The sequence below is a fragment of the Pseudomonas sp. 28 E 9 genome, assembly GCF_900004785.1.
In the GTDB taxonomy this organism is placed as follows: domain Bacteria; phylum Pseudomonadota; class Gammaproteobacteria; order Pseudomonadales; family Pseudomonadaceae; genus Aquipseudomonas; species Aquipseudomonas orientalis_A.
The window spans coordinates 1-56,249 of sequence record NZ_CVTK01000010.1 but is presented as its reverse complement, the minus strand read 5'-3'; the positions used below and the strand labels follow the sequence as shown (position 1 = coordinate 56,249).

The 56,249-nt window shown below is 62.4% G+C and carries 54 protein-coding genes; 23 read left to right on the top strand and 31 right to left on the bottom strand.

The features are described from left to right. Nucleotides 1-86: 86 nt before the first annotated feature. Nucleotides 87-2,579 carry an ATP-dependent helicase HrpB gene (gene hrpB / locus BFQ00_RS01200; RefSeq protein ID WP_065932390.1) on the bottom strand — a complete coding sequence of 831 codons (2,493 nt, stop codon included), beginning with the start codon at nt 2,577-2,579 and terminating at the stop codon, nt 87-89. 149 nt (nt 2,580-2,728) lie between these two features. On the opposite strand from hrpB, the gene BFQ00_RS01195 reads away from it, so the two are divergent. Together BFQ00_RS01195 and BFQ00_RS01190 are read left to right on the top strand one after the other, a co-directional pair. Continuing rightward, nucleotides 2,729-3,148 carry a polyribonucleotide nucleotidyltransferase gene (locus BFQ00_RS01195; RefSeq protein ID WP_065932389.1) on the top strand — a complete coding sequence of 140 codons (420 nt, stop codon included), beginning with the start codon at nt 2,729-2,731 and terminating at the stop codon, nt 3,146-3,148. Between the two features lie 9 nt (nt 3,149-3,157). Continuing rightward, nucleotides 3,158-4,051, top strand: a complete 894-nt coding sequence (locus BFQ00_RS01190) for a cation diffusion facilitator family transporter (RefSeq protein ID WP_065886870.1) — start codon at nt 3,158-3,160, stop codon at nt 4,049-4,051. Here the strand turns inward: BFQ00_RS01190 and BFQ00_RS01185 are convergent. After that, complete coding sequence (locus BFQ00_RS01185; RefSeq protein WP_065886869.1) at nt 4,048-5,067, bottom strand: DUF6515 family protein; 1,020 nt, start codon at nt 5,065-5,067, stop codon at nt 4,048-4,050. The genes BFQ00_RS01190 and BFQ00_RS01185 overlap by 4 nt on opposite strands. 417 nt (nt 5,068-5,484) lie before the next feature. Here BFQ00_RS01185 and BFQ00_RS01180 point away from each other — a divergent pair, with 417 nt between their 5' ends. After that, nucleotides 5,485-5,964 (top strand): Lrp/AsnC family transcriptional regulator, encoded by a 480-nt coding sequence (locus BFQ00_RS01180; protein ID WP_003194418.1) that lies wholly within the window; start codon nt 5,485-5,487, stop codon nt 5,962-5,964. Between the two features lie 219 nt (nt 5,965-6,183). Next, entirely contained in the window at nt 6,184-6,393 is a 210-nt protein-coding gene (locus tag BFQ00_RS01175) for a DUF2788 domain-containing protein (protein ID WP_032884769.1), read from the top strand. On the opposite strand, the gene BFQ00_RS01170 is transcribed toward BFQ00_RS01175, so the two are convergent. From BFQ00_RS01170 to BFQ00_RS01155, 4 genes are all read right to left on the bottom strand, one after another. Then, the gene (locus BFQ00_RS01170) at nt 6,388-7,023 is read right to left on the bottom strand and encodes a pseudouridine synthase (protein WP_065932388.1); all 636 of its coding nucleotides are present in this window, start codon (nt 7,021-7,023) and stop codon (nt 6,388-6,390) included. The two genes, BFQ00_RS01175 and BFQ00_RS01170, sit on opposite strands and share 6 nt — an antisense overlap. A gap of 71 nt (nt 7,024-7,094) precedes the next feature. Further along, nucleotides 7,095-8,567 (bottom strand): AMP nucleosidase, encoded by a 1,473-nt coding sequence (gene amn, locus BFQ00_RS01165; protein WP_162303223.1) that lies wholly within the window; start codon nt 8,565-8,567, stop codon nt 7,095-7,097. Between the two features lie 185 nt (nt 8,568-8,752). Continuing rightward, nucleotides 8,753-10,405, bottom strand: coding sequence for an acyl-CoA dehydrogenase family protein (locus BFQ00_RS01160; protein ID WP_065932387.1), 1,653 nt, complete (start codon nt 10,403-10,405; stop codon nt 8,753-8,755). Nucleotides 10,406-10,473: 68 nt separating this feature from the next. Next, a complete protein-coding gene (locus BFQ00_RS01155) occupies nt 10,474-12,873 on the bottom strand; it encodes a hybrid sensor histidine kinase/response regulator (RefSeq protein WP_065932386.1) in 2,400 nt (799 codons plus the stop codon). A gap of 277 nt (nt 12,874-13,150) precedes the next feature. On the opposite strand from BFQ00_RS01155, the gene BFQ00_RS01150 reads away from it, so the two are divergent. From BFQ00_RS01150 to BFQ00_RS01135, 4 genes are all read left to right on the top strand, one after another. Beyond that, nucleotides 13,151-13,948, top strand: coding sequence for a hydroxymethylpyrimidine/phosphomethylpyrimidine kinase (locus BFQ00_RS01150; protein WP_065932385.1), 798 nt, complete (start codon nt 13,151-13,153; stop codon nt 13,946-13,948). Nucleotides 13,949-13,966: 18 nt separating this feature from the next. Further along, complete coding sequence (gene thiE, locus BFQ00_RS01145; protein ID WP_065932384.1) at nt 13,967-14,590, top strand: thiamine phosphate synthase; 624 nt, start codon at nt 13,967-13,969, stop codon at nt 14,588-14,590. Nucleotides 14,591-14,609: 19 nt separating this feature from the next. Continuing rightward, nucleotides 14,610-15,893 (top strand): glutamate-1-semialdehyde 2,1-aminomutase, encoded by a 1,284-nt coding sequence (gene hemL / locus BFQ00_RS01140; protein ID WP_065886863.1) that lies wholly within the window; start codon nt 14,610-14,612, stop codon nt 15,891-15,893. A gap of 226 nt (nt 15,894-16,119) precedes the next feature. Further along, on the top strand, nt 16,120-16,674 hold the full coding sequence (locus BFQ00_RS01135) for a tetratricopeptide repeat protein (protein WP_065886862.1): 555 nt from the start codon (nt 16,120-16,122) through the stop codon (nt 16,672-16,674). Here the strand turns inward: BFQ00_RS01135 and BFQ00_RS01130 are convergent, their stop codons facing one another. From BFQ00_RS01130 to BFQ00_RS01105, 6 genes are all read right to left on the bottom strand, one after another. Further along, on the bottom strand, nt 16,675-17,787 hold the full coding sequence (locus tag BFQ00_RS01130; protein ID WP_065886861.1) for a succinylglutamate desuccinylase/aspartoacylase family protein: 1,113 nt from the start codon (nt 17,785-17,787) through the stop codon (nt 16,675-16,677). It abuts the gene before it with no gap. Between the two features lie 8 nt (nt 17,788-17,795). After that, on the bottom strand, nt 17,796-18,506 hold the full coding sequence (gene hisM, locus BFQ00_RS01125) for a histidine ABC transporter permease HisM (protein WP_065895791.1): 711 nt from the start codon (nt 18,504-18,506) through the stop codon (nt 17,796-17,798). After that, on the bottom strand, nt 18,503-19,219 hold the full coding sequence (locus BFQ00_RS01120; protein ID WP_065932383.1) for an ABC transporter permease: 717 nt from the start codon (nt 19,217-19,219) through the stop codon (nt 18,503-18,505). Before BFQ00_RS01120 ends, hisM begins: the two co-directional genes overlap by 4 nt. A 28-nt stretch (nt 19,220-19,247) precedes the next feature. After that, nucleotides 19,248-20,006 carry a transporter substrate-binding domain-containing protein gene (locus BFQ00_RS01115; protein ID WP_065932382.1) on the bottom strand — a complete coding sequence of 253 codons (759 nt, stop codon included), beginning with the start codon at nt 20,004-20,006 and terminating at the stop codon, nt 19,248-19,250. A 35-nt stretch (nt 20,007-20,041) separates the two neighbouring features. Continuing rightward, nucleotides 20,042-22,099: an oxidoreductase gene (locus tag BFQ00_RS01110; RefSeq protein WP_065932381.1), complete on the bottom strand. Its 2,058-nt coding sequence runs from the start codon at nt 22,097-22,099 to the stop codon at nt 20,042-20,044. Between the two features lie 235 nt (nt 22,100-22,334). Beyond that, nucleotides 22,335-22,661: a DUF1820 family protein gene (locus tag BFQ00_RS01105; RefSeq protein WP_003236992.1), complete on the bottom strand. Its 327-nt coding sequence runs from the start codon at nt 22,659-22,661 to the stop codon at nt 22,335-22,337. A 131-nt stretch (nt 22,662-22,792) separates the two neighbouring features. On the opposite strand from BFQ00_RS01105, the gene miaB reads away from it, so the two are divergent. The 5 genes from miaB (at nt 22,793) to lnt (ending at nt 28,225) form a co-directional block, all read left to right on the top strand. Next, a complete protein-coding gene (gene miaB, locus BFQ00_RS01100) occupies nt 22,793-24,121 on the top strand; it encodes a tRNA (N6-isopentenyl adenosine(37)-C2)-methylthiotransferase MiaB (protein WP_065932380.1) in 1,329 nt (442 codons plus the stop codon). A 227-nt stretch (nt 24,122-24,348) separates the two neighbouring features. Then, complete coding sequence (locus BFQ00_RS01095) at nt 24,349-25,353, top strand: PhoH family protein (protein ID WP_065932379.1); 1,005 nt, start codon at nt 24,349-24,351, stop codon at nt 25,351-25,353. Then, nucleotides 25,346-25,804, top strand: a complete 459-nt coding sequence (ybeY, locus tag BFQ00_RS01090) for an rRNA maturation RNase YbeY (protein WP_065886854.1) — start codon at nt 25,346-25,348, stop codon at nt 25,802-25,804. The genes BFQ00_RS01095 and ybeY overlap by 8 nt, the downstream gene beginning before the upstream one ends. Nucleotides 25,805-25,846: 42 nt before the next feature. Continuing rightward, a complete protein-coding gene (locus BFQ00_RS01085) occupies nt 25,847-26,686 on the top strand; it encodes an HlyC/CorC family transporter (RefSeq protein ID WP_065886853.1) in 840 nt (279 codons plus the stop codon). 15 nt (nt 26,687-26,701) lie between these two features. Beyond that, nucleotides 26,702-28,225, top strand: coding sequence for an apolipoprotein N-acyltransferase (lnt, locus tag BFQ00_RS01080; protein ID WP_065886852.1), 1,524 nt, complete (start codon nt 26,702-26,704; stop codon nt 28,223-28,225). Between the two features lie 122 nt (nt 28,226-28,347). Here lnt and BFQ00_RS01075 read toward each other — a convergent pair whose 3' ends face one another. Both BFQ00_RS01075 and BFQ00_RS27510 read right to left on the bottom strand, forming a co-directional pair. Next, on the bottom strand, nt 28,348-29,109 hold the full coding sequence (locus BFQ00_RS01075) for a YdcF family protein (protein ID WP_065886851.1): 762 nt from the start codon (nt 29,107-29,109) through the stop codon (nt 28,348-28,350). A gap of 95 nt (nt 29,110-29,204) precedes the next feature. Then, nucleotides 29,205-29,522 (bottom strand): hypothetical protein, encoded by a 318-nt coding sequence (locus tag BFQ00_RS27510; protein WP_083203251.1) that lies wholly within the window; start codon nt 29,520-29,522, stop codon nt 29,205-29,207. A 261-nt stretch (nt 29,523-29,783) separates the two neighbouring features. On the opposite strand from BFQ00_RS27510, the gene leuS reads away from it, so the two are divergent. From leuS to BFQ00_RS01050, 5 genes are all read left to right on the top strand, one after another. Further along, nucleotides 29,784-32,390 carry a leucine--tRNA ligase gene (leuS, locus tag BFQ00_RS01070; protein ID WP_065932378.1) on the top strand — a complete coding sequence of 869 codons (2,607 nt, stop codon included), beginning with the start codon at nt 29,784-29,786 and terminating at the stop codon, nt 32,388-32,390. An 89-nt stretch (nt 32,391-32,479) separates the two neighbouring features. Next, nucleotides 32,480-33,085, top strand: a complete 606-nt coding sequence (gene lptE, locus BFQ00_RS01065; RefSeq protein WP_065886849.1) for an LPS-assembly lipoprotein LptE — start codon at nt 32,480-32,482, stop codon at nt 33,083-33,085. Nucleotides 33,086-33,124: 39 nt separating this feature from the next. Beyond that, the gene (holA, locus tag BFQ00_RS01060; protein WP_065932377.1) at nt 33,125-34,162 is read left to right on the top strand and encodes a DNA polymerase III subunit delta; all 1,038 of its coding nucleotides are present in this window, start codon (nt 33,125-33,127) and stop codon (nt 34,160-34,162) included. Nucleotides 34,163-34,376: 214 nt separating this feature from the next. Beyond that, nucleotides 34,377-34,541, top strand: a complete 165-nt coding sequence (arfA, locus tag BFQ00_RS01055) for an alternative ribosome rescue factor ArfA (protein WP_003176285.1) — start codon at nt 34,377-34,379, stop codon at nt 34,539-34,541. A gap of 62 nt (nt 34,542-34,603) precedes the next feature. Further along, nucleotides 34,604-35,929, top strand: a complete 1,326-nt coding sequence (locus tag BFQ00_RS01050) for a lytic murein transglycosylase (protein WP_065932376.1) — start codon at nt 34,604-34,606, stop codon at nt 35,927-35,929. A 125-nt stretch (nt 35,930-36,054) separates the two neighbouring features. On the opposite strand, the gene BFQ00_RS01045 is transcribed toward BFQ00_RS01050, so the two are convergent. The 13 genes from BFQ00_RS01045 to BFQ00_RS00985 all read right to left on the bottom strand — a co-directional run bounded on the left by BFQ00_RS01045 (nt 36,055) and on the right by BFQ00_RS00985 (nt 48,556). After that, a complete protein-coding gene (locus BFQ00_RS01045) occupies nt 36,055-36,972 on the bottom strand; it encodes a S66 peptidase family protein (RefSeq protein ID WP_065932375.1) in 918 nt (305 codons plus the stop codon). A 177-nt stretch (nt 36,973-37,149) separates the two neighbouring features. Further along, the gene (lipA, locus tag BFQ00_RS01040; RefSeq protein WP_162276339.1) at nt 37,150-38,151 is read right to left on the bottom strand and encodes a lipoyl synthase; all 1,002 of its coding nucleotides are present in this window, start codon (nt 38,149-38,151) and stop codon (nt 37,150-37,152) included. Nucleotides 38,152-38,176: 25 nt separating this feature from the next. Then, a complete protein-coding gene (gene lipB / locus BFQ00_RS01035; protein ID WP_065895171.1) occupies nt 38,177-38,824 on the bottom strand; it encodes a lipoyl(octanoyl) transferase LipB in 648 nt (215 codons plus the stop codon). Further along, nucleotides 38,824-39,099, bottom strand: a complete 276-nt coding sequence (locus BFQ00_RS01030) for a DUF493 domain-containing protein (RefSeq protein WP_065886843.1) — start codon at nt 39,097-39,099, stop codon at nt 38,824-38,826. The genes lipB and BFQ00_RS01030 overlap by 1 nt, the downstream gene beginning before the upstream one ends. 84 nt (nt 39,100-39,183) lie before the next feature. Then, nucleotides 39,184-40,341: a D-alanyl-D-alanine carboxypeptidase family protein gene (locus BFQ00_RS01025; RefSeq protein ID WP_065886842.1), complete on the bottom strand. Its 1,158-nt coding sequence runs from the start codon at nt 40,339-40,341 to the stop codon at nt 39,184-39,186. 183 nt (nt 40,342-40,524) lie between these two features. Beyond that, nucleotides 40,525-41,529 carry a septal ring lytic transglycosylase RlpA family protein gene (locus tag BFQ00_RS01020; protein WP_065886841.1) on the bottom strand — a complete coding sequence of 335 codons (1,005 nt, stop codon included), beginning with the start codon at nt 41,527-41,529 and terminating at the stop codon, nt 40,525-40,527. Beyond that, nucleotides 41,529-42,539, bottom strand: coding sequence for a lytic murein transglycosylase B (mltB, locus tag BFQ00_RS01015; protein ID WP_065886840.1), 1,011 nt, complete (start codon nt 42,537-42,539; stop codon nt 41,529-41,531). Before mltB ends, BFQ00_RS01020 begins: the two co-directional genes overlap by 1 nt. 17 nt (nt 42,540-42,556) lie before the next feature. Further along, nucleotides 42,557-43,660, bottom strand: a complete 1,104-nt coding sequence (gene rodA, locus BFQ00_RS01010) for a rod shape-determining protein RodA (RefSeq protein WP_057724897.1) — start codon at nt 43,658-43,660, stop codon at nt 42,557-42,559. A gap of 31 nt (nt 43,661-43,691) precedes the next feature. Further along, entirely contained in the window at nt 43,692-45,590 is a 1,899-nt protein-coding gene (mrdA, locus tag BFQ00_RS01005) for a penicillin-binding protein 2 (RefSeq protein ID WP_065886839.1), read from the bottom strand. A 15-nt stretch (nt 45,591-45,605) separates the two neighbouring features. Then, nucleotides 45,606-46,073 (bottom strand): 23S rRNA (pseudouridine(1915)-N(3))-methyltransferase RlmH, encoded by a 468-nt coding sequence (rlmH, locus tag BFQ00_RS01000; RefSeq protein WP_003176297.1) that lies wholly within the window; start codon nt 46,071-46,073, stop codon nt 45,606-45,608. A gap of 9 nt (nt 46,074-46,082) precedes the next feature. Beyond that, entirely contained in the window at nt 46,083-46,577 is a 495-nt protein-coding gene (gene rsfS, locus BFQ00_RS00995; RefSeq protein ID WP_003176298.1) for a ribosome silencing factor, read from the bottom strand. A gap of 69 nt (nt 46,578-46,646) precedes the next feature. After that, nucleotides 46,647-47,291 (bottom strand): nicotinate-nucleotide adenylyltransferase, encoded by a 645-nt coding sequence (gene nadD, locus BFQ00_RS00990; RefSeq protein WP_065932374.1) that lies wholly within the window; start codon nt 47,289-47,291, stop codon nt 46,647-46,649. Beyond that, nucleotides 47,291-48,556, bottom strand: coding sequence for a glutamate-5-semialdehyde dehydrogenase (locus tag BFQ00_RS00985; RefSeq protein ID WP_065932373.1), 1,266 nt, complete (start codon nt 48,554-48,556; stop codon nt 47,291-47,293). The genes nadD and BFQ00_RS00985 overlap by 1 nt, the downstream gene beginning before the upstream one ends. 175 nt (nt 48,557-48,731) lie before the next feature. Here BFQ00_RS00985 and BFQ00_RS00980 point away from each other — a divergent pair, with 175 nt between their 5' ends. Further along, nucleotides 48,732-49,415 carry a DNA-3-methyladenine glycosylase gene (locus BFQ00_RS00980; RefSeq protein ID WP_065932372.1) on the top strand — a complete coding sequence of 228 codons (684 nt, stop codon included), beginning with the start codon at nt 48,732-48,734 and terminating at the stop codon, nt 49,413-49,415. Nucleotides 49,416-49,571: 156 nt separating this feature from the next. Next, nucleotides 49,572-50,888 carry a bifunctional DedA family/phosphatase PAP2 family protein gene (locus BFQ00_RS00975; RefSeq protein ID WP_065932371.1) on the top strand — a complete coding sequence of 439 codons (1,317 nt, stop codon included), beginning with the start codon at nt 49,572-49,574 and terminating at the stop codon, nt 50,886-50,888. On the opposite strand, the gene BFQ00_RS00970 is transcribed toward BFQ00_RS00975, so the two are convergent. The 4 genes from BFQ00_RS00970 to BFQ00_RS00955 all read right to left on the bottom strand — a co-directional run bounded on the left by BFQ00_RS00970 (nt 50,882) and on the right by BFQ00_RS00955 (nt 52,878). Continuing rightward, nucleotides 50,882-51,097, bottom strand: a complete 216-nt coding sequence (locus BFQ00_RS00970; RefSeq protein WP_065932391.1) for a hypothetical protein — start codon at nt 51,095-51,097, stop codon at nt 50,882-50,884. The genes BFQ00_RS00975 and BFQ00_RS00970 overlap by 7 nt on opposite strands. Nucleotides 51,098-51,199: 102 nt before the next feature. Further along, on the bottom strand, nt 51,200-51,790 hold the full coding sequence (locus BFQ00_RS00965; RefSeq protein WP_065932370.1) for an LON peptidase substrate-binding domain-containing protein: 591 nt from the start codon (nt 51,788-51,790) through the stop codon (nt 51,200-51,202). Between the two features lie 21 nt (nt 51,791-51,811). Then, nucleotides 51,812-52,528, bottom strand: coding sequence for an LrgB family protein (locus BFQ00_RS00960; protein WP_065895162.1), 717 nt, complete (start codon nt 52,526-52,528; stop codon nt 51,812-51,814). Further along, nucleotides 52,525-52,878: a CidA/LrgA family protein gene (locus BFQ00_RS00955; protein ID WP_065886831.1), complete on the bottom strand. Its 354-nt coding sequence runs from the start codon at nt 52,876-52,878 to the stop codon at nt 52,525-52,527. The genes BFQ00_RS00960 and BFQ00_RS00955 overlap by 4 nt, the downstream gene beginning before the upstream one ends. 181 nt (nt 52,879-53,059) lie before the next feature. Between BFQ00_RS00955 and BFQ00_RS00950 the strand changes: the two genes are divergently transcribed. From BFQ00_RS00950 to BFQ00_RS00940, 3 genes are all read left to right on the top strand, one after another. Beyond that, nucleotides 53,060-53,515 (top strand): MaoC family dehydratase, encoded by a 456-nt coding sequence (locus BFQ00_RS00950; RefSeq protein WP_065886830.1) that lies wholly within the window; start codon nt 53,060-53,062, stop codon nt 53,513-53,515. 105 nt (nt 53,516-53,620) lie between these two features. Then, nucleotides 53,621-55,339, top strand: coding sequence for a C13 family peptidase (locus BFQ00_RS00945; protein WP_065932369.1), 1,719 nt, complete (start codon nt 53,621-53,623; stop codon nt 55,337-55,339). Nucleotides 55,340-55,368: 29 nt separating this feature from the next. Further along, nucleotides 55,369-56,010, top strand: coding sequence for an oxidoreductase (locus tag BFQ00_RS00940; protein ID WP_065886828.1), 642 nt, complete (start codon nt 55,369-55,371; stop codon nt 56,008-56,010). Nucleotides 56,011-56,249 lie beyond the last annotated feature (239 nt).

The window sequence follows — 56,249 nt, the reverse complement described above, 5'->3', positions numbered from 1 at the left end:
CGGCTGTATCCCCGCTCACGAGGATTTTCAGGCGCGATCTGTCAACGATCCATGTTACAGAAGGGCGTCTTTGCGAAAACTGTCAATCACTTCTTGTTAAGTGAATCTACCCATGGGTCCAACTTATGGAATAGCTTGGGGTAACGCCCCTTTAAATCCTTTTTCACCTCGGCATAGGTACTGCGCCAGAAGTTGGCCAGGTCCTGCGTAACCTGCACCGGCCGCCGCGCCGGCGACAGCAGGTGCAACTTCACCACTTGGCGCCCACCGGCAATCCGTGGTGTATCCGCCAGCCCGAACAGCTCCTGCAGGCGCACCGCCAGAATCGGCGGCTGTTCGCTGTAGTCCAGGCGCACCGACGAGCCCGACGGCACTTTCACATGCTGGGGCGCGAGTTCATCCAGGCGCTGGGGCAGTGGCCAGGGCAGCAGGTTGTGCAGGTAGCTGGAAATATCCAGGTTGGCGAAATGGCTCAGGCGCGAGACTTTGCCCAGGTAGGGCATCAGCCAGTGCTCCAGGCTGGCGAGCAGGGCCTTGTCGCTGATATCGGGCCATTCGCTGGTGTGGCCGGCGTCCAGTTGGCGCAGCAGCATCACACGGGCCTGCCATTGGCGCAGCTCCGGGGTCCAGGGCAGCAGCTCCAGGCCTTTGCGGCGCACCAGGTTGACCAGCGCCTGGCTGCGGGCGGACTCGTCGAGGCCGGTCAGGGGTTCTCGGCTGAGCACCAGCTCACCGACCTTGCGCTGGCGTTCGGCGCGCAGCACGCCTTCGCGTTCATCCCAATCCAGCTGGTCGACGTTGCGCACTTGCTCGGCCAGCACCGTATCAAACAGCGCCGGATCAAAATCCGCCGCCAGGTAGATGCGCTCTTCGCGCTGGCCCTGGCGGCTACCCAGGTCAGCGATCGCCAGCCAGGGTTGTTTCATCAGGCTGTCGGCCTCGGCGAACAGCGCCGCGCGGCCGTTGGCCAAACGGTATTCGGCGCCCCCGGGGCGACGCTGTTGAGCGACGCGGTCCGGATAGGCCAGCGCCAGCAGGGCGCCGAGCCAGCGAGGGTGGTCGGGGTCGGCCACCGGTTGGCTGGCCTTGCCTCTTAAATAACCACGATACTGGCGCGCCAACTGCCTGGCCCGTTGCACCCCGCCCTGGGTACCACGGGCGCGCTCTTCGCCGGACATCAGTGCCAGGCGACTGTGCAAGTCCGCACCACCACCGCGCAAGATATCGCGTTCGCCCAACAGCGCCGCCACGTCACAGGCCATCGCCGCCAGCCCGAGGTCCTGCCCGCGCAACAACAGATGGGCGATACGCGGGTGGGCGGGCAACTCGGCCATCTTCTGCCCATGGGCGGTGAGGGTTTCTTCGTTCAATGCGCCGAGGCGTTGCAGCAGTTCCTGGGCCTGGGCATACGCAGCGGCGGGCGGCACATCCAGCCATACCAACTGGCTGGGCGTCACGCCCCAACGGGCCAGTTGCAAGGCCAGCCCGGCCAGGTCGGCGGCGAGTATTTCCGCGCTGCCATACGCGGCCAGACCGTCATGCTGGTCTTCGGACCACAACCGATAACACACGCCTGGCTCCAACCGCCCTGCCCGACCGGCGCGCTGGGTGGCGCTGGCGCGGGAGATGCGCTGGGTGTCGAGGCGGGTCATGCCGCTGCCCGGGTCGAAACGCGGCACCCGCGCCAGCCCGGCGTCGATGACAACGCGCACGCCGTTGATGGTCAGGCTGGTCTCGGCGATGTTGGTGGCCAGCACCACTTTGCGCTTGCCGGCCGGCGCCGGGTCGATGGCGGCGCGTTGGGCGTTGAGGTCCAACTCGCCATGCAGGGGGCATAACAACACATCAGGGCGATCCCCCAGGGCGTCGGCCAGTTGCTGGTTGACCCGGCGAATCTCTGCCTGCCCCGGCAAAAACACCAGGACGCTGCCGGTCTCGTCATGCAGGGCTTCGAGAATCGTCTGCACCACCCGTGGCTCGATAAATTCCCCGGACTGGTAGGGCCGGCCCCAGCGCATCTGCACCGGGAACATGCGCCCTTCGCTGCGCAGGATCGGTGCATCATCCAGCAGGCTGGCGAGGCGCTCGCCTTCGAGGGTGGCGGACATCAGCAGGATTTTCAGCGGCTGCTCGTCACGAAACAGCTCGCGGCCGTTGAGGCTCAGGGCCAGCGCCAGGTCGGCGTCGAGGCTGCGCTCATGGAATTCGTCGAAGATCAACAGGCCCACGCCGTCCAGCGCCGGGTCGTCCTGCAGGCGACGGGTGAGAATGCCTTCGGTGACCACTTCGATGCGAGTATTGGGGCCGACTTTGCTGTCGAGGCGGATGCGATAGCCGACCGTTTCACCGACCTTTTCACCCAGCTCGCTGGCCAGCCGCTCGGCGGCGGCCCGCGCAGCCAGGCGCCGGGGTTCGAGCATCAGGATGGTTTGCCCGGCGAGCCAGGGCTCGTTCAATAATGCCAGGGGCACGCGGGTGGTTTTACCGGCGCCGGGGGGCGCTTCCAGCACGGCTTCGTGGCGAATCGCCAAGGCGTCACGCAGGGCGGGTAAAACATCATCGATCGGCAACGAATTCATACTGGCTCCAAAGCAGAGCGGCGAGTATAACGGCGAACGGCCGGAGGCTGACGCGGGTCTCAAAAACACCTATGCAATCGAGTGTGGGAGCATCGGCGTCTGGCACATCTGGCTTATAGTCACCCTTAATATATTCAGGAGACTTTTTCATGCGTATCGCTTCCCGTGTCATCGGCGGCGTCCTGGCCGTCACCCTGCTGAGCCAACTCACCGCCTGCGGTTCGATTTTCTACCCCGACCGGCGCGGTCAGATCAACGGCAAAATCGACCCGGCCATCGCCGTGCTCGATGCGGTCGGCTTGTTGTTCTACGTGATCCCCGGCCTGATCGCGTTCGGCGTCGACTTCGCCACGGGCGCGATCTATTTCGAACCGGGCAAGACCGCCCAGGTCGCGCCGGAAAAACTGCACGAAGCCATCGGCGCCGACGGCAAGGTCGATAACGCCAAGCTGCAAAGCATTATCCAGGCGGAAACCGGCCGCACCTTGCCGCTGGACGACCCGCGCCTGATCCAGTTCAAGGGCAGCGTGCACCAATTGGCGTCCCTGGGCCTGCAGCCCGCCGCATAAGGACAGCCCATGACCAGCAGTCCCGAACACGCCAGGCTTCTGCGCCTGGCTACACGCGCCTCGGTGGGCGTGGCCTGTGTGCTGATTGTCACCAAGGCCATCGCCTGGTGGTTCAGTGGCTCGGTGGCCATGCTCGCCGGGTTGACCGATTCGCTGCTCGATGGCGTGACCTCGCTGCTCAATCTGCTGGCGGTGCACTACGCCCTGCGCCCCGCCGATGATGACCACCGTTACGGTCACGGCAAAGCGGAGTCGCTGTCGGGGATGGCCCAGGCGCTGTTTATCGGTGGCAGCGCGGTGTTGATCGCCTTGCAGGCCTATCAACGCCTGCAGCACCCGGAACCCGTGGGCGCGCCCTGGCTGAGCATTGGCGTGATCGTGTTCTCACTGGTGCTGACCGTGGCGTTGTTGATGCTGCAACATCGGGTGATCCGCGAAACCGGCTCCAACGCGGTGCGCGCCGACTCGCTGCATTATCGCTCCGACCTGATGCTCAACGGCAGCATCCTGGTGGCCTTGGTGCTCGCCGGTTTTGGCTTTAATCAGGTGGACGCCTGGTTCGGCCTGGGCATCGCCGCCTACATCCTGTGGAGTGCGATCCAGATTGCCCGGGAAAGCTTTGCCGTGTTGATGGATGAAGAGTTACCGCCGGACGTCAGCCAGCACATGCTTGAACTGGCCCGTAGCGTACCCGGGGTACTGGGCGCCCACGACTTGCGCACACGCATTTCGGGCAGCCACTGGTTTGTGCAGTTGCACCTGGAGTTGCCGGGGGAATTGACCTTATCGGTGGCCCACAGCATCAGCGACCAGGCCGCCGACGCCATTCACCAGGCTTACCCACGCGCCGAAGTGCTGGTGCACGCCGACCCGCGGGAAGTGGTCACTGGCAACAAGACCTAGTACTGCACCTGATACCCACGACTGCCCAGGCAGTTGCCCTGGGCCTGGCGGTAGGTCTGCACCACCGCAGGGTCGGGGGCGTAGGTGGCGGTCTGCGGGTCAAAGCCGCTTTGCTGCGCGGCCCAGCGGTAACAATCGTAACCGTCCTGCTGCACCTGAGCCGGGGATTGCCCGTTGGCAGGGTAGGCCACCACGTCATAGCCGTTGCCTTGCGGCGCAGGCTGAGGCGCCGGCACCTGCGCCGGCGGTTCCACTACCACGTATTGCTGGGTGTTCTGTTCGTAGGCGTAGTAGGCGCCAGCCGCCAGGAACAATAGCGAACCGCCCACCCAGACTTCACGCGCGTAGTCCGGCAAATACTGCACCCGAATACCATACGGTGGCCTCACCACCACATAACGCGGACCTTGTGGACGGTACCAGTAGCCGCCGGAGAAAAAGTAATCCTGGCCGCGATACGGCACGCGGTAATTACGGTCAGGGAAACGGTCGACGACATAGCCGGGGCGATGCTGCGGCCCCGGGCCCCAACCATTGCCATGCCCATCGGGGCGGCCAGGCCAGCGGTTATCCCAGCGGTTATCGTTGGGATGGCCATTGTCCCCGGGGCGCGAACCGGGGCCGCCGGCCTCCCAATGGCGGTTGTCGTCGTTGCGCCGGGGAATGTCGCGGTAGTAGCCCTGGCGCGGTTCCTGGGTCTGGCGCACGGTATCGGGCCGGCCCTGGATCGGCAGGTTATTGGACGGCTGCGGCTGCGGTCGCCCCGGTTCATTGACCGGCGGGCGCCCTTGCCATTGGCCGCCGCCATTGTGGCCGCCGCGATCAACCGGCGGGGCCTGCGGGCGCGGCGGGTTATTGTCCGGGCGACCTGCGCCTTCCGGCCCCCGCTCATGCTGGCCACCGCCCTGTGGGCGCGGCCCCTGGCCCGGTGAGTTATCGCGCTCGTCGGCGATTACCTGCGTGCCGACGCTGACCACCAGCAAACCAACACCTGCCATACGCCAGATGCGCTTCATGCTTTTCCTCACTGCGGGTTAGGGCTTGTTCATGAGACTGGGAAAGCCTCGCCCGGTTCTGAGACAGGTTATCAGTCACCAGCACTATTTTCTTGAACGCAAAAGAAAAGGGGTGACCCGTCGGCCACCCCTTGAGAATTTCGTCCTGGCTCAACGCTTTTGACGTTGGCTCACCTCACGCCGTCTTGTGGACAGTGTGCAGCCTGGAGGCCGGCTCAACCCTGCTGGGGCGGCGGCCGCAGCGGGCCTGATTGGGCGGGCTGCAGTGGACTGTTGTCCAGGCGGTGATTCTGTTGATAAAGATACAGGTCTGCGCCCGACGGATGATTGCGAAGATTGCGTCAATAAACAGTGCTTGCGCAATTTTTAACCCTTCATGGATAATTCACCGCAATAGTTACGACAAAGGCCAACCCAATGAGCAAGCTTGACCGATACGACCTGAGTATTCTGGCGGAATTGCAGCGCGACGCGAGGATCTCCAACCAGGAGCTGGCCGAGCGTATCGGCCTGTCGCCTTCGCCCTGCTCGCGCCGGGTCAAGCAATTGGAAGACGACGGCTACATCGCCCGCCAGGTGGCGTTGCTCGACCGCAAGATGCTCGGCCTGAGCCTGACGGCCTATGTGCTGATCGGCATGGACCGGCATACGCCGGAACGTTTCGAGAATTTCGAAGCGGCCATCCGTACCTTGCCCCAGGTCCTGGAATGCAGTCTGGTGACCGGGATGGACGCCGACTATCAGTTGAAGGTGGTGGTGCCGGACATGGACCATTATCAGAAGCTGCTGCTGGGGCACCTGACCCGGATTGAAGGCGTGACCAGCGTGCGCTCCAGCTTTGTGCTGAACCAGGTGCTCAACAGCACCGAACTGCCATTGACCCACCTGCGCACCTGAGGACAACGAAGTTCAAGGGGCTTGCTTGTTGTAGGAGCGAGCTTGCTCGCGAAAAACGCACAGGCGCCGCGTTCATTCAGAAAGCACGCGGTATCGTTGACGTTTTTCGCGAGCAAGCTCGCTCCTACATTTGGATTGTGCTTCGACCCAGGTCAATGTTGCGCCTGTGACGCTGCCGTATACTTCCCGCCTGCCTTAGTAGGAAGCCCCATGAACAACATCGACCCCGCCCTGTTCGAAGAATGGATGATGACCGGCCTGGTCACTGTCCTGATTATTTTCATGGGCTTTATCGTCTGGGACCTGGCGAAGAAATCCAAGGCCGGGCGCTTTGGCTCGTTCATTCTGTTTTTCGTGCTGGGCCTGGGCGTGGCCGCGTTCATCATCAAGAGCGTGGTGATCGGGCTGATCGAGTCCGGCGCCTTATAAACGTGCCGGTACGGCCTTCCACTGGCCCTGATCGATGCCTTCGATAGACCAGTCACCAATCCGCACGCGCACCAGGCGCAACGTCGGCAAGCCCACCGCCGCAGTCATGCGCCGCACCTGGCGATTGCGCCCTTCACGTATGACCAATTCCAACCAATGAGTCGGCACGCTTTTGCGAAAGCGCACGGGCGGGTTGCGCGGCCATAATTCGGGTTCTTCCAACTGCCGCGCCTCGGCGGGCAAGGTCATGCCGTCGTTAAGCTCCACGCCGTCGCGCAAGCGTTGCAGTTGTGCTTCGGTCGGTTCGCCTTCGACTTGCACCCAGTAGGTTTTTGCCAGCTTGTGTTTGGGATCGGCAATGCGCGCCTGCAACTGGCCATCATTGGTCAGCAACAACAGGCCTTCGCTGTCACGGTCCAGGCGGCCGGCCGGGTAGATGCCGGGGATATCGATGAAATCCTTGAGGGTCGCGCGCCCGCCTTCGTCACTGAACTGGGTCAGCACATCGAAAGGCTTGTTGAACAGGATCAGCTTTGGCTCGGCCGGCGGCGCCTTGGCGACACGGCGCGGGCCTGCATGCGGGGGGTTCACGCCGGGGCGGCGCGCATCGGGACGAGTGGGACGGGACATGGCAAGGGAACATCTAACGGTCAGGACCCACAATGCTAGTGGCCTGACCGCTAAATGACCATCCCCACCGCTTAGCGGAACGGCGGCTCGTCGAAGCTGCGCAGTTTGCGCGAGTGCAGCGAGTTGAGTTCGGTGCGCAGCAGGTCGACGGCTTCGATGCCGATCTTCAAGTGCTGGCTGACGGCGCGCTCGTAGAACGCGTTGGCCGAACCCGGCAACTTGATCTCGCTGTGCAGCGGCTTGTCCGACACACACAACAACGTGCCGTACGGCACCCGCAAACGGTAGCCCTGGGCGGCGATGGTGCCGCTTTCCATGTCCACCGCCACGGCGCGGGACAGGTTGATCAGCGGTCGTTCCTGGGCCCAGCGCAGTTCCCAGTTGCGGTCGTCGTAGGTCAATACGGTGCCGGTGCGCAGGCGTTTTTTCAGCTCTTCACCTTTTTCGCCGGTGACGTTCGCCGCCGCTTGCTGAAGCGCCAGTTGCACCTCGGCCAGGGCCGGGATCGGGATGTTCGGCGGAACCACGCGGTCGAGAATCCCATCACGACGCATATAGGCGTGGGCCAGTACGTAGTCGCCGATGGTCTGGGATTGGCGCAGGCCGCCGCAGTGCCCGATCATCAGCCAGCAATGCGGGCGCAGCACGGCCAGGTGGTCGGTGATGTTCTTGGCGTTGGACGGGCCCACGCCGATATTCACCAGGGTCACGCCATGGCCATCAGTGGCCTGCAAGTGATAGGCCGGCATCTGGTAGCGGTGCCACACCACGCCCGCAGCAATCGCCGACGCTTCGCCATGGTCCATGCTCTTGTCGATCACCACGTTGCCCGGCAGCACCATGCGGATAAAGCGTGGGTCGCTGCGCAGTTGCTCCAGGCCATGCAGGATGAACTGGTCAACGTAGCGATGGTAGTTGGTCAACAGAATCCACGGTTGCACATGGCGCCAGTCGCTGCCGGTGTAGTGCACCAGGCGGCGCAGGGAGAAGTCCACACGCGCCGCGTCGAACAGGGCCAGGGGCAGCGGATCGGTGTTCTCCCAGTCATAGAGACCGTCGGCAATGCCATCGGTGGCGGCGGACAAGTCGGTGCTGGGGAACACGCGGGCCAGGGTCGCGGCGGTCACGCCGGAGCCGGCCAGTTCGTCGCCCTGCTCCACCACGTAAGGGTACGGAATGTTCTGCTGGCTGACGCCCACTTCCACCGTCACGGTGAAGTCGTGCATCAGCGGCACCAGTTGCTCCAGCAGGTACTTACGGAACGCCGCCGGATGGGTGACGGTAACGCTGTAGGTACCCGGCAATTGCACCTTGGCATAGGCCCGGGTGGTCTGTGGGACTTCGCCGTGGCAGTGGTAAGTCAGGCGCAGTTCGGGGTAGCGAAACTGCGCGCGTTGTTCGGCGTCGGGTTCGACGCGATCCTTGAGGTATTGCTTGAGGGCTTGATTGAGCGCGCCAGTCGCACGCTCATGCAGGGCCGCCAGCCGATCCACGGCCTCTTCAGCGGTTTGAACGACAACAAAAGCTTCGGTCACGGTAAGCATCCTGTGTTCTGGACTTGCAGGCCTTTATCTTGCCTGTATCCCTGCCTCACTGAAACACCAGAGTTGGAATGCTCTTTAAAATGTGGGAGGGGGCTTGCCCCGATAGCGGAGTATCAGCCACCAGATGTATTGGCTGACACACCGCTATCGGGGGCAAGCCCCCTCCCACACTTGACCGCGTTTATTCAGGGAGATGGTGGGGTTGAACGGGCGACCAGCGCTTCCACATCCACCCCACGCGGCAGGGCGCCGTAGACCCGGCCCGACGACTCACCCAACCGACTGGCCACAAACCCATCGCTGACCGCCGCATTACCGGCCTCCAGCAGCAGCTTGGCCTGCAACGCCAGGGCGATGTCCTCGGTGAGCTGACGGGCGCGGTATTGGATATCCTGGGTGTCCATAAACGCTGACTTCAACCGCTCGATGTGTCGCGCCAATTGCCGGTCGCCATGCCCGTCGCCCAGCTCGACGAACAACGCCTCCAGCACACCGGGTTCCTTGGACAATGCCCGCAGCACGTCCAGGCATTGCACGTTGCCGGAACCTTCCCACGTCGAATTCACCGGTGCCTCACGGTACAGACGCGGCAGGATGCTGTCCTCGACATAGCCGGCGCCGCCCATGCATTCAGCGGCCTCATTGATCATGGCCGGCGCCCGTTTGCAGATCCAATACTTGCCCACCGCCGTCACCAGCCGGGCGAACTTGGCCTCCTGTTCATTGCCCAGGTGATCCAGCGCCCGCCCCATGCGCAGGCTCAAGGCCAGGGCCGCTTCGCTTTCCAGGGCCAGGTCGGCGAGCACGTTCTGCATCAGCGGTTGTTCGCTCAGCACGCGGCCGCCGACCGAACGATGGGCGCAGTGATGGCTGGCCTGGGTCAATGCCTGGCGCATCAGCGCGCTGGAACCGACCATGCAATCGAAGCGGGTCATGGCGACCATCTCGATAATGGTCGGCACGCCGCGCCCCTCTTCACCGATCATCCAGGCCAGGGCGCCACGGAACTCCACTTCACTGGAGGCGTTGGAGCAGTTGCCGAGTTTGTTTTTCAAACGCTGGATGTAGAACTCGTTGCGTGTGTCATCCGGGCGATGCCGGGGCAGCAGGAAACAGGTCAGGCCCTTGTCGGTCTGGGCCAGGGTGAGGAAGCCGTCACACATCGGCGCCGAGCAGAACCATTTGTGGCCGACCAGTTCATAGGCCTGCCCCGGACCGCCCGCGCCCACCGGATAGGCGCGGGTGGTGTTGGCGCGCACATCGGTGCCGCCCTGTTTTTCGGTCATGGCCATGCCGATTGTGGCACCGCTTTTGTGGGCAATGCCGAGGTTGCGCGGGTCGTATTGGGTCGAGAGGATCTTCGGCAGCCACAGCTCAGCCAGGTCTGGCTGCAACTGCAGGGCAGGGACGCAGGCGAAGGTCATGGTCAGCGGGCAGCCGCTGCCGGCTTCGGCCTGGGTGTGCAGATAGGTCATGGCAGCGCGCGCCACGTGGGCGCCGGATTGCGGATCGGTCCACGGCAGCGACGGCAGGCCATGTTCGACGGCGGTGCGCATCAGTTCGTGGTAGGCGGGGTGAAACTCCACCAGGTCAATCCGGTGACCATAACGGTCATGGCTGCTGAACACCGGCTTGTTCTGATTGGCCAGGAAGCCGGCCTCCATCAACGGCCCGCCGGCCAACGCACCATAGGCATCGATACGCGACTCGGCCCAGCCGGCGCCAAAGCGACGCGCCCATTCTTGCAGGGGCAGGTCGATGCGATACAGGTTGGTGCCGTCCAGGGACGGTGGCTGGTTGGTGACGTCGTGGGTTTCGGCAAACCGGTGCGGGTTCATGACGGGCCTCCTGGAAAAAGGCCACGTGATATCGAGGCCTGATTTTCAGTTAAGCACCGTCAACCAGGTTAAAAAAGTGGCATACGCGCCGAATGCACGGCGCTTTCGCCCTCTTGCGGACACAATACAAGACGCTCCAGCGCGGCCTGCAAGGCCTCGAACCGTACCGGCTTGGCCAGGTGCTCGCTCATGCCGATGCCATGGCAGCGCTCGCGGTCTGCGACATTGAGCGCGGTGCTCATGCCGATCACCGGTAATTCACCGCAGCCAGGCAAGGCACGAATCTGACAGCACAACGAGAAGCCGCCCTCAGGCACATCCAGCACCACCGCATCAAACCTGTTCTCCTGCAGCGCCGTCAGCGCTGCCGGCCCCCCATCCACGGCTTTGACCCGATAACCCAGTTTGAGCAGCATGCCGCGCACCGCCAGTTGCACCACGCTGTTGTCGTCCACCAGCAGCACCGTGCAATCCTGCGGCGCGCGTTGCGCAGGCAGCGATTGCGCGGCCGGCTTGGTCTCCGGCGGCATTGGCTTGACGTCCACTTCCAGTTGGAAGCGACTGCCCTTGCGTGGCTCCGAATGATGGGTGAGGCGCCCGCCCACCAGCTCGATCAACTGCCGGCAAATCGCCAGGCCGATGCCCAGCCCGCCATATTCCCGGGTCATCGACCCATCGAGCTGGAAGAAGCGCTGGTACAGCGTGGCTTCGTCAAGGAAGGCAAAGCCGATCCCGGTGTCGGTCACGATAAAGCTCAGGTGCAAGCTGCCATCGGCTTGGGGCAGGCCTACCACGCGCAGGCGCACCGCACCGTGGTGGGTGAATTTGAAGGCGTTGTCCAGCAGGCAGTCCAGGCACTGGATCAGTTTGTCGGCGTCGCCGATCACGCGGTCCGGCACGGCATCGGCGACGTCAATGGAAAACTCCAGGCCCTTGGCCTGGGCGCTGGGCGTGAACTGTTGGCGCAAGGTTTCCAGCGCGCCGCGCAGGCCGAACACCTGGGGCCGGGCAACCAGGCGGCCGGCCTGCAACTCGGTCAGGGTGAGAATGCCGTTGACCATGCGCATCATGTCCCGCGCCGAACCGGCGGCGGCTTGCTGGTACTGCGCCAGGTCGTCGCCCAGGGGTTCGGTCTGCATCAGTTCAAGGGAGCCGATGACGCCGTTCATCGGCGTGCGTAACTCATGGGTCAAGGTGGCGAGGAATTCATCCTTGAGCCGATTGCTGCGGGCCAGTTGCTGGTTGAGCACTTCGAGCTTCTGGCTGGCATCGAACAGGATCTGCGCCTGCTGCTCGCGCATGCCGTTGATGCGGTCGGCCAGGGCCAGGGACAGCAGCGCCACTTCAATGGCCGAGCCGATCTGGCTGGCATACATCGTGAGGAAGACGTTGGGCAAGTAGCCCAGCACCATCAGCGTATTGATCACCCCGCCGAGTAAAAACGCCGACCAGGCAATGATGAAATAACGCGCCATGCGCTGGCCGCAATACCAGGCCTTGATCGCGGTCACGAAGATGGTCACGGTAAACACCAATGCCAGGCCGGTGGCCAGGCGCAGGGCGACCGCGTAGCTGGTCAGCAGCGCCAGCGCCATGACCACCCCACCACAGGCCGCCAGCGCCAGCAGGATGCGGTCGAGCCAGCGGCTGTGCTGCGCGGTATGCAGGAAACTGCGCGCGAACAGGCTGCCGAACAAGGCGGCCGCGCCGATCAGAAACGGCACCGCCGCATTCGCCCACCACGGATTGTTCGGCCAGAAGTATTCCACCGCCACGCCATTGACCGACAGTTGGTACAGGCCAAACGAGGCGATGTAGAGGATGTAATAGAGGTAACTGGTGTCGCGCACGCTCAAATAAATGAACAGGTTGTAAATCAGCATGCCCAGCAACACGCCGTAGATAGCGCCCAGCACATACAAGCGCAGCGGCTGCTCTTCCAGATAGGCGGTGCCGGACCAGAGGGTCAACGGCGCCTGGATCGAGCCCTGGCTTTGCAGGCGCAGGTAGACCGTCTGCCGCTGGTCGGGCACGAAGTTGAGCTTGAACAGGTAGTTGCTCTGGCGCACCTCGCGGCTGGAAAACGGTAACGCGCTGCCGGTGCGGGTGGTGAGACGATAATTGCCGGTGCCGTCGTTCTGGTACAGATCCAGGCGATTGAGCGGCGGGTAAGCCAGTTCCAGAAACCAGGTACGCGGGGAGCGCGGGTCAACGGCGGTGTAATGCAGGTTGACCTTCAGCCAGAACACCGAGTGCGAATAACCGGCATTGAGGGTGGGTTCGTCATGGGTCTTGAATTGGGCGGCGTAGGCAGGCGAGCTGACGTCGGCAATGGTGAGGCCGCCGGTGGGGTCTTCGAGCACTTGCATGACCCGGCCCAATGGCAGGCTTCGGGTGCTCTGATTGAACTCGACGGCGCCCGCCAACAGCGGCAACCCGCACAATAATAAAATCAGCAAATAGCGCATAGAGCCCCAGCGTGGCCTGGCCGGTTAAGGCAAAAAAGCTCCTCCATTCCTTTTGAGAAGACGTACACCGGCAATACAGAAAGTTGTTTGAATGAACTCTAGCATAGCCGGTAAAGGCCATTAGACACCATTGGAAGTATTTTCGGACGGCCCTGGGACGTGGCTTTCAGCGCATTTGATGACAATTGTCAGCCGCCCGAAACGTCTCGGCGCAGGGCAACATTCAGCTATCGCCGGACGGCCACGCAAAAAGCGTTTGGTGGTAAGCTCGCGCACCATGAATATCTACAGCTCTCGCCCCGTTGTTCTCTGTCTCTCCGGCCATGATCCCAGTGGTGGCGCCGGCTTGCAGGCCGATATCGAAGCCCTGCTCGCCCAGGGCTGCCACGCCGCTACGGCCGTCACCGCGCTGACCGTGCAGAACACCGTCAATGTCAGTGACTTTCGTGTGCTCGACCGCGAGTGGGTGCTGGCCCAGGCCAACGCCGTGCTCGGCGACTCCGAAGTCGCGGCGGTCAAGCTGGGCATGCTGGGGTCTACCGCCATGGTCGACACCGTGATCGAACTGCTGCAGGCGCACCCGCACCTGCCGGTGGTGTGCGACCCGGTGCTGCGTGCCGGCGGCGGCGGCAGCCTGGGCAAGGATGACGTCGGCTATGCGATGCGCGAGCGACTGTTGCCCCTGGCACTGATCGCCACGCCCAACCTGCCCGAGGCGCGCATCCTCGCCGAACTGCCCGACGGCAGTGCCGACGCATGCGCCGAGAAGCTGTTGCCCTACGTCAAGCACCTGCTGATCACCGGCGGCCACGGCGATGAGCAGCAAGTGCACAATCGCCTGTACAGCCGCGACGGCAGCCGCCATACCTTTACGTGCCAACGCTTGCCCGGCAGCTATCACGGCTCGGGGTGCACGCTGGCCAGCACCCTTGCCGGGCGAATCGCCCAGGGCGAAGGGTTGGTGAGCGCCGTGCAGTCGGCGCTCGACTACACCTGGCGCACCCTGCGTGACGCCGAACGACTCGGCCAGGGCCAGTTCGTGCCTCGCCGTCTGCCGCTGGATTTCTGCTCTTAATACCGAGAGGCCTGCCCGATGAAACTACGTGGCCTTTACGCCATCACCGACAGCCAACTGTTGGCCGGCAAATTTCTCGCCTACGTCGAAGCGGCGCTGGACGGCGGCGTGACATTGCTGCAGTACCGCGACAAGAGCAGCGACGAGGCGCGGCGCCTGCGTGAAGCGGAGAAACTGCGAGAACTGTGCTCGCGCTACACGACCCAATTGATCATCAACGATGACGCCGAACTGGCCGCGCGCCTGGGCGTGGGCGTGCATCTGGGGCAGACCGACGGCCCACTGACCCCGGCCCGGGCGCTGCTCGGCTCCAGGGCGATCATCGGTGCCACCTGCCACAGCCAGATAGAACTGGCCGAACAGGCCGCCAGGGAAGGCGCCAGCTACGTCGCCTTCGGGCGCTTCTTCAATTCCACGACCAAACCTGGCGCCCCGGCCGCCACCGTTGACATGCTGGCCGAGGCGCGCAAACGCCTGCACCTGCCGATCTGCGTGATCGGCGGCGTCACCCTGGAAAACGCCGAACCGCTGGTGGCCCACGGGGCAGACCTGCTCGCCGTGGTGCACGGCCTGTTCGGCGCCGACAGCACCCAGGAAGTCACGCGCCGTGCCCGTGCTTTCAACGCCCTTCTTAAGATTTGATTTCAGAGAGACTTCCATCATGTCCCGTTCCGAAACCCTGTTTGCCAATGCCCAGAAACACATCCCCGGCGGTGTGAACTCCCCCGTGCGTGCGTTCAAGAGCGTGGGCGGCACGCCATTGTTCTTCAAGCATGCCGAAGGCGCCTATGTCACCGACGAAGATGACAAGCGCTACGTCGACTACGTCGGCTCCTGGGGCCCGATGATCCTCGGTCACAGCCATCCGGACGTGCTGGACGCCGTTCGCCAGCAACTGCAACACGGTTTGTCCTACGGTGCTCCGACCGCGATGGAAACCGAGATGGCCGACCTGGTCTGCTCGATCGTGCCGTCGATGGAAATGGTGCGCATGGTCAGCTCCGGCACCGAAGCCACCATGAGCGCAATCCGCCTGGCCCGTGGTTTCACCGGCCGCGACAGCATCATCAAGTTCGAAGGTTGCTACCACGGCCACTCCGACAGCCTGTTGGTAAAAGCCGGTTCCGGCGCCCTGACCCAGGGCGTACCGAGTTCGGCCGGCGTGCCGGCGGCGTTTGCCAAACACACCCTGACCCTGCCATTCAACGACATTGACGCCGTCGCGCAGATGCTCGCTGACGTCGGTCAGGAGGTGGCCTGCATCATTGTCGAGCCGGTCGCCGGCAACATGAATTGCGTCCCGCCGGCCCCGGGTTTCCTCGAGGGTCTGCGCGAGCAGTGCGACAAACACGGCGTGGTGCTGATTTTCGATGAAGTGATGACCGGTTTCCGCGTCGCCCTCGGTGGCGCCCAGGCGCACTACGGCGTCACGCCGGACCTGAGCACCTTCGGCAAGATCATCGGCGGCGGCATGCCGGTGGGCTGCTTCGGCGGCAAGCGCGAGATCATGCAGCACATCGCTCCACTGGGCCCGGTGTACCAGGCCGGCACGCTGTCCGGTAACCCGCTGGCGATGGCGGCCGGCCTGACCACCCTGCGCCTGATCAGCCGTCCGGGCTTCCATGCCGAGCTGACCGACTACACCACCCGCCTGCTGGACGGCCTGCAAGTGCGTGCCGACGCCGCCGGTATCCCGTTCGTCACCACCCAGGCCGGCGGCATGTTTGGCCTGTACTTCAGCGGTGCCGACGACATCGTCACCTTCGATGACGTGATGGGCAGCGATGCCGACCTGTTCAAGCGTTTCTTCCACCTGATGCTCGAAGGCGGCGTGTACCTGGCACCGAGTGCCTTTGAAGCCGGCTTCACGTCGATCGCCCATGGCGAAGCCGAGCTGAAGCTGACCCTGGACGCTGCCGAGCGCGCCTTCGCGGCCCTGAAATAAGTGACGGCAATCATCTGACGCCGCCCGTGTCGGCGTCAGATTTGCTACTTTGCCTACAGAGATTTCCCGGTTTTTTCGAGAATTGCCCTGCAATCCGGCAGATAACTTGCCCAAGCAGCAGAAAAACGAGTAAAGACTTTGTAAGCAGAGGCCTGCTTATTTCATAATGCGCGCTTATTGGACCCCCCGAGGGTCCGCGCGCCCCGTCAGAGGTAAGTCGATTCCCATGAAACGCACCGGCCGCACCCTGGTTCTGGGCTGCCTGTTGCTCCTTCAGCCGCTGCTGGCGCATGCACAAGCAGGCGGCAACTCGTTGTTAATTCCAGCGATGGGTCGTTGCACCCTTAATACCCAGCCCGACACCCAGGCCGAAGCCCTGAGCGCGTGTCAGAAACAGGCTGACGAAGGGGATGCGCAAGCGCAATACGAGTTGGGCGAATACTTCCACGACAGTAAGAACCCGGCCGTCGATCTCAACAAAGCGTTGAGCTACTTCGAAAAAGCTTCGCTGCAAGGCCATGCACAGGCGCAATTCCAGCTCGGCAACATGTTCTTCCGTGGCGAAGGTGTGCCGGCCAATAACGTCCAGGCCTACATCGTGCTGAAAATGGCGGCGGTCAATGGCGCCGAAGACGCCTTGGACACCGCCGACGAAGTCGCCGAGCACATGCAGCGCGATGAACTGGAAGTGGCCACCCAGGTGCTGGGGCAGATCTTCCGCAACTACCTGCAGGAACTGCAGAGTGCCGATGGGCGCTCACCCTTCTCCCCCCTGCCCTGATCACGGCGATAACAGATAGCCCTGCCGATACGCCGCAGGCCCCGCCACATGGGCGATGGTCATACCGGCGCTCGCCATTCGGCGTACTGAGCGCACATACAACAGCCCTTCACGCGCACACGCCACCGGGGTTACGCGATCAGTGACCGGATCGATGATGTGCGCCAGCGCCTGTCCTGCTTTCAGGTAGTCGCCGACCTGAGCGGCAAATACGATCAAGCCTCCCACCGGACTCACCACCGGCTCAACCCCGGCCAAGGGTGTGGGCGGGTTAAGCAGCGCCGGCAGTGGCGGCGCCTGGCCATCAATGGCGCCGCGCAGCGTCAGGTAGTTGATCAATGCCTGACAGTCCTGGCGGGCCAGCCCATGATTTACATCGGCCACACCGCGCAGCTCCACGGTCGCGGCAAATCCCGGCGGCGCCAATCGTCCCGGGAACCGCGCCTGCATCTGCGCCCAGAACAGGGTGTAGCAATCGTCGAACGAGTGCCCGCCCGCGTCTTCGCTCATAAAGCAGGCTCGGGCACCGAGGTACCGCGCCAGCGGCTCCACCTGCGGCCAGGCGTGCGGCGCCAGGTACAGATGCTGGACCGCCTCGAAATCACAGTGCAGGTCCAGCACCACATCGGCATCACACGCCAACGCTTGCAGGATCAAGCGCATTGACTGCAGTTGCGTCGCAGGCACCTCGTCGGCAAGGGTTTGCCGCAGGGTCGAACGGATCAATTGCAGATTATGCGCAGGGTCTGCGGTCAGCGCGTCCTGCACCTGATCCGCGACCTGCCGGCTGACATCGATAAAGAAGCGATTGAAGTTCTCTCGACTGTCGTTATCGAAGCGCCCCTGCGGCACGTCCATCAACACCTGTTCCAGCCCCAGCGGATTGGCCACCGGCACCAGCACCACCTCCCAGCGCAGCGCCCCGGCCGCGTCCAGATGCGCCAGCCGCTGTTTCAGATGCCAGCACACCAGCATCCCCGGCAGTTCATCGGCATGCAGGGACGCCTGGATATACACCTTGCCCGGCGCATCGGCCGGGCCGTAATGAAAACTATGGATCTGCCGTGCCGTGCCGGGTACAGCGCTCAACAACCTGTGATTTTGAGTGTGCATGACGCCCCCTATCGGCCCGCATCGAGAAAACTTAGCCAACGCCGTTCAGCCAGGCGAAACAGGCCGACCAGGGCAAACGTAATGCTCAGGTAAAGGACGGCGGCCAGGCCGAAGGATTGGAAGGTAAGAAAGGTGGCGGCATTGGCATCCCGCGCCACTTTGAGGATGTCCGGCACCGTGGCCGTGAACGCCAGGGTGGTGGAATGCAGCATGAAAATCACTTCATTGCTGTAGTACGGCAATGATCGGCGCAGGGCCGAAGGCATGATCAGGTGCACGTACAGTTTCCAACCGTCAAAACCCAACGACCGCGCGGCCTCGATTTCCCCGCGAGGCATCGCGCGAATGGCGCCCGCCAGAATCTCTGTGGTGTAGGCGGCGGTATTCAGCGCGAATGCGAGCAGGGTGCAGTTGAGGGCTTCGCGGAAAAACGCGTCCAGCAACGGCTGTTCGCGAACGGCGGCCAGGCTGTAGATACCGGTGTAGAAAATCAGCAACTGGATATACAGCGGCGTGCCACGAAACAGGTAGGTATAGCCTTGCACCGGCCAGCGCAGCCAGCGCCGGGCGGATGTCCTGGCGATGGACAACGGCAACGCCAGCAGCAGGCCCAGGCCTAACGACGCGCTGGTCAGCCACAGGGTCATGGCCAGGCCGGTGATCTGGTAGCCGTCGGAATAAATCAACGGTCGCCAGTACTCCTGGATGAGCTCCATCATCGCGACGGCTCCTGCACGCCACCGGCGTAACGACGTTCCAGCCAACCCAATACCAGGTTTGAAACACTGCTGAGCAGCAGGTACACCAGCGCCGCCAGCAGCAGGAAGGCCATTAACTGCTGGCTGCTTTTGCCCGCCACCTGGGCGACCTTTACCAGGTCCGCCAAGCCGATGATCGACACCAGCGCGGTGGCCTTGAGCAGGACCATCCAGTTATTGCCCAACCCCGGCAAGGCGAACCGCATCATTTGCGGGAAGATCACATGCACGAAGCTCTGGCGGAAGGTCAGCCCAAGGGCCTTGGCCGCCTGGAACTGGCCGCGCGGTACAGCCAGCAAGGCGCCGCGAAAGGTTTCGGTGAAATAGGCGCCGTAGATAAACCCCAGCGTCAGCACGCCCGCGCTGAAAGGGTCAATGTCGATGTACGCCCAGCCCAACCCGGCGGTCAGACGGCTCAAGCCGGTTTGCAGCCCGTAAAAAATCAACAGCATCAGCAACAGGTCCGGCACACCGCGTATCAACGTGGTGTAGAGCTGCGCGCACAAACGCCACGTGCGCACCCCGGACAGCTTGGCGCCGGCACCGAGCAGGCCGAGGACAAGCCCCAGCAGCAACGACAACAGCGCCAGTTGCAGGGTGATCCAGACGCCGTGCAGTAGCATCGGCGCAAAGGCGCCCAGGGTCGCGACGAATTGGGAGAAGGTCGGTAGCATGTTTTGCCCTCGTTGGCCTTGAGGGCGGTTATTGACCGCTGAACATGTTCACGCCGGGAAAATACTGCTCCTGCAGGCGGGCGTAAGTGCCATCGGCGTGGAGGGCCGCCAGCGCCTTATCCAGCAGCGCCTTGAGCCCCTGGTTGCCCTTGGCGATGCCAATGCCGCTCCTGGACGGCATCAGCTCGCTCTCGATGATCGGCCCCAGCACGAACCCGGCGCCCTGGGGCGAACGCAAGAACCCGCTTTGCGCTTGCTGCGCATCTTGCAGCGAAGCCTGCAAACGGCCTGTCTGCAGGTCGGCATACACCTGCTCCTGATCGGCGTAAGCCACCACCTTGATGCCTTGGCCGGCGAGCACCTTAAGGGCATACACTTCCTGGGTACTGCCCTGCAGATAGCCGACAGCCGTGCCTGTGGAAAGCTCAGTACCAGGACGGAACACCATGGCGGTAGGGCTGGAAAAGACTTCCGAGGAAAAATCGATAACCTTTTGCCGCGCCGCCGTGATGGTCATTGAAGCCAGGATTGCGTCAATCTTGCCGGCGTTCAGGCTGGGGATCATTGCGTCGAAGTCACTTTCAACCCATTGGCAGCGCACATTCAACTGCGCGCAGATAGCTTGACCGATATCAATTTCAAAGCCGGTCAACGTTCCCGTACTGTCTTTATAAGCAAAGGGCGCGTAGTTGGGATCGGCAGCAAAACGAATCACTTCATAGTCTTTGGCCAGAAGCGATGTATTGAATAAAAACGTGGTAATTAACAGCAGGAGTATTTTTTTCATTATTGTATTCCTCGTTATAGATGAAACAGCTGAACTTACTGCACCTCAATAAATGGAATTTCTCGCTTAACCACTAACGACCCAGCCGGCGCGTCGAACTCGCGGGCGCTTCGATGCCCTGAATACACCGCTGCGGCAATCGTGCCGGGCGCCACGCAATCGCCGACCAGCGCCAGCGTGCCGATACCCGCCGCCTGCAACCGTTCGGGGGTGTTATTCAATGCCTGATACAGCGCCTGTTCTGGCGCTCGGGAGGTCACCAGCAGCAGGGATGCGGCGCCGATGAACCGGGTGCGCTCGGTGTAGACACACCCTGCCATCACCCCCTCCGGCATCGCCCGGACCAGCGTATGGGACGGGATGATGGTGACATTCAACTCCATCAGACGACGCTGAATGCGATGCTGCTCGAGGGTGTTGTGCGTCCAGGCCGCCACATCCGCCGCCGGGGTGACGAAGATCACCTCCACGCCTCGCGCCACCAGGTGCTCGGCCAGCACGCTGCCCATGTAGTAGTGGTCATCATCGAACAGCAGCACCGGCGAAGCCGGCAGCGCCCCCGCCAGCACCTCGTCCGGCGTCAGCACTGGCAGGCACTCAAGGCCCGGTAATACTTGGCGCAGGGCGCGCCCCAGGCCGTCCCGTCGCCAATGTGAGCCGGTGGCGATAAAGACATGCTCGGCGGCGAAATCCAGCACATCCTCGGCCTGCAGCTGACTTTCCCGATAAATCTCCACCGAGGGCAGGCGGCTCAAGGCGTCCAGTCGATAATCGACGACCCGCGCCCAACTCGCCAACCCAGGCAGCCGGGCTTCCAGCGCTACCCGTCCGCCCAGGTTGCGCAGGCTGTCGACCAGCGCCACGTCCATCCCGCGTGTGCCGAGTATCCGCGCGCACTCAAGCCCTGCGGGCCCGGCGCCGACCACCAGCGCCCTGCCGGGCCGGTGCGCACGCTCGACCGACTCGGGATGCCAGCCACGCCGCCACTCCTCGCCCATGGTCGGGTTCTGCGTGCAGCGCAACGGCGTACTGGTGTGGTCGCCGCTGACGCACACATTGCAGCCGATACACTCGCGAATTTCCTCGGCGCGCCCTGTTTCAATCTTCTTCGGCAGGAACGGATCGGCAATCGAAGGGCGCGCGGCGCCGATCAGGTCGAGCACGCCACGGCGTACCAGGGACACCATGGTGTCCGGCGAAGTGAAGCGCCCGACGCCGACCACCGGCTTGCGGGTCAGCGCCTTGAGCCCCAACAGGAAAGCCTCCTGGTAGCCTTCGCCGGCAAAGCGCGCGGTCACGCTGTCGTTGGACCAGTCGGCGACATTGATGTCCCACAGGTCCGGCAGGTCCGCCAGCATCGAGAACACCTCGGCCCCTTCGCCCTCGCGGCTGAGGCCGCCGGCCATCTGCTCATCCACCGCCAGGCGGACCGCCACGGCACAGCGGTCGCCCACTGCATCGCGGGTGTCCTCGATCAGTTCGCGCAGCAGTCGCACGCGATTTTCCAGCACTCCGCCGTACTCATCCGTGCGCCGGTTGTTACGCGGCGTGAGGAAATGGAACGGGACGCTCAGGTCGTGCCCGGCATACACATAAATGATGTCAAAGCCGGCATCCCGTGCGCGCAGGGCCGCCGCCCGGTGCAAGGCGCGCAACTGCTGGATATCGGCACGGCTCATGGCCCGGGCCTGCACCGGGTCATAACTGCGCACTGGCGTATTGGACGGCGCCCAGGGAATTTCGCGGCTGTAGCGGTTAGGCGCGGAGTAACCGTTGAATGCCAGCTCGACGCCGGCCAACGAACCGTGCTGGTGCACCGCCTCACACATTTTCGCCAGCGCCGGGATGTCGCGTTCATCCCATAAGCGCGCCTCGATATAAGGCGAGAACTCGCTCAGCGGGCTGATTTCACACTCTTCGGTGCACACCACCCCCCAGCCGCCCTCGGCCTTAATCCCGCGCATGCGAGCCATGGCCGACGGGTGCACATGGCCCATGCCATTGCAGTGGGGAACTTGATAAAAGCGATTACGGGTGCGAACCGGGCCTATTTGTACCGGCTCAAACAGAATGTCATAGCGAGGATCGCGCACAGGGCTACTCCCGAACAAATAAGTTCGTTAATGACGGCGTGATAAAACTCGGTGCTAATGAATGGCGTGAATCAAGGGAATTGAAACGGGGAAACTTCGAGGTTTATTTGAAGATTTTCTTATTATCAATAGATTCATGGCGCCCTCTCCGAATAAGCGAAACTTGCTATCTTTCAAGCAAAAAGTCTATCCACGAGAGGGCAATTTCGGAAACGCCCTACAAATTAATTGAGGGTCACTTCTCCGGCATCGGCATCGGGAACGGCATGACATTGCTCACGCCCCGCGCCTCGCTGATCTTCGGCGTACCCAGGCGCTCGACTTCATCGATGCGCACGATCGAATGCATCGGCACAAAGCTGCGCACCACGCCTTCGAACTGGGCCTTGAGCTTTTCTTCGCCCGGGTCGACGACCAATTGGGTACGCTCGCCAAAGACGAACTCTTCCACCTCCAGGAAGCCCCACAGATCACTTTGATAGATCTGCTTGGCGTACATTTCGAACACCTGGCCCTGGTTGAGGAAAATCACCTTGTAGATTGGAGCTTCACGTTTGGTCATGGCGGGCGAGCAACACATCGCGGATATAAAAGAGGGCGCGAACTATAGCATGGCACCCGATGCACAGCGCTAGGAACCAATGGGCATGCCCCCTATAATGCGCGGTTCTTTACCACCAGTTGACGATCCCCATGGCCAAGAAGCTTTACATCGAAACCCACGGTTGCCAGATGAACGAGTACGACAGCTCGCGCATGGTCGATCTGCTGGGCGAACACCAGGCCCTGGAAGTCACCGCCCGCGCCGAAGATGCCGACGTGATCCTGCTCAATACCTGCTCGATCCGCGAGCGGGCCCAGGACCGTGTGTACTCGCAGCTGGGCCGCTGGCGCGAATTGAAGCTGGCCAACCCGGACATGGTGATCGCCGTCGGCGGTTGCGTGGCCAGCCAGGAAGGCGCCGCGATCCGCGACCGCGCGCCCTATGTCGACGTGGTCTTCGGCCCGCAGACCCTGCACCGCCTGCCGGAAATGATCAACGCCGCGCGCATCACCAAGCTGCCGCAAGTGGACGTGTCGTTCCCTGAAATCGAAAAATTCGACCATTTGCCCGAGCCGCGCATCGACGGGCCAAGTGCCTATGTGTCGGTGATGGAAGGCTGCAGCAAGTACTGCACCTTCTGTGTAGTGCCCTACACCCGTGGCGAAGAAGTCAGCCGGCCGTTTGACGATGTGCTGTCGGAAATCATCCACCTGGCCGAAAACGGCGTGCGTGAAGTCACCCTGCTGGGCCAGAACGTCAACGGTTACCGCGGCCAGACCGACGATGGGCGCCTGGCTGACCTGGCGGAGTTGATCCGCGTAGTCGCCGCCGTCGATGGCATCGAGCGCATCCGCTACACCACGTCGCACCCGCTGGAGTTTTCCGACAGCCTGATCCAGGCCCACGCCGACGTGCCGGAGCTGGTCAAACACCTGCACCTGCCGGTGCAGTCGGGCTCGGACCGCATCCTGTCGGCCATGAAACGCAACCACACGGCCCTGGAGTACAAATCCAAGCTGCGTAAATTGCGCGCCGCAGTGCCGGGCATCTGCATCAGCTCGGACTTCATCGTCGGTTTCCCCGGCGAAACCGAGAAAGACTTCGAGCAGACCATGAAGCTGATCGAGGACGTTGGTTTCGACTTCTCCTACTCGTTCGTCTACAGCCAGCGCCCGGGCACCCCAGCGGCCGACCTGCCGGACGAAACCCCGGAAGCGTTGAAAAAAGAACGCTTGAATGCGCTGCAACATCGCCTGAATCAGCAGGGTTTCGAGATCAGCCGACAAATGGTCGGTTCGATCCAGCGCATCCTGGTGACCGACTACTCGAAGAAGGACCCGGGCGAATTGCAGGGCCGTACCGAGAACAACCGCATCGTCAACTTCCGCTGCGACAACCCGACCCTGATCGGCCAGTTTGCCGACGTACACATCGATGCGGCGCAACCGCACTCGCTGCGCGGTTCGTTGATCAACTGACGCCCCCCCGGCTGCCAAGGCAAGTGCAGAACTAATGTGGGAGGGGGCTTGCCCCCGATTGAGGTGTCTGAGTACCAAATGTGTCGGCTGACACTCCGCCATCGGGGGCAAGCCCCCTCCCACATTGGATCCATGCAACATTCCGATGACGTAAGTGCTTTCGTACCCGCGCCACTGGCGTTATTCTCTGTTTCACCTCAACAGCCAAAGGGCGGCTAAAAGCGACCTTGAACGCACCTACAGTAGAACCCCATCGTTTTCTCCTCGAGCCGTTTGAGGCTCGCCGTTTCGCCAACCTGTGCGGACAGTTCGACGAGCACCTGCGCCTGATCGAACAACGCCTGAGCATCGAGATCCGCAACCGCGGCAATCAGTTCGAGCTTATTGGTGAACCCCAACACACCGCGTCTGCGGAAAACCTGCTGCGGCGCCTCTACCGCGAAACCAAGGGCAGTGAGCTGTCACCGGAAACGGTGCACCTGTACCTGCAGGAATCCGCCGTGGAAGACCTGGCCAACAACCCCGTGGCCGAAGCCAGCGTGGCCCTGCGTACCAAAAAAGGCATGATTCGCCCGCGCGGCTTGAATCAGCAGAAGTACGTCAAGGAAATCCTCGGCAACGACATCAACTTCGGCATCGGCCCCGCCGGTACCGGCAAGACCTACCTGGCCGTGGCCTGTGCGGTGGATGCCCTGGAGCGCGAACAGGTTCGCCGCATCCTGCTGGTGCGCCCGGCGGTCGAAGCGGGTGAAAAACTCGGCTTCCTGCCCGGCGACCTGGCCCAGAAGATCGACCCGTACCTGCGCCCGCTCTACGACGCGCTGTACGAGATGCTCGGCTTTGAATACGTCGCCAAGCTGATCGAGCGCCAGGTGATCGAAATCGCCCCGCTGGCCTACATGCGCGGTCGCACCTTGAACAACAGCTTCATCATCCTCGACGAAAGCCAGAACACCACGGTCGAGCAGATGAAGATGTTCCTCACCCGTATCGGTTTCGGCTCCACGGCCGTGATTACCGGGGACGTCACCCAGGTCGACCTGCCTAAAGGCACAAAGTCGGGGCTGGCGCAGGTGATCGAGGTGCTCAAGGACGTACCGGGTATCAGCTTCACGCACTTCATGCCCAAGGACGTGGTCCGTCACCCGCTGGTGCAACGCATCGTAGAAGCCTATGAGCGTTTCGACCACAAGGACGACGCACCGGCCCAGGACACGCGCCGCGATGCTTGAGCTTGACCTGCAGCGGGCCACCGAGGCGCCCGCCCCCGGCGAAGCACAGTTTCGTCAGTGGTGCGCCCTGGCCCTGCGCCAGCGCACTGCCGACTCGGAACTGACCATTCGTCTGGTGGATGAGCCCGAAGGCCGCGAGCTGAACCACACCTGGCGCCAGAAAGACTACGCGACCAACGTGTTGTCCTTCCCCGCCGACGTACCCGACGAATTACTGGATATCCCGCTGCTGGGCGATCTGGTGATCTGCGTGGAAGTGGTGGAACGCGAAGCGCGCGAACAAGGCAAGGAACTTGAGGCCCACTGGGCCCATCTAGTCATCCACGGCTGCTTGCATCTCTTGGGTTACGACCATATAGACGATGACGAAGCCGAGGAAATGGAAGCACTGGAACGAACGTTGCTTGCTGAATTGGGGCATCGCGACCCCTACGCAGACGACGAAAACTGATCAACACTCAACTGTCATATCAAAGGATTTAGAGTAATCGCTATGAGCGAAGACCGATCGAGCAACGGGCAAAAGTCATGGCTGGGTAAACTGACCCAGGCTTTTGCCCACGAGCCGAAAAACCGCCAGGAGCTGCTGGAGCTGCTGCGCGAGGCCCACCAGAACAAGTTGCTGGACAGCGAAGCGCTGGCCATTGTCGAAGGCGCCATCCAGGTGGCCGACCTGCAAGTACGCGACATCATGGTGCCGCGCTCGCAGATGATCAGCATCAAGGCGACCCAGACCCCACGGGAATTCCTCCCGGCCGTGATCGACTCGGCGCACTCGCGCTACCCGGTGATCGGCGAAAGCCATGACGACGTCATGGGCGTCCTGCTGGCAAAGGACCTGTTGCCGCTGATCCTCAAGGAAAACGGCGACAACTTCAACATCAAGGACCTGCTGCGCCCGGCCACCTTCGTGCCTGAATCCAAGCGCCTGAACGTGCTGCTGCGTGAATTTCGCGCCAACCACAATCACATGGCCATTGTGATCGACGAATACGGCGGCGTGGCTGGCCTGGTGACCATCGAAGACGTACTGGAGCAGATCGTCGGCGACATCGAAGACGAGCACGACGTCGAAGAAGACAGCTACATCAAGCCACTGCCCAGCGGTGACTTCCTGATCAAGGCCTTGACGCCCATCGAGAACTTCAACGAGTTCTTCGACAGCGAGTTTTCCGACGATGAATTCGACACCGTCGGCGGCCTGGTGATGAGTGCATTCGGGCACCTGCCCAAGCGTAACGAAACCACCGAGATCGGCGCGTATCGGTTCCGCATCCTCAACGCGGACAGCCGTCGTATCCACCTGATCCGTTTGACCCCTATCGCCCGTTGAGGGTTAAGGACTGAAATGCGCCGTCTGATTGCCCCCGGCTGGCCCGGTAACCTGCTGGCCGTGGTGGCCGGCGCCATCACTACCCTGGCGCTGGCGCCGTTCGATATCTGGCCGCTGGCGCTGGTGGCGGCCGGTCTGTTCTATATCGGCCTGCGCGAGCTCACACCCCGCCAGGCCCTGGGCCGCGGCTGGTGTTTCGGTTTCGGCCTGTTTGGCGCCGGCACCAGCTGGATCTACTACAGCATCCACCACTTCGGCGGCGCTTCGGTGCTGCTGGCGGGGTTCCTGATGCTGCTGTTCACCGCCGCCATCGCCTGGTTCTTCGCCCTGCCCGCCTGGCTGTGGGCGCGCTGGCTGCGCCGCAATGAAGCGCCATTGGCCGATGCGCTGACGTTCGCGGCATTGTGGGTCGGCCAGGAAGCTTTTCGCGGCTGGTTCCTCACCGGTTTTCCGTGGCTGTATTCGGGCTACAGTCAACTCGACGGCCCGCTGACCGGCCTCGCGCCCTTGGGCGGGATGTGGCTGATTTCGTTCGCGCTGGCGTTGACCGCCGCCCTGCTGTGCAACCTGCCGCGCCTGCTGGCGAGCCGGCGCAACAGCTTTATCGCGGCCGGCCTGGTGCTGCTCGTCGCACCGTGGGCCATCGGCCTGGCGCTCAAGCATCATGCCTGGACCTCGCCCTCCGGCCCGCCCCTGAGCGTGGCCGCGATCCAGGGCAACGTCGAACAAAGCATGAAGTGGGACCCCGAGCAGCTCAACGCGCAACTGGCGCTGTACCGCGACATGAGTTTGAGTTCCAAACGCGTCGACCTGCTGGTGTGGCCGGAAACCGCCGTACCGGTACTCAAGGAGTCGGTCGAAGGTTACCTGGGCATGATGGGCAAGTTCGCCGCCGAGCGTAATACTGCACTGATCACCGGCGTACCGATTCGCGAGGAAGTGCGCCACGAGAAGCGCTACTTCAATGGCATCACCGTGGTCGGCGAAGGTGAAGGCACCTACCTCAAGCAGAAGCTGGTGCCGTTCGGTGAGTACGTGCCGCTGCAGGATATGCTGCGCGGGCTGATCGCCTTCTTCGATTTGCCGATGTCGGACTTCGCCCGCGGCCCTTCCGACCAGCCCATGCTCCAGGCCAAGGGTTATCAGATTGCGCCGTTCATCTGTTATGAAGTGGTGTACCCGGAGTTCGCCGCCGGCCTGTCGGCCCAGAGCGACCTGCTGCTGACGATCAGCAACGACACCTGGTTCGGCCGCTCGATCGGCCCGCTGCAGCATCTGCAGATGGCGCAGATGCGTGCACTTGAAGCCGGACGCTGGATGATCCGCGCCACCAACAACGGCGTGACCGGCCTGATCAACCCCTTTGGGCAGATCACCGCGCAGATCCCGCAGTTCGAGCGCGGCATTCTCTATGGCGACGTGGTGCCGATGCACAACCTGACGCCGTACCTGCAATGGCGCTCGTGGCCGCTGATCATCGTGTGCCTGATGCTGTTCGGCTGGGCACTGCTGGCTGCTCGGATGGCTAAAACCGTCTGATTGAGCAAACACAAAACAATGTGGGAGGGGGCTTGCCCCCGATTGCAGTGTGTCAGTATCAGATGTACTGACTGACACTCTGCCATCGGGGGCAAGCCCCCTCCCACATTTGTCCTGCGGTGTTACCTGTAGAATAACCTATACCCCACCTGCCCCACCGCCTCATTGATCAACTGCCCGCTCTGCCACACCGACTTGACCTCCGGCATCCACCCGCCGAGCGGCCGACCGTGATCCACGCCCAGAAACCCCACTGGCCCGGGCACCACAGTGAAGCCGGCCTTCTCAAAACTCCACACCGAACGCGGCATGTGCCAGGCCTGGGTCACCACCACCACGCGCTTGATGCCTTGGGGCAACAGTATCTCGGCGCTCATCTGCGCATTTTCCCAAGTGGTGCGGCTGCGCTCTTCCTTCCAGCGTACCGTGACGCCGAAGTCATCCTGCATCGACACCGCCATCAGTTCTGCCTCGCTGGGCGGCGTGCCGTAGTGCAGGCCGCCGCTGGTCAACACCGGCAAACCGGACGCCTTGGCCAGACGCGCCGCATAACGTTCACGCTCCAAACCGATGCCGGTGGGCTGGTCGGAGCCCCACGCAATGTCGCCGCGCTCACGACCGGAGCCCAGCACCACAATCGCGTCGGCGCGCTGGGCCAGGTTTGCCCAGTCCTCGCGGGCCAGAGGCGGTGCTGTCTCCAGGGCGCGTGCGCCCCACTGCACCATCACCGGCAGGCTGATCAACCACATCCCGCCCAATCCCAAGGCAAAGCAACACCCGGCCAGGCGCGGACGACTGCGGCGAAACCACCAGGCAAGCGCCAGCAACAGCAGGAAAATACCGGGCGGCAACAACAATTGTTTAATGAAATAACGAAAAGGCATCGGGCATCTCCAAAGATGCCCGAAGCCTAGATGCATCGGGGTTCAGCAACAATCCTTACGAGCATATTTTGTAAACATCAACGGATAACGCGGGGTCACTTGCACCGTATCGACCGGACATTTTCCGGGCTGCGACCGGCCGCCAGATCCTTCAGCCACACTACCTTGGCCGAACGAGGCGACTCGGGGACCGGCGGGGATGCCGGCCCATGAGCGGCGCGCTGGTGGTGCAATTCCAGATAGCGCTTGATCAGTTCAAGCTCTGCCTGGCTCAAGCCTCGCAACTCCAGTTCCAGAGGCCGTTCATCACACAATCGGCCTGCGGTTCTTGCGGCATCCAATGCCCGACCCAAACGGTCGATCAGTCCTTCGTATAACTGCGGTTTCGTCAAAGTTCGCTGCGATTCAGCCATCCCCTCACCTCATTGAAGAAATACTTGCTCCCCAATAAACAGCGTAGCCCCCGTGGCTGCACCTGCCCGGTGCCGCGACAGACGGCCTGGCCTGCGCAATCAGGGTTTCCCTCGATAGAGTGGGGTCATGTATGCTACGGCGCTTCCTGTAACTCCACTTCCCGCAGGGTTTGGGCACGGACGCGCCGCTTTCCGGTGTCGATCAACCTGAACGTTGCACCGAAGAGGATTAGGCCACCCCTATCCAGTTCAAAAGTAGCCATGCACGAACAATATCAGCCCCGTGAAATAGAAAATGCCGCACAAACCTTCTGGGACGAGCAAAAGTCCTTTGAAGTCAGCGAACAGCCAGGCAAGGAGACGTTCTATTGCCTATCGATGTTCCCTTACCCCAGCGGCAAGCTACACATGGGGCACGTGCGTAACTACACCATCGGCGACGTGATTTCCCGCTACCAGCGCATGCTCGGCAAGAACGTCCTGCAACCCATGGGTTGGGACGCTTTCGGCATGCCGGCGGAAAACGCCGCGATGAAAAACAACGTGGCGCCCGCCAAGTGGACCTACGAAAACATCGCCTACATGAAGACCCAGCTGCGCAGCCTGGGCCTGGCGGTGGACTGGTCCCGCGAAGTGACCACCTGCAAGCCGGATTACTACCGCTGGGAACAATGGCTGTTCACGCGCCTGTTCGAAAAAGGCGTGATCTACAAAAAAAGCGGCACCGTGAACTGGGATCCGATTGACCAGACCGTACTGGCCAACGAACAGGTGATCGACGGCCGCGGCTGGCGTTCCGGCGCGCTGATCGAAAAACGCGAAATCCCGATGTACTACTTCAAGATCACCGCCTACGCGGATGAACTCTTGTCGAGCCTCGACGATTTGCCGGGCTGGCCTGAACAGGTCAAGACCATGCAGCGCAACTGGATCGGCAAATCCAAGGGCATGGAAGTGCAGTTCCCGTACAACGTCGACTCGATCGGCGAATCGGGCGCACTCAAAGTCTTCACCACCCGTCCGGACACCCTGATGGGCGCGACCTATGTCGCCGTGGCCGCCGAACACCCGTTGGCCACCCAGGCCGCACAGAACAACCCTGAGCTGCAGGCGTTCATCGCCGAATGCAAGGGCGGCAGCGTGGCCGAAGCCGACGTCGCCACCCAGGAGAAAAAAGGCCTGCCGACCGGGCTGTTCGTCGAACACCCGCTGACGGGCGAGAAGTTGCCGGTCTGGGTCGCCAACTATGTGCTGATGCATTACGGCGATGGCGCTGTAATGGCAGTCCCGGCTCACGACGAGCGCGACTTCGAATTCGCCACCAAGTACGACCTGCCGATCAAGTCGGTGGTGCGCACCAGCGCGGGCGACACCAGCCCGGCCCCGTGGCAGGACGCCTATGGCGAGCACGGCGAGCTGATCAACTCCGGCGAGTTCGACGGCCTGGACTTCCAGGGCGCTTTCGACGCCATCGAAGTTGCCCTGATCAAGAAAAATCTCGGCGTCTCGCGCACCCAGTTCCGCCTGCGCGACTGGGGCATCAGCCGTCAACGCTACTGGGGCTGCCCGATCCCGATCATCCACTGCGAAAGCTGTGGCGACGTGCCGGTACCAGAAGAGCAACTGCCGGTGGTCCTGCCCGAAGACGTCGTACCGGACGGCGCCGGTTCGCCACTGGCGCGCATGCCCGAGTTCTACGAATGCAGCTGCCCCAAATGCGGCCAGCCTGCCAAGCGTGAAACCGACACCATGGACACCTTCGTGGAGTCCTCGTGGTACTACGCCCGCTACGCCTCGCCGCACTATGAAGGTGGCCTGGTGGAAAAATCCGCAGCCGACCACTGGTTGCCGGTAGATCAGTACATCGGCGGTATCGAACACGCCATCCTGCACCTGCTCTACGCGCGTTTCTTCCACAAGCTGATGCGCGACGAAGGCCTGGTCAGCTCCGACGAGCCGTTCAAGAACCTGCTGACCCAGGGCATGGTCATCGCCGAGACCTACTACCGCCGCGAAGCCAATGGCGCCTACACCTGGTTCAACCCGGCGGACGTCGAGCTCGAGCGTGACAGCAAGGCCAAGGTCATCAGCGCCAAGCTCAAATCCGACGGCCTGCCGGTGGAAATCGGCGGCACCGAGAAGATGGCCAAGTCGAAGAACAACGGCGTCGATCCGCAATCGATGATCGATCAGTTCGGCGCCGACACCTGCCGCCTGTTCATGATGTTCGCCTCGCCGCCCGACATGAGCGCCGAATGGTCCGACTCCGGCGTCGAAGGCTCGCACCGCTTCCTCAAGCGCGTCTGGCGCCTGGCCCATGCCCACGTCAGCCAGGGCTTGCCGGGCAAGCTGGACGTCGCGTCCTTGAATGATGAACAGAAAGCCATTCGTCGCAGCACCCACCTGGCTATCCGCCAGGCCAGCCAGGACGTAGGGCAGAACCACAAGTTCAACACCGCCATCGCCCAAGTGATGACGCTGATGAACGTGCTGGAAAAAGCCCCGCAGGCCACGGAACAGGATCGCGCATTGATCCAGGAAGGCCTGGAAACGGTTACCCTGCTGCTGGCGCCGATCACGCCGCACATCAGCCACGAACTGTGGAGCCGCCTGGGCCACAGCGGTGCCGTCATCGATGCCCGTTGGCCGGTGCAGGATGACAGCGCGCTGGTACAGGACACGCTGCAGTTGGTGATCCAGGTCAATGGCAAACTGCGCGGCCAGATCGACATGCCGGCCAGCGCCAGCCGTGAAGAAGTCGAAGCGGCTGCACGCTGCAACGAGAACGTGCTGCGCTTTACCGAAGGCCTGACGATCCGCAAAGTGATCGTAGTGCCTGGAAAACTGGTCAATATCGTCGCCAGCTAAATCGGATCGGGTGCAGGGCTCAAGCCCTGCGCCGAACTAAACCTTCAGGGCCTCGATACGGCCCGCCTGGTTTCAAGGGGAGCAACAACATGATCAAACGCAATCTGCTGGTAATGGGCCTGGCCGTTCTGTTGAGCGCTTGCGGCTTCCAGCTGCGCGGCACCGGCACCAATGAATTGTCGCTCAAGGAACTCGACGTCAGCGCACGTAACGCCTACGGCGAAACCGTGACGCAACTGCGCCAGAGCCTGGAAAACAGCGGCGTGCACGTCTATAGCGGCGCCACCTACAAGCTGAACCTGGTCGATGAGCGCGAAACCCAGCGCAACATCAGCTACGCCAGTGCCGGCCGCGCCTCCGACATCGAGTTGGCCACCACCGTCAGCTTCGAAGTACAGGGCCGCGATAACTTGCCGCTGATGGGCGACAAGATCCAGGTCCAGAAAGTCGTGAGCCACGACGGCAACAACCTGGTGGGTTCGGACTCCGAGATCCTTCAGGCGCGCAAGGAAATGCGTCGTGACCTGGTTCAGCGCATGATGACTCGCCTGCAACTGCTCAACCCGGAAAAACTCGCCGAGTTGCAGCAAATCGCCGACAACAAGGCCAAGGCTGACGCCGATGCCCTGAAGGCGGCGCAAGAGTACGAAGACAACACGCCGAAACAGTCGCCTGTTGAAGTCCCTGTCGAGTAAGCCAAACGGGGCGCTCCTGGCGCCCCGTTCGCCCTGCCTATGAAACTTGCCCCCGCCCAACTCGCCAAACACCTGCAAGGTGGCCTCGCGCCTGTCTATATCGTCAGCGGCGATGACCCACTGCTGTGCCAGGAAGCGGCCGACGCCATTCGCTCGTCGGCGCGCCAGCAAGGTTTCGATGAGCGCCAGGTGTTCAGTGCCGACGCCAGTTTCGACTGGGGAACGTTGCTGCAAGCCGGCGCGAGCATGTCGTTGTTTGCCGAAAAACGTCTTTTGGAACTGCGCCTGCCTTCGGGCAAGCCGGGCGATAAAGGCGCGGCAGCGTTGATCGAATATTGCTCGCGACCTGCTGAAGACACGGTGTTGCTGATCAGCCTGCCCAAGCTGGATGGCAGTGCGCAGAAGACCAAATGGGGCAAGGCCCTGGTGGAAGGCCCGCAGACCCAGTTCATTCAGATCTGGCCGGTGGACAGCAGCCAGCTGCCGCAGTGGATTCGCCAACGCCTGTCACAGTCGGGGCTGTCGGCCACGCAAGAGGCCGTCGAGCTGATCGCCGCCAGGGTCGAAGGCAACCTGCTTGCCGCCGCCCAGGAAATCGAAAAGCTCAAGCTGATGGCCGAAGAGGGGCAGATCACTGTCGAAACCGTGCAGGGCGCGGTGGCTGACAGTGCGCGCTTTGATGTATTCGGGCTGGTGGACGCGATCCTCAACGGCGAACCCGCTCACGCCCTGCGCATGCTCGAAGGGCTGCGTGGCGAGGGCGTGGAGCCGCCGGTGATTCTCTGGGCCCTGGCCCGGGAACTGCGGGTACTGGCCAACATTGCCTTGCAGTACAGCCAGGGCATTCCGCTGGACAAATGCTTCAGCCAGGCCAGGCCGCCGGTGTGGGACAAGCGCAAGCCCCTGATGAGCAAGGCCCTGCAACGGCACTCGGCGCAACGCTGGGCGCAACTGCTGCTCGAAGCGCAGCGCATCGACGCACAGATCAAGGGCCAGGCGGCCGGTTCGCCGTGGATGAGCCTGAGTCGTTTGTCGCTGTTGATGGCCGGCCAGCGCCTCACCCTGCCAGCCGATTAACCCTGCTTCCAAAAACACCCTGAATCCAATGTAGGAGCGAGCTTGCTCGCGAAAAACGTCAACGATAACGCGTATTTCCTGAATGAACGCGGCGCCTGTGAGTTTTTCGCGAGCAAGCTCGCTCCTACAGGGGTTGTCGCCGGGCTTTACAGCCGGGCCACTTCGGCAGATGATTTGCTCCGCTCCATTCCACACCCAAGCGAGAGAATCCATCATGAGCAAAAAGCCATCCAAGCATGGCCCGAACAAGGCCAAATCCATCATCGCCCAGCCACTGTTCCGCAGCCGTCAGGAACGCGCCGGCAAGGGCAAAGGCAGCTACCGCCGCGAAGCCTTCCAGTCTAACAGCTGGGAGGCTTCTTACTTTCTGGCTGCCTGAAGGCAAGCGCCCCTCTGGCATGATAAGGTCTGCACTTGATTTGTAACCCCCTGGACCTGTGCATGCCCTCTAGTCTTTCCCGTCGCTGGCACCTTCGCCAGTTGATTGCTGCCTCCAGCCTCATTCTGCTTGTCGCCTGCGCGGAAAAACCCACCGCCGCGGACGCTCAACCCCTGCCCCCGCTCAAGACCGCACCCGCCATCGCGCCTGCCGTCGTGGCGCCGTTGGCAGTGGATAACCTGGACATCCAACCGACCCAGACCTTCGCCGAATGGCAGGCCGGGTTCCGTGCACAGGCCCTGCAAGCCGGGATCAGCGCCGAAGTCTTCGATAACGCCTTCGCCGGCGTCAGCCCGGACATGGCCGTGATTCGCGCCGACCGCAGCCAGCCGGAGTTTTCCCGTCCGGTGTGGGAATACATTGATGGTGCGCTGTCGCCGCTGCGCGTGCGCAACGGCCAGGCGTTGCTGGTCAAGTACGCCGATATCCTGCAGCGCATCGAGGAGCGTTACGGCGTTGATCGCCAGGCACTGGTCTCGGTGTGGGGCATGGAAAGCAACTTCGGCCAGTTCCAGGGCAATAACTCAGTGATCCGCTCCCTCGCGACCCTGGCCTATGAAGGCCGCCGCCCGGCGTTTGCCCAGGCACAACTGCTGGCGGCGCTGCAGATCATCCAGCACGGCGATATCCCGGCCGACCAGATGAAAGGCTCCTGGGCCGGCGCGATGGGCCAGACCCAATTCATCCCCACCACCTACAACACCCACGCGGTGGATTTTGACGGTGACGGTCGCCGCGATATCTGGAACAGCCCGGGTGACGCCCTCGCCTCCACCGCCCATTACCTGCAAAGCTCCGGTTGGCAGAAAGGCCAGCCGTGGGGCGTTGAGGTGCAGCAATTGCCATCGGGCTTCGACTATTCCCTGGCCGATGGCGGCATTCGCAAGACCGTCGCCGAATGGCTGAAACTGGGTATCCAACTGCCGCCCGGCGCGAGCCTGCCGGCCAACGTCGAGCAACTGTCCGCCGCCCTGCTGCTGCCGGCCGGCTACCGTGGCCCGGCGTTCCTGGTGCTGGATAACTTCCGTGCGATCCTCAAGTACAACAATTCGTCGTCCTATGCACTGGCCGTTGGCCTGCTCTCGGAGCGCTTTGGTGGCGGTGGGGTGATTCGCGGGAGCTGGCCAAAGGATGAGCTGCCCCTGAGCCGCTCGCAGCGTATCGACCTGCAGACGGCGCTCAGCGCCAAAGGTTATGACGCGGGCAACGCTGACGGAATCATCGGCGCCAACACGCGCAAGGCGATTCGGGCAGCGCAGCAGGCACTGGGCTGGCCGGCGGATGGGTATCCGACGGTGAAGTTGCTGGAGGCGCTGCAAAGCCGATAGATTGGCTTAAGGCAACTACCGCCATCGGGGGCAAGCCCCCTCCCACATTTGACTGCATTCCAAAGGGTGTACAGGGTCCAATTGTGGGAGGGGGCTTGCCCCCGATAGGATCTGGCAGGCGACCACTATTTACAGACTACGTCCTGCTCCAGCACCACCCGCTGTTCCCCCGCATCCAACCGCACCAACGCGCCCATCGGCAGCGTCAGGTTCGGATCGCAATGCCCACTGCGCCAGCCAGCCAGCACCGGAATGCACAGCGGTTCGAAGGTCTGTTTCAACAGCCGCTCCAGCGCCCCGTTATCCACACCCGACACATCCCCCATCAATACCCCCGCAACCTGGTCGAGTTTGCCCGCCAGGCGCAGGTGCGTCAGCAAGCGGTCGATGCGATAGAGCGGCTCGTTGACGTCCTCGATAAACAGGATGATGCCTTCAGCGTCAATTTCATAAGCGGTGCCCATCACCGCCGCGATCATCGACAAGTTACCGCCCAGCAAGCGCCCGCAGGCGATGCCTGGCTCGATCGTGGTCAAGGGGTAGGCCACCGGGTGCGTGAGCACACTGCCGGCGCCCAACTGGCCACGCAACAGGCTGAACAGCGATGACTCGGTAGGTGGTTGCTTGCCGCCGAGCAAGTCTGCATTGAGCATCGGCCCGTGGAAGGTGACGAAGCCGGCGTAGCGGTTGATCGCCAGGTGCAAGGCGGTGATGTCGCTGTAGCCGACGAAGGGCTTGGGGTTGGCGCGCAGCAGATCGAAGTCCAGCGCGTCGAGCAGACGTGGCGTACCGTAGCCGCCGCGCAGGCAGAAGATGGCATCGATTTCCGGGTCGGCGAAGGCGGCGTGAAGGTCGCGCAGGCGCACTTGATCGCTGCCGGCCAGGTAGCCGTCGTGTTCATACACACCGGGGAAAATCCGCAGCTCATAGCCACGGGTGCGCATCCATTGCCCGGCTTTTTCGACGTCCAGTGCAGCAGGGCCGGCCGGGGCGATCAGGCCGATGGTGCCTTCGAGGCGCAAGGCGGGTACGGGGGCAGTCATCCATGGTCTCCCTGATTAATACGGAACGAATGTGGGAGGGGGCTTGCCCCCGATTGCGGTGTGTCAGTCCCTTGAGTATTGGCTGTCACGCCGCCATCGGGGGCAAGCCCCCTCCCACATTGGATCTGCGGTGGCGGGCAGATCTCTATTAGCAACTCTTTATTAAGAAACTCTTTATCAGGAAACCAGGCTCGCCTTGACCAGCTTGGCCTGTTCATCGGCGTGGTACGAAGACCGTACCAGCGGGCCCGAGGCGACGTTCTTGAAGCCCATCTTGTAACCTTCCTCGGCGAACCAGGCGAAGGTGTCCGGGTGCACGAAACGCTGCACCGGCAAGTGACTGCGGGACGGTTGCAGGTATTGGCCCAGGGTCAGCATGTCGATGTCATGCTCGCGCATGCGCTTCATGACTTCGATGACTTCTTCGTCGGTTTCGCCCAGGCCCAGCATAAGGCCGGACTTGGTCGGAATGTGCGGCATCATTTGCTTGAATTTCTGCAGCAAGGTCAGCGACCACTGGTAATCCGAACCCGGACGCGCGGCCTTGTACAGGCGCGGCACGGTTTCCAGGTTGTGGTTGAACACATCCGGCGGCTCGGCGGCGGTGATTTCCAGCGCCACGTCCATGCGCCCACGGTAGTCGGGCACCAGGGTTTCGAGCATCACGTTGGGGGACAGTTTGCGGATTTCGCGAATGCAGTCGGCAAAGTGCTGGGCACCGCCGTCACGCAAGTCGTCACGGTCCACCGAGGTGATCACTACGTATTTGAGTTTCAGGTCGGCGATGGCGATGGCCAGGCTTTGCGGCTCGTTGACGTCCAGCGGCTTCGGCCGGCCGTGGCCCACGTCGCAGAACGGGCAACGACGGGTGCAGATGTCGCCCATGATCATGAAGGTGGCGGTACCGCCGGAGAAGCACTCACCCAGGTTCGGGCAGGACGCTTCTTCGCACACGCTGTGCAGCTTGTGTTTGCGCAGCAGCGCCTTGATACGGTCGACTTCCGGCGAGACCGGGATACGCACGCGAATCCAGTCAGGCTTTTTCGGCAGCTCGGTGGTCGGAATGATCTTCACCGGGATGCGTGCAACCTTCTCGGCGCCGCGCAGCTTGACGCCGGCTTCCACCTTGGCACGCGGGGCCGGGGCTGGACGCTCGGTGATGTCCAGCGTCGGGATCATGGTTTGCACAACATCAGTAGTCATATCAATCGATTCCGCCCGTCAGGGTCGTCTGCTCAGCATAGTCGAGGTGTTTGACGAGCTGCGCGCGCAGCCGGGCACTTACCTCGGCAAATTCTATGGGTGTTGCATGGTCGCTCAACTGGGTCATCGCAAGACCCGCATAACCGCACGGGTTGATCCGCTGGAACGGGGCCAGGTCCATGTCCACATTCAGGGCCAGGCCATGAAAGGAACAACCGTGCCGAATGCGCAGCCCGAGGGAAGCGATTTTCGCGCCCTCCACATACACACCCGGTGCATCGGGCTTGGCCGCGGCGGTCACGCCGTAACTGGCCAGCAGCTCGATCAGGCAAGCCTCCATGCGGCTGACCAGATCACGCACGCCAAAGCCCAGCTTGCGCACATCCAGCAACAGATACGCGACCAGTTGGCCAGGCCCATGGTAAGTCACTTGCCCCCCTCGGTCGACCTGCACCACCGCAATATCACCCGGCAGCAGCAGATGCTCGGCCTTGCCGGCCTGGCCCTGGGTGAATACCGGCGGGTGCTCGACCAGCCAGACTTCATCCGGTGCCGAGGTGCCGCGCTCGTTGGTGAAGCGCTGCATGGCATGCCAGACGGGCTCGTAGTCCATCCGGCCGAGCTCGCGAAAGCCCAGGACGTGCGACATCACAGCACCATGTGCACGAAGCCGGTGGCCCGCAGTTCGCTGTTGATGTTGTAGAGCTGGTCCTGATCCGTCGCAACGATGTGCAACTGGATCGTCGTGTATTTACCCGTGGAGCTGGAACGCTCGTCCACGCGGTTGTCGTTGATGGTCGCGTGTTTGCGCACAATTTCGAGAATCGTGTCTTTGCGACCTACGCCGGTATCGCTGATCACCTTGATGGGGTAATCCGTCACCGGGAATTCGATCTTTGGCGCCTTTACTTCTTTATCGGTCATGGCAGAACGGCCTCGTAAGCGGTAAGCCGTGGCGACGGCAAAGCCCCGCGTCGGATCAACGCGGGGCTTTGCAGGTGCACACAATCAGTTGAACAAGCCGTAGAAGAATAGACGGATGCTATCCCACACGCGGCGGAAGATACCACCTTCGTCGACGGCGTCCAGTGCGATCAGGTCGGCGCTGTGCACCACCTTGTCTTCGAGCTTGACTTCAACCTTGCCGATCACATCACCCTTGGCGATTGGCGCAACCAGTTGCGGGTTCAGGGTCATGCTGGCGGCGAGCTTTTTCAGCTGGCCTTTAGGCATGGTCAGGGTCAGGTCATCGGCCAGGCCGGCCTTGACCTGGGAGGTCGCGCCCTTCCAGACCGGCGCGGTCGCAAGCTCGGTGCCCTTCTGGTAGAAGGTCTGGGTTTCGAAGAAGCGGAAGCCGTAGGTCAGCAGTTTTTGCGTCTCGGCCGCACGGGCCTGCTCGCTGTTGGTGCCGAAGACCACGGCGATCAGGCGCTGGCCATCACGTACGGCGGACGACACCATGCAGTAGCCGGCTTCGTCGGTGTGGCCGGTTTTCAGGCCGTCGACGGTCTTGTCGCGCCACAGCAACAGGTTGCGGTTAGGCTGCTTGATGTTGTTCCAGAAAAATTCCTTCTGGGAGTAGATGGCGTAGTGCACCGGGTCGACACGGATGATCGCGCGGGCCAGGATCGCCATGTCGTGAGCCGACGAATAATGCTCCGGGTTCGGCAGGCCGGTCGGGTTCATGAAGTGGCTGTTGGTCATGCCCAGGTCGCCGGCCGTCTTGTTCATCATGTCGGCGAACGCATCTTCGCTGCCGGCGATGTGTTCGGCCAGGGCCACGCTGGCGTCGTTGCCGGACTGGATGATGATGCCGTGCAGCAGGTCGCTGACCGTGACTTGCGAGCCGACTTTGATGAACATCCGCGAACCACCGGTGCGCCAGGCGTTTTCGCTGACGGTTACCGGATCGTTCTCGCCGATCTGGCCGCGACGGATTTCCAGGGTCGCGATGTAGGCGGTCATCAGCTTGGTCAGGCTGGCAGGCGGCAAGCGCATGTCACCACCGCTTTCGACCAGCACGTTGCCACTGGCGGCATCCATGAGGACCCAGGCCTTGGCGGCCAGTTGCGGGGAAGCCGGCACCATCTCAACCGCCCAGGCGGCCGGGGTGATGATCAGCGAGATAAGCAGGCACGTACGTTTGGCTAAGGTGGTGATGTTCATCCGTCTCTCGAAATTGCTTATGGAAACTTGCCCTCGCGGGCAAAACTATTCAGACAGCCCGCTTCCAGACTGTCACGTGTTCGGTTGCCCGCTCACCCCTTGCCCCTGGGTTTTATTGTTCAACGAGCCAACAACCAGGGCCCGGGCACGCGCACGCACCTGGACCGTCAATCCGGTATTGCCTTATTCCGCGGTCACTACGCTGGGTTGCCCCAGGTTAGCCAGGCGTACGCTGTTCTGCACTTGCGCAACCTCGCTCGGCGAGCCGATCGGCCCCATGCGCACTCGGTGCAGGGTCTGCTGGTTACGCACGATGGAGCTGATGAACACTGGCGCGCTGACCATGCCGCTGAGCTTGGACCTTAACAGTTCTGCCGCATCCGGGTTGGCGAAAGCGCCCACCTGCAGGTACTGCCCGCCCACCTTGGAGGCACCGGGCGCCGCATGGGGCACGACCACCGTATCCGGAGCATGCTGCGCCGGCGGCGGTGTCCATTGTTCGATCTTGCCGGTCGACGCCGTCACTTGCGGTTGCGGGGTTTGCGGCTCGTTGAGCATCAACGGCGCCGGCTTGCCACGCTGGGCCCAGTACTGCGCCGGGTCGATGCCTTCGACTTTCACCCGCGCGGTACCGATTTCGGCGTAACCGAGTTTCTTCGCAGCGGCATAGGAGAGGTCGATGATCCGGTCCGAATAGAACGGCCCACGGTCGTTGACCCGTAGAATCACGGTGCGGTTGTTGTCCAGGTTGGTCACGCGCACATAGCTGGGCAGCGGCAGGGTCTTGTGCGCCGCACTCATGCCGTACAGGTCATACACTTCGCCGTTGGCGGTGTTCTGGCCGTGGAACTTGGTGCCGTACCAGGACGCCGTGCCCGACTGCACGTAGGTCCTGGATTCCTGCAGCGGGAAGTAATTCTTGCCCAGCACCGTATAGGGGTTGGCCTTGTAGGGGCCGGAGTGCAGGGTTGGCGTGGCATCCGGGATCTTGGACACATCCACGTCCCACCACGGCGCGCCGTCCTTGTGCGCACGGTTGATGTCCAGGCCCGGCTGGGCGCGAACCACCGCACCGCCGGCCTTCTTGGCCGGCGCTCGATTCGGCGTCGTGGAGCAACTGGCGATCAGCAGGGACAACGCGGCAAACGCCACCAGCTTGAGCGGTTTTTTGAACGGCGATACCCGCATTACTTGTTGCCCCGTGCTTGAACCAGCTCGTCTGACAGCTGATGCACGGCCATGGCGTACATCACACTGCGGTTATAACGCGTGATTGCGTAGAAATTCTTCAGGCCCATCCAGTATTCCGGGCCCTTTTCACCTTCGAGGCGGAACGCCGTCACCGGCATATCATCGCGTGGCGCATTCTGACTCGACCAGCCCAGCGCTCGCAACTCCCCGACGGTCTTCACCGGGTCGATACCCTGGGTCAGGCCTTCATCGGCACGCTCGCCCGTCACATCGGCGCGCACAACCACAGGTTCTCCGCCGACCCAGCCGTGGCGCTTGAAGTAGCTGGCCACGCTGCCGATGGCGTCGTCGGGGTTGCTCCAGATATTGATATGCCCGTCGCCGTCGAAATCCACCGCGTAGGCGCGAAAACTGCTCGGCATGAACTGCGGCAAGCCCATCGCCCCGGCGTACGAGCCCTTGAGGGTCATGGGGTCGACCTGTTCTTCGCGGGCCAGCAGCAGGAATTCGCGCAGCTCCTTGCGGAAGAACTCGGCACGCGGCGGGTAATCGAAGCCCAGGGTCGACAACGCGTCGATCACCCGGTAACTGCCGGTGTTGCGCCCGTAAAAGGTTTCAATGCCGATGATCGCGACGATGACCTGAGCCGGCACGCCATATTCCTGCTCGGCGCGGGCCAGTACCGCCTCGTGCTGGCGCCAGAAGTCCACGCCCCGGGCCACGCGGGCGTCGGTGAGGAACATCGGGCGATATTCCTTCCACTGCTTGACCCGCTCGGCGGGGCGCGAGATGGCGTCGAGGATCGCCTGCTTTTTGCGCGCTTCGCGGAACACGCCCATCAGCTGTTCACCGGCGAAACCGTAGTCGCGGGTCATCTCACCGACGAATTCGGCGACCTGGGGTGAGCCATCGTAGTCACCGGCCTGCACCTCCTGCGTTGCGCCCAGCAGCCCAATCAGGCCCATCCAGGACGCATGCCGAGTAGCCCAGCCGCGCATTACTTGCATTGACATCTTCACCTTATTCAAACCTGAGCGATCCATTTGCGATGCGTATGAATCGACATCAAAACCCCAAACGCTGACAGCAATGTCACCAGCGAAGTTCCGCCGTAGCTAATGAATGGCAACGGCACCCCAACCACCGGCAACAGGCCACTGACCATACCGATGTTGACGAAAACGTAAACAAAAAACGTCATGGTCAGACTGCCGGCCAGCAACTTGCCGAACAGCGTCTGCGCCTGCGCGGTAATCACCAGCCCGCGCCCGATCAACAGCAAATAGATCAGCAGCAGCGCGCAGATGCCTACCAGGCCGAACTCTTCGCCCATCACCGCGATAATGAAGTCGGTGTGGCTTTCGGGCAAAAAGTCCAGGTGCGATTGGGTCCCCAGCAGCCAGCCCTTGCCGAACACGCCGCCGGAGCCGATGGCGGCCTTGGACTGGATGATGTTCCAACCGGTACCCAGCGGGTCGCTTTCGGGGTCGAGGAACGTCAGGATCCGCTGCTTCTGGTAGTCGTGCATAAAGAAGAACCACATGGCCACCGCCACTGGCACGGCAGCGGCCAGCACGCTGAGAATCCAGCGCCAGCGCAGGCCGCCCATGAACAGTACGAACGCGCCCCCCGCCAGGATCAGCAGCGAGGTGCCGAGGTCCGGCTGCCGCACGATCAGAATGAACGGCACGCCGATCAGGATCAGGCTGATCCCCACATGCTTGAGCTGGGGCGGCAAGGTGCGCTTGGACAGGTACCAGGCGATGGTGGCCGGCATCAGGATCTTCATGAATTCCGACGGCTGGAAGCGAATCACCCCCGGGATGTTGATCCAGCGCGTCGCGCCCATGGCGTTGTGGCCCATCACGTCGACCACCACCAGCAGCAACACCCCGGCGACATAACCCAGCGGCACCCAGCGCGCCATGAAGCGCGGCTCGAGCTGGGCGATCACCACCATCGACAACAGGCCCAGGCCGAACGACGACGCTTGCTTGATCAGCAGGTCCCAGTTCTTGCCGCTGGCCGAATACAGCACGAACAGGCTGCCGGCCGCCAGTATCAGCAGCAGCACCAGCAACGGGCCATCAATGTGCATGCGTTGCAGCAACGTCGCACGGCGACGCATCACATCCTCACTGGAGAGGATGCGGTCAAAATTACTCTTCACGGGCCGTAACCTCGGGGCTGGAAGGGGGGCCGCCATATTCGGGCTTGAGCTTGCCGTCGGGGGCCAGCAGCCAGGCGTCCATGATCTGGCGCACCACAGGCGCGGCCACACCGGAGCCGGACTCGCCGTTCTCCACCATCACCGCCACCACGATTTTCGGGTCATCGGCAGGGGCAAAGCCGACAAACAAGGCGTGGTCGCGGTGACGCTCCTGCACCTTGGAGCGGTCATATTTTTCACCCTGCTTGATCGCGACGACCTGAGCGGTACCGCTCTTGCCGGCGATGCGATATTGCGCGCCGAGCGCCGCCTTGCGTGCGGTGCCGCGAGCGCCGTGCATCACCTGTTGCATGCCGTGATTGACCTTGGCCCAGTCGGAAGGGTCGCGCAGCACGATGTCGGGGATCGGGTTCTCATCCACCGGCTTCTCGCCCTCGATGGTCCTGGCCAGGTGCGGCCGGTTCCACACGCCCTTGTTCGCCACCAGCGCAGTTGCCTGGGCCAGTTGCAACGGAGTGGCCTGCATGTAGCCCTGGCCGATGCCGAGGATCAGGGTTTCGCCGGGGAACCATGCCTGGCGACGCGTCGCCCGCTTCCATTCGCGCGAGGGCATCAGGCCGGGAGACTCTTCGAACATGTCCAGGGAAACCTTCTGGCCGAGGCCGAACTTGCCCATGTAGGCCGCCAGGCGATCGATCCCCAGCTTGTGGGCCAGGTCATAAAAATAGGTGTCGTTGGAGCGCATGATGGCGGTGTCCAGGTCGACATAGCCATCACCGGAGCGGTTCCAGTTACGGTATTTGTGATCGTAGTTGGGCAGCATGTAATAGCCCGGGTCATAGACCCGGCTCGAGGCGGTGACCACCCCCGAATCCAGGCCGGCAATCGCCACCGCCGGCTTGATGGTCGACCCCGGCGGATACAGGCCGCGCAGCACCCGGTTGAACAGCGGCCGGTCGATGGAGTCGCGCAACTCGGCGTAGGCCTTGAAGCTGATGCCGGTCACGAACAGGTTGGGGTCGAAACTTGGCTGGCTGACCATGGCCAGGACTTCGCCGGTCTTCGGGTCCAGCGCAACCACCGCGCCGCGACGACCGCCCAGCGCCATTTCGGCGGCTTCCTGCAACTTGATGTCCAGGCTCAGTACGATGTCCTTGCCCGGCAAGGGGTCGGTGCGCTTGAGCACGCGCAGCACGCGGCCACGGGCGTTGGTCTCGACTTCTTCGTAACCCACCTGGCCGTGCAGTTCGGGCTCGTAGAAACGCTCGATGCCGGTTTTGCCGATGTGATGGGTGCCGCTGTAATTGACCGGATCGAGGCTTTTCAGCTCTTTCTCGTTGATGCGCCCCATATAGCCGACCGAGTGGGCAAAGTGCGGCCCCTGCGGGTAATGCCGTACCAACTGCGCCACCACTTCCACGCCCGGCAGGCGGAACTGGTTCACCGCGATCCGCGCGATCTGTTCTTCGTTCAACTCGAACAGGATCGGCACCGGCTCGAACGGCCGGCGCCCCTGCTTCATGCGTTTCTCGAAAATGACCCGGTCTTCCGGCGTCAGCTGCAGCACTTCGACAATCACATCGAGCACTTGCTGCCAGTCGCCGGAACGCTCGCGGGTCATGCTCAGGCTGAAACTGGGCCGGTTATCCGCCACTACCACGCCATTGCGGTCGAAAATCAGCCCACGGGTCGGCGGGATCGGCTGCACATGCACCCGATTGTTTTCCGACAAGGTGGAGTGATACTCGTACTGGATCACCTGCAGGTAATACAGGCGGGCGATCAGCACACCAATCAATGCCACCACCATGATCGCGCCAAACACCACGCGCGCGCGTACAAGACGTGCGTCCTTCTCGTGGTCCTTGATGCGGATCGGCTGGGTCATCGGCTATGGCGCAGATTATTTGTGATAAGGGTGCCCGGACAGAACTGTCCAGGCGCGATACAGCTGTTCACCGATCAGAATCCTTACCAACGGGTGCGGCAACGTGAGTGCCGACAGCGACCAGCGCTGATCGGCCCGCGCGCAGACTTCCGGCGCCAGCCCTTCGGGGCCGCCGACCATGAAGTTGACGGTGCGCGAGTCCAGGCGCCAGCGGTCCAGTTCCACCGCCAACTGCTCGGTGCTCCAGGGCTTGCCGTGCACTTCGAGGGTGACGATGCGCTCGTTGGGGCCGACCTTGGCCAACATGGCTTCGCCTTCCTGACGGATAAAGCGCGCCACGTCGGCGTTCTTGCCCCGGGTGTTGAGCGGTATTTCCACCAGTTCAAGCGACAGCTCGGCAGGCAGACGCTTGGCATACTCGTGCCAGCCCTCTTCCACCCACTTGGGCATGCGTGAACCGACAGCGATCAGACGCAGGCGCACAGCCGTTCCTTATTCCTGGTCTTTGTTGAGCTTGTCGAAGTGCGCGTGGCCCACTTCCGGGCTGTGGTGCTTGCCATCGGCGGCACGGCTCTGCTCGGCGCCTTTCCACAGACGTTCCAGGTCATAGAACTGACGGGCGTTGGAGGTCATCATGTGCACGATCACGTCGTCCATGTCCAGCAGCACCCAGTCGCTGTCGCCCTTGCCTTCTTCACCCAGGGGCTTTACGCCCTGGGCTTTGACGGCTTCGCGAACCTTGTCCAGCATCGCGCCGATCTGGCGGTTGGAGGTACCGGTGGCGATGATCATGAAGTCGGTGATGCTCTGCTTGTCGCGTACGTCCAGCACCTGGATGTCCTGGGCTTTCACGTCTTCCAGGGCCGCCACGGCGACTTTTACCAGTTCTTCACCGGCCAGTTCCGGACCAACGTGGGCTTCTACCGGCAGCGGTGCGCTTTTGAAGGTGCCTTTGCGCTTAACTTTGCTTACGTCTTTGTTCGTCATATAAAACTCGTTTTGCTCGTATGTTCGGGCGCTCGCTGCACGATTTTTCGTGCGTTCAAGCGCGCCTTTTCAGTTCGACGCACGGTAAAGCCCGTGCGCATCGATGTAGGCCAGGACCGCGTCAGGCACCAGGAAACGTACCGACTTACCGCTGGCCAGCAGTTGACGGATCTGGGTGGCGGACACCGCAAGCGGGGTCTGCCAGACGAATGCAATATTCCCGTTCGGCCCGGTCAGGGCCAAGGGGTCACTTACCGACCGCGCGGCCAGCAGGTTGCGCAAGGCATCCGGCGGTTCGCTGTCGGCATCCGGGCGTTGCAGAACCAGGATGTGGCAATGCTGGAGGAGTTCCTCCCAGCGGTGCCAAGAGGGCAGGCCGCAAAATGCGTCCCAGCCCAAAAGCAGAAACACCTGGTCATCGGCGGCCAACTCGGCGCGCATCAGTTCCAGGGTGTCGACAGTGTAGGACGGTTTATCGCGCTTGAGCTCGCGATCGTCCATCACCAGCGGTGCTATGCCGTCCACCGCAACGCGCACCATTTCCAGGCGCTGCTGTGCGGACACCTGCGGCGTATCGCGGTGGGGCGGCCGGAAATTGGGCATCAGGCGCACCTCATCCAGCGCCAGGGCATCCGCGACTTCCAGGGCACTGCGCAAATGGCCGATGTGCACGGGGTCGAAAGTACCGCCGAGCAGCCCGATGCGTTTAGCCATCAAGTGCGCACATGACCGTCGCCGAACACCACGTACTTCTCGCTGGTCAGGCCTTCCAGGCCGACCGGGCCGCGTGCGTGGAGCTTGTCGGTGGAAATGCCGATTTCCGCCCCCAGGCCGTACTCGAAACCATCGGCAAAGCGCGTCGAGGCATTGATCATCACCGAAGCGGAATCCACTTCATTGAGGAAACGCCGGGCATCGCTGAAATGCTCGGAGACGATGGCGTCGGTGTGCTTGGAGCCGTAGGTGTTGATGTGTTCGATGGCCTGGTCCAGGTCGTCGACAATGCGGATCGACAGGATCGGCGCGGTGTATTCGGTGTACCAGTCCTGCTCGGTGGCCTCGATCACGTCCGCGCCCAGCAGCGCACGGGTACGCTCGCAACCGCGCAATTCCACAGCCTTGTCGCGGTAGATGGCCGCCAGCGGCGGCAGCACGCGCTCGGCAATGCCGGCGTGCACCAACAGGGTTTCCATGGTGTTGCACGGCGCGTAGCGGTGGGTCTTGGCGTTGTCGGCGATGCGGATCGCCTTGTCGAGGTCGGCGGCGATGTCGATATACACGTGGCACACGCCGTCCAGGTGCTTGATCACCGGCACCTTGGCGTCGCGGCTGACGCGCTCGATCAGGCCCTTGCCACCGCGTGGCACGATCACGTCGACGAATTCCGGCATGGTGATCAGCGCGCCAACGGCGGCGCGGTCGGTGGTTTCCACCACTTGCACCACTTCGGCGGGCAACTCGGCCACGGCCAGGCCCTGCTGGATGCAGGCGGCGATGGCGCGGTTGGAATGGATCGCCTCGGAACCGCCACGCAGGATGGTGGCGTTGCCTGACTTCAGGCACAGGCTCGCGGCGTCGATGGTCACGTTCGGACGCGACTCGTAGATGATGCCGATCACGCCCAGGGGCACGCGCATCTTGCCGACCTGGATGCCGGACGGCAGGTAACGCATATCGCGAATTTCACCGATGGGGTCAGGCAACTTGGCCACCTGACGCAAGCCTTCGATCATGTCGTCGATACGCGCCGGGGTCAGTGCCAGGCGGTCCAGCAGGGCCGGCTCCAGGCCATTGGCGCGGCCGTTGGCCAGGTCCTGTTCGTTGGCGGCGGCCAACTCGGAGCGCGCAGCATCCAGAGCATCGGCGGCGGCCAGCAGGGCACGGTTCTTCTGCGCGGTGCTCGCACGGGCGATCAACCGCGAGGCCTGACGGGCAGCGCGACCCAGGCGGGTCATGTAGTCAAGAACGGACTCAGTCATGGGTCAGGAAATCTTGGCAAAGAGGAAAGCGGCAGATTATAGCTGTGACGCCGCCTGACTGACAGCGGTGAGGGGCGGATGGTCGAAATGAACTGTAAAAACCTGGGGTTCAGCGGTTATTAAGGTGAGAGTTGTTATGATTCCGTCACATTTAGCCGTAATAACCCTGAACGTCATGCCCACCATCACGCCCGAACGCCCCGCCAGCGCCCTCCCCGACAGCTTCTTCGATCGCGACGCCCAGCTGCTCGCGCAAGAACTGCTCGGCAAAGTCATTCGCCATCGTGTCGGGGAAACCTGGCTTTCAGCGCGGATTATCGAAACCGAAGCCTATTACGTGGCCGAAAAAGGCAGTCACGCCTCACTCGGCTACACAGAAAAACGTAAGGCTTTGTTTCTGGATGGTGGGCACATCTACATGTACTACGCCCGTGGCGGTGATTCGCTGAACTTCAGCGCCCATGGCCCGGGCAATGCCGTGCTGATCAAATCGGCCTATCCCTGGGTCGATGAGAGGTCCGGGCCGGCGAGCCTGGCGCACATGCTGTTGAACAACCCCAACCCCGACGGCAGCCCGCGTCCTTCGCAGAAACTCTGTGCGGGCCAGACGCTGCTGTGCAAGGCACTCGGCCTGAAGGTGCCGATGTGGGATGCCAAGCGCTTCGATCAGGAACTGTTGTATGTCGAGGACGTGGGCCAGGTGCCCACGCAGATTATCCAGACCACACGCCTGGGCATTCCCAGTGGGCGCGATGAGCACTTGATGTACCGCTTCGTCGATGCTGGCTATGCGCCTTATTGCACACGGAACCCGCTGCGGCGCGGGCAGGTCGAAGGCCGCGATTATTTTTTGATTTGAACAGACTGAACCGGCTGGAATCGATACCTGTCGCACAGAGATTTTAATGTGGGAGGGGGCTTGCCCCCGATGGCGGTGTGACAGTGGATGAATGTTTCCCTGACACATTGCCATCGGGGGCAAGCGCCCCCTCCCACACTTGATGGAGTGGATTGTATGGGCCAATGGCTCGATAGCATCACCGGCTGGCTGACCCTTAACCCACAATGGCTTGCAGTGGCGGTGTTTATCGTCGCGTGCGTGGAATGCCTGGCCATCGCCGGGCTGATCGTGCCGGGCACGGTGCTGCTGTTTGCCATCGCCGCGTTGGCCGGCAGCGGCGCGTTGTCGTTGAGTGAGACCCTGTTGCTGGGCTTCCTCGGCGGCTTACTGGGCGACGGGGTGTCCTACTACCTGGGCCGGCATTTCCACCAGAATATCCGGCGCCTGCCCGGCCTGCGCCATCATCCCGAGTGGATGAACGGTGCGGAAACCTACTTCCATAAGTACGGCATCGCCAGCCTGCTGGTCGGGCGTTTCATCGGGCCGTTGCGGCCCATGCTGCCGATGGTCGCCGGTATGTGCGACATGCCGTTCCCGCGCTTCGCGATCGTCAGCGTTATCGCGGCGGCAGGCTGGTCAGTGGCGTATCTGTTGCCGGGCTGGGCTGCCGGTGCGGCGTTCCGCTTGCCCCTGCCCGAAGGTTTCTGGCCGGAAGCGGCGATTGTCGCGGCCTGCCTGGCGGCACTGCTGGGGCTGAGCTTGAACAGCAGCCTGCGCGGCCATCGTCGCGCCACCCTGTGGATCGGCTGCGCCAGCCTGACGTTGCTGGTGGCACTGTTTATCGGCTACCCGCATCTCAACGATTTCGACCAGGGCCTGAGCGCACTGGTGCAGGAACATCGCAGCCCGTGGCTCGACGAGGTGATGGTACGGATCACCCAGCTGGGCGAATTCAAGAAAATGTTCGTCGCCAGCGCGGTGTTTACCGGCCTGTTGTTGCTGGCGCGACAGTGGCGTCATGCCATATTCGTCGGCGCCACGCTGGCGGGCGCCGCCGTGATCAATACCGGCACCAAGCTCTTCTTCGCCCGCGGCCGCCCGGAAATCCTGACCGACCCGCTCACCAGTTTTAGCATGCCCAGCGGCCATGCCTCCGGCGCGTTTGCGTTCTTCCTGGCCCTGGCGGTACTGGCCGGCCGAGGCCAACCCACGCGACTGCGCCTGACCTGGCTGCTGCTGGGCTGCATACCTGCGGCATTCATTGCGTTATCGCGGGTGTACCTGGGCGCTCACTGGCCCACGGATATCCTGGCCGGCACGCTCCTGGCGATGAGCGTGTGCGCATTGAGCCTCACCCTCATTCAATACCGCAGCCCGTTGCCGCCGATGACGCAAAAAGCCTGGTGGCTGGTATTGCCGGTGATCGTGGCGGTGCTTGGCTTTATCGCCTTTACCGACACGTCCCACGCGTTGCTCAGGTACGCCTACTGACCCTTGGCCGGGCCGATCCAGTCCACCGACGCGCTGCGCCGTTCAACACACCGCTCGCGTCGTTCCAACAGCATTTCATCGGCAAAGTCGGCGGCGCGCTCGGCAATGTATTGCGCACCCCGCGTGGGATCGTGCTGGAGCAGATGGGTGGTCACGCTGACAAAATACGCGTCCCAGGCGACTTGTTCCGAGGGTGTCAGCTGAAGCATGGTCATCTCCGATCATTGGGGTGTGATCGGAAAATAGTGCGGGTCGGGGGCCCAGGAAGCGACCAAACAAAGTCTGAAAACCCCGCCAGGAAAGTCCGAATTTCAGGTGAACAATTCACCCTGCAATTCATCCAGCAACATCTGGATCGCATCCAGCCGCTGCTGCGGATCGTCGAGTTGCAACAGGTCGACTTTATCCGCCTCGGTGAACGGCAGCAGATACGCCAACTGATGACTCAGGGCCTGCTGGCCCTCGGCATGGGCGTCCATATCCAGCGAAGCGACCATCGGGTGCTCGGCCAATGCCTGCAGCAGCGCCAGCAGGTCGGCGTCCTCTTCTTCCAGCGGCTGGTCCGGCAGTTCCTCCAGCCATTGCACCTGGGCCACCAGCAACTGGTCCTTCTGGACCTCGGCATCGCGCACGCGAAAACGCCGCCCGCCCTCGACGCGAATCCCCAGCAGGCCATTATCCTGTTGTTTAAAGTCGCGGATCAGCGCTTCACAGCCGATCAGCGCATAGCCATCCGGGGCCAGGCCGACTTCCTTGCCATCGAGGATGCACACCACACCGAAGCTTTCGCCCTTTTTCATGCAGCGACTGATCATGTCCAGGTAACGCGCCTCGAACAGTTGCAAATCGAGGGTGCACCCAGGGAACAGCACGGTGTTGAGGGGAAACAGCGCCAGACTCATAAAGGTTTCCTTAAACCCGGTTTAAACGATCACAGACACGGCCAGCGGCAGGAACACTGCCGTGGCCACGCCCATCAAACTCATGGCCAGCGCCGCAAAGGCGCCGCATTCTTCGCTTTCCTGCAGGGCCACCGAGGTGCCGACCGCGTGGGCCGTCATGCCCAGGGCCATGCCGCGCGCCTCGGGGCTGTAGACACCCAGGCGCGACAGGAACGCCGGGCCGATCATCGCGCCGGCCACCCCGGTGATCAGCACGAACACCGCAGCCAATGCCGCCACCCCGCCGATCTGCTCGGCCACCAACATCGCAATCGGCGACGTCACCGACTTGGGCGCCATGGTCATCAGCACCCTGTGCTCGGCACCGAACCACCAGCCCAACCACACGCACAGGCCGGTGGCCAACACGCCGCCTATCACCAGCGTAGTAAAAATCGGCCAGAACAATTGGCGAATCCGTCGCAGGTTCAAATAAAGCGGCACCGCCAGGGCCACCGTCGCCGGCCCCAGCAGAATGCCCATGATCTCGGTGCTTTTGCGGTATTCGGTGTAGTCCAGGCCGCAGATCAGCAACACGCCAATCACCAGCAACATGGAGACCAGCACCGGCTGCAGGAAGATCCAGCGGGTTTTCTCGAAAGCCGCCAGTACCAGTTGATAAGCGCCCAGGGTAATACCGATACCGAACAAGGGGTGATGAATGACGGCCGTCCAGGCGCCCTGCCAGTCGAACATCATTGTTCCTTCTCCTTGCGCCGGACCAACCGTTCCATCAGCACGCCGACAACCGCCATCGCGATGACCAGCGACAGTACCAGCGCGCCAACGATGGCCCAGAAGTCGGCAACAATGTCCCTGGCATACACCATCACGCCCACGGCCGGCGGCACCAGCAGCAACGGCAAATAGCGCAGCAGGCTGCCGGCCGCCAGGCTCAGCGGCTCGCTGACTTCGCCGCGCCAGATCAGGAAGCCGAGCATCAGCAGCAGGCCGATGATCGGCCCCGGCAATACCGGCAACAGCAGATGGTTGAGCGCAGTGCCGATCATTTGAAACAGCACCAGCCAGGTCAAGCCACGTAACAGCATCCTCTCTGCCCCCTCAAAGTTGGTGCGCATTATAAGCACGCCCGCCCTATGCTCCGGCATTCGCCAAAAGCATGTTGGGTTGACCGGGTCGATTGCCCATGATGATCTACATTGGTTCTCTGTATCCCATAAAAAACCCCTCGTCAGCGGGGATAAAAATGATGAACCCTGGAGAAACGCAATGCCCTATGTACCCGTAGCGCAGCTCAACGATTATGTCGGCAAGGAACTGGGACGTTCCGAATGGCTCACCATCGACCAGGCGCGCATCAACCTGTTCGCAGAGGCCACCGGCGATCATCAGTTTATCCACGTCGACCCGGCCAAGGCCGCGCAAACCCCGTTCGGCAGCACCATCGCCCATGGGTTCCTGTCGCTGTCGCTGATGCCCAAGCTGATGGAAGACATCCTGATCATGCCCGAGGGCCTGAAGATGGCCATCAACTACGGCCTGGACAGCGTGCGCTTCATACAGCCGGTGAAGGTCGACTCCAGGGTGCGCCTGAACGTCACCCTCACCGACGTCCACGAGAAAAAACCTGGCCAATGGCTATTTAAGGCCACCGCCACCCTGGAAATCGAAGGCCAGGAAAAACCGGCTTACATCGCTGAGTCATTGTCACTCTGCTTCGTGTAGGACGTTGCCTGTGGCGAGGCAACAAACCTTGCCACAGTGTATGTAAATTTATGTATGAAACGCGCAGCTGCGGCATACTCGGCGCTCAATTATCCGGATCCCGCTATGCGCCCACTCGCCCCCCTTGCCCTTGCCCTGTTGCTCACCGCTTGCGGAGATGGCGAATCGCTGTTGCCGCCCGATGCGCGCCTGCCCGATGGCGGCCGCTACCGGGGCGATGTGGTCAACGGCTTGCTGCAAGGCCAGGGGCGCGTCGACTACCCTAACGGCAGTTGGTACGCCGGCGAGTTCGATAAGGGCCAGTGGCATGGTCAGGGCGAATGGCATGGCAGCAACGGCGAAGTCTACAAAGGTCAATTCAAGCAAGGCCTGTTCGATGGCCAGGGCAGCCTGACCACGGCGGGCAGCAGTTACGTAGGCGGTTTCAAGAACGGTCGACGCAACGGCGAAGGCACCCTCAAAGAGGGGCAGATGACCTATCGCGGCGAATTCAAGGACGACCAGTATTCCGGCCTCGGGCGCCTGGAGCTGGCCGACGGCAGCCAATACCAGGGCCAATTCGCCCACGGCAAACCCAATGGCGAAGGCCAGCGCAACGACGACAGCGGCAATCAGTTCAGCGGCCACTTCGTCGATGGCCAGCTGGAAGGCAACGGCACGTTCAACAGCGCGGATGGCGATATCTACGTCGGCCAGTTCCAACAGAACCAGCTCAACGGCAAGGGACGCTATGAAAACGCCGACGGCGACGTCTGGATCGGCCAGTTCAAGGAAGGTGCCCTGAGCGGCAAGGGCGAACTGATCGGCGTCGATGGCAGCCATTACGTCGGCCAGTTCAGCGACTGGCGCTTCAGCGGCGAAGGTCGCCTGAACCTTACCGATGGCAGCTTCTATATCGGCGGCTTTGACAGCGACAGCTACCAGGGTCGCGGCACGCTGGTGCTGACCGACGGTACGGTACAGGCCGGCACCTGGGTCAACGGCATGCGCGTGCGCGACGCCGAGGGCAAGCTGCTGCCCGACCCACTGGAAATCGGCGTATTGGCCCAGGGCCATTTGCTCGCGGACGCGCTCGCCGCCGTCCCCGCGTCCACGCCTGCCGTCGAGCTGTACACCCTGGCGCTGGCCGGCGACGGTAAGCAAAGCGTGTTCCTGCGCGAAGCCGATTACGTCAGCAACATGCTCGCCACCCGCTTCGGTGCCCATGGGCAGATTCGCCTGGTCAACCACCGCGACCATATTGCCGACCGGCCCATGGCCACCCGCGAAAACCTGCGCCGGGCCGTGCAAACCCTGGCCGAGCGCAGCGGGCCGGAAGACCTGGTGTTCATCTACATGACCAGCCACGGCACCCACGAACACGAACTGGTGCTTGACCAGCCGCGCATGGAACTGGCCGACCTGCCGGCCGATGAACTGGCAGCGGTGCTCGCGCCACTGAAAAACCGCGACAAGATCATCGTGATTTCCGCCTGCTACTCCGGCGGCTTCATCCCGGCATTGAAAGATGAGCGCACGCTGATCATGACCGCCTCACGCGCGGATCGCGTGTCGTTCGGCTGCTCGGAAGAAGCGGACTTTACCTACTTCGGTGATGCCCTTTTCGCACAGGCTTTCAACCAAACGGACGATTTGCAACAGGCCTTCAAACTGGCACAACTGCACGTGGCCGAACGCGAACAGGCGGACAATTTCGAAGCCTCCGAACCGCAGATCTGGGCCCCCAAGGGCGTGATCGCCCACTGGCAACTATTACGTAAACAGCAGGCACGAAAGGCGCTAGAAAGCGTCTCAATGAATAGCAAGGAAGCCAAAGGCAACTAAGCTGTAACGTGTAACAAGGGGGAAACACCATGTACCTGACACCGCAGCATATCTTACTGGCCGGTGCTTCCGGCCTCACCGGCGAACACTTGCTGGACCGCCTGCTCAACGAACCCACCGTCACCCGCGTCCTGGCACCCAGCCGTAAACCACTGGCTGAACACCCACGCCTGGAAAACCCGGTAGGCGACCCTGCAGTGTTCCTGCCTCAACTGAGCGGCCGGGTGGATATCGCCTTCTGCTGTTTGGGTACCACGATCAAGAAGGCCGGTTCCGAAGCGGCGTTTCGTGCGGTCGACCTGGATATGGTGGTGGCCTTCGCCAAGCGCGCTCGGGAACTGGGCGCACGGCACCTGATCGTGATCAGCGCGATTGGCGCCGACCCGAAATCCTCGGTGTTCTACAACCGGGTCAAAGGCGAAATGGAACAGGCATTGAGGGCCCAGGATTGGCCGCAACTGACCATCGCGCGGCCATCGTTGTTGTTGGGCGAACGACTCGAACCGCGCCTGGCCGAACAACTGGCCGGGCCGTTGTCTCGGTTGATTCCGGGCAAGTACCACGGTATCGAAGTGTGCGAACTGGCCCGCGCGCTGTGGCGCCTGGCGCTGGAAGAACAGGATGGCGTGCGGGTGGTAGAGTCGGACGAGCTGCGCAAGCTCGGTAAATAAATAAAGACGAACACGGAACCCAATGTGGGAGGGGGCTTGCCCCCGATAGCGGAGTGTCAGTCGCTGAAGATATTGACTGGACTACCGCCATCGGGGCATAGGTATCTACACAACTCAGCAGCGCCCAACAGTAACCACGATGCGCAGCGAGTCGCTCTTGATCTTGATCTGCTTTTGATCTCAGGCGCCCCGTTAAACCACGCTGGCCGAACGCAGGCTTGAATCCGTGGGTAACCCGG

Coding starts and splice junctions, on each gene's coding strand:
- BFQ00_RS00985 (WP_065932373.1), bottom strand. CDS start 48,556: ATGACTGAGTCCGTTCTTGACTACATGACCCGCCTGGGTCGCGCTGCC.
- hemL (WP_065886863.1), top strand. CDS start 14,610: ATGTCCCGTTCCGAAACCCTGTTTGCCAATGCCCAGAAACACATCCCC.
- BFQ00_RS01020 (WP_065886841.1), bottom strand. CDS start 41,529: ATGCGGGTATCGCCGTTCAAAAAACCGCTCAAGCTGGTGGCGTTTGCC.
- BFQ00_RS00960 (WP_065895162.1), bottom strand. CDS start 52,528: ATGATGTTCGACTGGCAGGGCGCCTGGACGGCCGTCATTCATCACCCC.
- BFQ00_RS01160 (WP_065932387.1), bottom strand. CDS start 10,405: ATGAACCCGCACCGGTTTGCCGAAACCCACGACGTCACCAACCAGCCA.
- lptE (WP_065886849.1), top strand. CDS start 32,480: ATGATCAAACGCAATCTGCTGGTAATGGGCCTGGCCGTTCTGTTGAGC.
- BFQ00_RS00950 (WP_065886830.1), top strand. CDS start 53,060: ATGCCCTATGTACCCGTAGCGCAGCTCAACGATTATGTCGGCAAGGAA.
- BFQ00_RS00975 (WP_065932371.1), top strand. CDS start 49,572: ATGGGCCAATGGCTCGATAGCATCACCGGCTGGCTGACCCTTAACCCA.
- BFQ00_RS01180 (WP_003194418.1), top strand. CDS start 5,485: ATGAGCAAGCTTGACCGATACGACCTGAGTATTCTGGCGGAATTGCAG.
- rodA (WP_057724897.1), bottom strand. CDS start 43,660: ATGCGTCGCCGTGCGACGTTGCTGCAACGCATGCACATTGATGGCCCG.
- BFQ00_RS01045 (WP_065932375.1), bottom strand. CDS start 36,972: ATGACTGCCCCCGTACCCGCCTTGCGCCTCGAAGGCACCATCGGCCTG.
- BFQ00_RS01120 (WP_065932383.1), bottom strand. CDS start 19,219: ATGCTACCGACCTTCTCCCAATTCGTCGCGACCCTGGGCGCCTTTGCG.
- lipA (WP_162276339.1), bottom strand. CDS start 38,151: ATGATCCCGACGCTGGACATCACCGAGCGTCCAGCCCCGGCCCCGCGT.
- lipB (WP_065895171.1), bottom strand. CDS start 38,824: ATGTCGCACGTCCTGGGCTTTCGCGAGCTCGGCCGGATGGACTACGAG.
- BFQ00_RS01185 (WP_065886869.1), bottom strand. CDS start 5,067: ATGAAGCGCATCTGGCGTATGGCAGGTGTTGGTTTGCTGGTGGTCAGC.
- BFQ00_RS01115 (WP_065932382.1), bottom strand. CDS start 20,006: ATGAAAAAAATACTCCTGCTGTTAATTACCACGTTTTTATTCAATACA.
- ybeY (WP_065886854.1), top strand. CDS start 25,346: ATGCTTGAGCTTGACCTGCAGCGGGCCACCGAGGCGCCCGCCCCCGGC.
- BFQ00_RS00965 (WP_065932370.1), bottom strand. CDS start 51,790: ATGAGTCTGGCGCTGTTTCCCCTCAACACCGTGCTGTTCCCTGGGTGC.
- BFQ00_RS01050 (WP_065932376.1), top strand. CDS start 34,604: ATGCCCTCTAGTCTTTCCCGTCGCTGGCACCTTCGCCAGTTGATTGCT.
- amn (WP_162303223.1), bottom strand. CDS start 8,567: ATGCTTACCGTGACCGAAGCTTTTGTTGTCGTTCAAACCGCTGAAGAG.
- BFQ00_RS00940 (WP_065886828.1), top strand. CDS start 55,369: ATGTACCTGACACCGCAGCATATCTTACTGGCCGGTGCTTCCGGCCTC.
- mrdA (WP_065886839.1), bottom strand. CDS start 45,590: ATGACCCAGCCGATCCGCATCAAGGACCACGAGAAGGACGCACGTCTT.
- nadD (WP_065932374.1), bottom strand. CDS start 47,291: ATGGCTAAACGCATCGGGCTGCTCGGCGGTACTTTCGACCCCGTGCAC.
- holA (WP_065932377.1), top strand. CDS start 33,125: ATGAAACTTGCCCCCGCCCAACTCGCCAAACACCTGCAAGGTGGCCTC.
- BFQ00_RS00955 (WP_065886831.1), bottom strand. CDS start 52,878: ATGCTGTTACGTGGCTTGACCTGGCTGGTGCTGTTTCAAATGATCGGC.
- BFQ00_RS01195 (WP_065932389.1), top strand. CDS start 2,729: ATGCGTATCGCTTCCCGTGTCATCGGCGGCGTCCTGGCCGTCACCCTG.
- rsfS (WP_003176298.1), bottom strand. CDS start 46,577: ATGACGAACAAAGACGTAAGCAAAGTTAAGCGCAAAGGCACCTTCAAA.
- BFQ00_RS01130 (WP_065886861.1), bottom strand. CDS start 17,787: ATGCACACTCAAAATCACAGGTTGTTGAGCGCTGTACCCGGCACGGCA.
- BFQ00_RS01030 (WP_065886843.1), bottom strand. CDS start 39,099: ATGACCGATAAAGAAGTAAAGGCGCCAAAGATCGAATTCCCGGTGACG.
- BFQ00_RS00945 (WP_065932369.1), top strand. CDS start 53,621: ATGCGCCCACTCGCCCCCCTTGCCCTTGCCCTGTTGCTCACCGCTTGC.
- miaB (WP_065932380.1), top strand. CDS start 22,793: ATGGCCAAGAAGCTTTACATCGAAACCCACGGTTGCCAGATGAACGAG.
- lnt (WP_065886852.1), top strand. CDS start 26,702: ATGCGCCGTCTGATTGCCCCCGGCTGGCCCGGTAACCTGCTGGCCGTG.
- BFQ00_RS01085 (WP_065886853.1), top strand. CDS start 25,847: ATGAGCGAAGACCGATCGAGCAACGGGCAAAAGTCATGGCTGGGTAAA.
- BFQ00_RS00980 (WP_065932372.1), top strand. CDS start 48,732: ATGCCCACCATCACGCCCGAACGCCCCGCCAGCGCCCTCCCCGACAGC.
- mltB (WP_065886840.1), bottom strand. CDS start 42,539: ATGCAAGTAATGCGCGGCTGGGCTACTCGGCATGCGTCCTGGATGGGC.
- BFQ00_RS01190 (WP_065886870.1), top strand. CDS start 3,158: ATGACCAGCAGTCCCGAACACGCCAGGCTTCTGCGCCTGGCTACACGC.
- BFQ00_RS27510 (WP_083203251.1), bottom strand. CDS start 29,522: ATGGCTGAATCGCAGCGAACTTTGACGAAACCGCAGTTATACGAAGGA.
- BFQ00_RS01170 (WP_065932388.1), bottom strand. CDS start 7,023: ATGTCCCGTCCCACTCGTCCCGATGCGCGCCGCCCCGGCGTGAACCCC.
- BFQ00_RS01025 (WP_065886842.1), bottom strand. CDS start 40,341: ATGAACATCACCACCTTAGCCAAACGTACGTGCCTGCTTATCTCGCTG.
- BFQ00_RS01075 (WP_065886851.1), bottom strand. CDS start 29,109: ATGCCTTTTCGTTATTTCATTAAACAATTGTTGTTGCCGCCCGGTATT.
- hisM (WP_065895791.1), bottom strand. CDS start 18,506: ATGATGGAGCTCATCCAGGAGTACTGGCGACCGTTGATTTATTCCGAC.
- leuS (WP_065932378.1), top strand. CDS start 29,784: ATGCACGAACAATATCAGCCCCGTGAAATAGAAAATGCCGCACAAACC.
- thiE (WP_065932384.1), top strand. CDS start 13,967: ATGAAACTACGTGGCCTTTACGCCATCACCGACAGCCAACTGTTGGCC.
- arfA (WP_003176285.1), top strand. CDS start 34,377: ATGAGCAAAAAGCCATCCAAGCATGGCCCGAACAAGGCCAAATCCATC.
- BFQ00_RS01105 (WP_003236992.1), bottom strand. CDS start 22,661: ATGACCAAACGTGAAGCTCCAATCTACAAGGTGATTTTCCTCAACCAG.
- hrpB (WP_065932390.1), bottom strand. CDS start 2,579: ATGAATTCGTTGCCGATCGATGATGTTTTACCCGCCCTGCGTGACGCC.
- BFQ00_RS01155 (WP_065932386.1), bottom strand. CDS start 12,873: ATGCGCTATTTGCTGATTTTATTATTGTGCGGGTTGCCGCTGTTGGCG.
- BFQ00_RS01150 (WP_065932385.1), top strand. CDS start 13,151: ATGAATATCTACAGCTCTCGCCCCGTTGTTCTCTGTCTCTCCGGCCAT.
- BFQ00_RS01135 (WP_065886862.1), top strand. CDS start 16,120: ATGAAACGCACCGGCCGCACCCTGGTTCTGGGCTGCCTGTTGCTCCTT.
- BFQ00_RS00970 (WP_065932391.1), bottom strand. CDS start 51,097: ATGCTTCAGCTGACACCCTCGGAACAAGTCGCCTGGGACGCGTATTTT.